This is a genomic window from Coleofasciculus sp. FACHB-1120 (genome assembly GCF_014698845.1).
Classification (GTDB): Bacteria; Cyanobacteriota; Cyanobacteriia; order Cyanobacteriales; family FACHB-T130; genus FACHB-T130.
In genome coordinates this window covers 1-57,671 of record NZ_JACJTV010000011.1, presented here as the reverse complement: position 1 = coordinate 57,671, position 57,671 = coordinate 1, and the positions used below count along the sequence as shown (strand labels likewise).

Genomic DNA, 57,671 nt, shown 5'->3' with positions numbered 1-57,671 from the left:
TTGGAGAGCATACGCGCGAAGCGTGGCGAACGAATTATAGAGGTAAGTTCGGATGTCCAAATGGTATCTGGTGAAAAAATCGGCACGTTGCGGATTGGGATGTCGCTACGACAAATTAACCGCGCTGTTGTCTATGCGGTAAATCAGGCGTTGCTGGTGGGGACGGTGGGACTTTTCGTTGGTTTAGTGTATGCATATATTTTGGCAAAGCGGTTGAGCGATCCAGTGCAGCGTTTGCAGGTGAGTGCTGCCAGAATTGCCGCTGGAGATTTGCATCATCGTGCGGAAATTAACTTGTCAGATGAAATTGGTGCTTTAGCAAAGTCTTTTAACGAGATGTCAGTCGCATTGCAGACATCGTTTAGTAAGTTACAGAAAACTTTGAAATCGTTTGAACATTTCGTACCGGACAAATTTCTTGCAGTTATTGCACCAGAGGGAATTGAAAACATTCAGGTGGGTGTATCAGCGACGCGAACAATGACGATTTTGTTTTGCGATATCCGAGGTTACAGCTCAATGGCAGAACAAATGACGCCACAGCAAACATTTTCATTTTTGAATGATTTTTTGGAATGTATGGGGTTGCCGATTGAAGAAAGTGGTGGATTTATTGACAAGTATATTGGCGATGCAATCATGGCATTGTTCGATGATGAAGGAACTGATTCCGCTGTGCGCGGGGCAATTCTGATGCAGCAGACGCTTTCCCGGTTCAATGAAGCGCGGATGCAAAAAGGTTTACCAGCGATCGCTGTCGGTATTGGTATCCATCGCGGTGAGGTGGTGATGGGTACCGTAGGATTTACTTCCCGTATTGACTCTACAGTAGTTGGCGATGCAGTGAATTTAGCTTCTCGCCTTGAGGGTTTAACGAAGCAATATAACTGTAATATTTTGGTGACAGAGTCAGTGGTAAATAGTTTGTACCATCCAGAATCGTTCTATTTGGGATTGGTAGATAAGTCGGTCAAGGTGAAGGGGAAAGACGAAGCGATCGCTATTTACGAAGTCAAGCTATAAATCCTTAAAAATCAATCTTTTTATCACTAAATTAACCACAAAGTTTTAACTCTAAACTAAAGTTTGGGCTAAAAGTTAAAACCCGTTTAAACCCTTTACGAATCATTTAGGAATGCTATATTTCTGGGCAAAATGCTCTAACAACAGTCGGTGAACAAAGATATAACCGCCCCCAACTTTTTGTAGCAAAATTCGCTCAGTCGCCCAGTCTAGAAAACGCGCATAGTTCCAAGGTGTGTAACCATTGCAGTAAAGAATGACCCGTAAAGCGAAGTGTTTTACGCAAGCTTCACCCGCTGCAAACATTCCAAAAAATAACCCGATAATTAGTCCCCAAAATAGGGGAATACCCATCACTCCAGCAATGATTTCTAAACCCAGGATTCCTAAAATTGCAAAGAACATTGCATTTCTTGCTGACTGCCAAATCCCTTGATTCGGAACTGTACTGGTTTCAATTCCTGGCCCCATCAACCCACGCATCAATATAAAAATTAGCCACGCACCCAGACCGCCTCGTAGCCCAGAAATCAAACTATCAGTCAACCCTGACTGGAGATTAACCACTAATCCAGAAACTAGCCCACTACTTAGCCCCAAAATTAGCCCAGCAATCAGCCCAACAACTATTCCGGATTTCAGGTTATCTTTTGCTTTCGCGCTAGACCACTTCAGCGTTTCAACTGGGTTAATTTGATTACTAATCACTCCAAAAATTAACCCTGCGCCTAAAAAACCACATAGCCCACTAATGAGTCCAACAATTAGTCCAATTTGCAGTCCCGCAGCGTGCCCAGAAATTATTCCAGCACCCAATGCCGCACTCAGCCCAATCAGCAAACCAATCATAATTGCATACATTCTTCTTTGCCCGTTTGTTAGCAACCAACTAGGTTGAATTCGTTCAATTAAGAATACTGTTTGTGACTTCTCAACTAGCCTTTGTGCCAGCCAACTGAGCCAGTGCATTGCTTGTTCTTTTGAATACTGACTATTTGCACTTTTGCGCTCAAACATTCTTTGAATATATTTATCAAATAAATGTTGGCGGCGTTCTTCTAAATTTAGACCTGGTAAGTCAGTAATTGACATTCCTTGGTAAGCGAGGGTCATAATACTGAGGATTAGCGGAGATTTGGCTAAGTCTTGCAGTGTCGTATCTGCTTGTAATGCAGTGTTGAGCGCTGCTAGTTCTGTTCCTGTACTTTTTAGATATTGATAAATTTGTTCTAAAGTAAGCGGTTGAATGAAGACGGCACCTTGAAATCGGAGGCGGTTTGATAATAATTCATAATCTTTGATGCGGCTACAAACAATAATTTCAGTTTCCCCGTACTCCTGACTAAATTGATTAATTGCTTCAACACAATTCTCCCGCCGTTCTGCACTGACTTCATCTAAGCCATCTAGTAACAGCAGTAGTTGTTGCTCCTTAATCCAATTCTTGCCAATTTCTTTAGAAACTTGATATTTAGTATTGAGTTCCCGAATCAGCCAGTCAACAATTTTTTCTTTAGCATTTGTCCAGGCAGAAAGATTAAATACTACTGAAATTGGCTGATTGACATCTTTTTCGGCAAGATTAATCAGATCCCGTGCGAGTTCTAGAAGGGTTGTTGTTTTCCCTGCACCCGGTTCGCCTAAAATTAGTAAAGTCCGTCCTTCTCCCATCTGATTAAAAAGGTCGATGACTCTAGTATTTTTAGATAAAGTTTGTCTAGGCTGGTCAGCAGTTTCCCAGACAATCCCCCAAGGTCGATCGATGGCATCCAAGCGTTGTTCTAAGCCGAGTTCTATCAGCGCTTTGCCATGTAAGGAAGTTTCAAGGACGCCTTTTATCCAGTAATTTTTGACTTTATTGATCAATATCTGGCGATGGCGATACTCCTGACGATTGTGGGGAATTCTAGGTTCTGATTTCTCTTGGCTAACAGATGGAAGGGGTAAGCTTGGTATCTCTGCGAAGGTAATCGTATCTACATCAGATATTGGAAGCTTTTTGGCGTATGGCAAGGATTGGTCGTGAGGTTGCAAAGCTGATAGCATGGTTTTGGCATCTGGATAGCGATCACTCGAATGACATCGCACTGCTTTATCTAAAACTTCTACTAAATTGGGGCTGAATCCTAAGGCGTCTGCATCCCACATCATCTCGCCCGTCTGAGGGTTAATTTGGAAGTCTTGGGGACGTTTGCCCGTCAGCAGATAAATTGCTGTCAATCCTAGACTATAAATATCGCTTGCGTAGACAGGTTTACCCGCCGCCTGTTCTGGGGGCATATAACCCAGCGTCCCGACAGCAATTGATTGACTGATGTCGCCTTGGGCATCCACCACCCTATCGATGATTTCCTTGGCGATGCCAAAATCGATTAAAACAGGTTTGTCATCCTGTTGTCGCAGAATAATATTGCTCGGTTTAATATCTCGGTGGATAATTCCTTTGACGTGGATATAATCCAAAACTGGCAAGAGACTTGCTAGCATTTCCTTGACTAAATCTTCGCCCAGAAGTCCCTGCTGTTGCAATTTTTGACTCAGGGTGAATCCTTCAATCCATTCCTGAACTAAGTAAAACTGACCTTTTTCTTCAAAATAAGCGTACAACCGAGGAATTTGTTCGTTCCCTTCACCCAGTTGCTCTAAAATGGCTGCTTCCCGCTGAAATCGCTCTTGAACGAGTTGATAAACTTGGGGGTTATTGGCTACAGGTTTCAGTTGCTTGATGACACAAATACGACGGGAGGGCATATAGGTGTCTTCCGCCAAAAAGGTTTCGCCAAACCCACCCGTCCCCAACGCCCGAATGATGCGATAGCGGTTATTTAAGAGCGTCGGTGTCATCTCAGTTCACGCTGTTACTGGTTGCTGGTGATTCTATACAAGCATCATAGCTGGGAGCGATCGCGTTGAATTGTTGAGGTGCAAAGATGCGATCGCATCCACCATCGTTCAAGATACTGCTGGAACGGGGGAAGCAATGTTTTGTAACTTGCAGATTGCTTTCAGAACTTGCAGCAACTTGATTGAAGGTTCAGAGTCGATTAAGTTCAGCGCTGGCAATAGTTGATAAGTTGGGGGAGTCCCTTGCTGGAGATAGACAAACCGATAATCCATTCCATTTGTTGTCAATCCCCAAACTGATTGTTGATGTTCTAGACTTTTATAGGCATAAGCGAGCAATTGAGGTAAACCTTCCAATGCGTTAACACTACTGTTTTTAGCTTCAATCACCAAAATCCAGAAAAGTGTATCTGTTGTTCTTGCTTGAGTTTTATTGACTGCCAAGATATCCATCCGTCCTTTGATGATGGTTTCTTCATCTTCGATGGAAATATCAGCAATTCCCTCTTCTAACGTTATCTTAATGCTTGGCTGATAAAATCCAGCCAACCACATCAACTGGGCAACGAATAAAAATTTAACTTGCCCCTCGGAAATTTTACCCTCTGCGTAGTAATCGCGAAATAAATTGCGGATTCCCAGAAGCTCCTGCTGTTCAAATTCTGTTAAAGGTTCCAGCATTAGTAATGATGGAATTGAAGCATTGAAATGCTCTTCAATTTTTAAAAGACGATGAACATCTCTCAAGGTTAGGCTTTTTGCGTCTAGATTAACAGTCATCGATTTATTGCTATTTTCTAATACAACTTATAACTCTTATTTTATAGCAATCCGAAATAACTGGTGAAGGCGAGATACTCGACTTCTTTAAGAAGTTGGGGAGCTAAACTGCTGGCATCTTTCTACTCAAATAAAATTGCTATATGGAGTTACATTTTTGCAAAGTGTTCTCTTAGCAAGTCGTGAATGAAGCGATAGCGTCCACCGACTTGTTTAATCAACCTACGCTCATTAGCGTAGCTGAGAAAACGCGCATAGTTCCAGGGAATCACCCCACTCTTCCACAAGATTAAGCGTAATGCAAAGTGTTGAATCACAGGTAAACCAGCAGAGAGGATGCCAAACATTAGTGCTAGACCCAACCCAGGAATTACCGTACTGATAGGCTCAACAGACTGCCCTCTACCTACAAACGGGGCTGCGTAAAGTAGCATCCCCGCAGGCAAGATAATCCAAGTAAAAATTACAGTATTTTTGGCTGAATTTTTAATTCCTTGATTGGGTTTATTTCGATTTTTAATGTCTTCACCAATCAGCCCAAAAATCAGCCCAAAAATTAGCCCACCAATCAGCCCATAAATTAGCCCACCAATCAGGCCAAAAATCAGCCCACCAATCAGCCCATAAATTAGTCCACCAATCAGCCAAACAATCAGCCCTTTTCGAGCTTTTTTCCAAGTAATGCTTAATTCGTCACTAAGCTTGATCTCAATATCAAACAGCCCAATAATTAGCCCACCAATCAGCCCAAAAATTAGCCCGAAAATTAGCCCAAAAATCAGCCCAATAATTAGTCCACCAATCAGCCCAATAATTAGCCCACCAATCAGCCCAAAAATTAGCCCGAAAATTAGCCCGAAAGTTAGCTTATAAAGTAATTTTTCTTGAGTGGTGTCTAAAAAACTTGGCTGCATTTTTTCAATAATAAACTCAGTGTGCTTCTGCTTTCTCAGAGTTTTCGCTAGCCAAATCAACCAACGTTTACTATCCTTCGATTCATATTTTTGACAGTCATGAGGCAGTTTCAAGCAGCGTTTGATATAAGCATCAAACAAGTCTTTCCGGCATTTCTCCTGGTATGCTTCGAGTTCAGTCGAAGAATCGAAGTGTTTGGCTTTGCTTTCCAAACCACTTGGATAAGCTACCGGAATGAGATGTAAAAACAGCGGCATCTTTGCCAACTTCAGCAAACCATCTGGATCGTTCTGGATACCTTGCCAGAGATGTCCGCAGTTCAACCGTTGCAGATAGCCTTGAATCTGCTTTTCTTCCAATGGCTTCAGACAAACTGCTCCCCGTAGCGTTAAGATTTCCTCCCCTGCTTTGTACTCTTCCTCACGACAGCAGACGACAATTTGAGATAGGCCACAGGTGGTTTGCAGAAATTTATTAATTCTGTCAATACACTTTCCCTGACGAGTTTTCAATTCATCCAAACCATCCAACAGCGGCAATAATTTACCTGTTTCCAACCACTCACGAGAAATTGCCTCTGGGATATTATTGCGAAACTTCAAGTCAGCTACCAGCCAGTCAGCGATCGCTTGCTTATCATCTTTCCAGCTAGAAAGTTCAAAGATTACCGGGATTGGCTTTTCTGGCTGTTGTTGGGCAGCTAAAATTAAGTCTTGCGCTAGTTCCAGCAGCATCGTAGTTTTGCCAGATCCGGGCGCACCTAAAATCAGCAATCTGCCAGCAATATCTTTTCGCTCAAAGACATCTATAATTTTTTTGCCCGGTTCAGACTCAGCGGTTACTCGTATAAATTTCGGTAGCTTCTCCCACCAACTAGGAGACGGTTTAGCATTTACTGTTACTTCTGGAGGTCGTCCCACCTCTTCCCGTTGGTCTTCCATCAGCAGCGGAATCAACTCATCATCATGCAGGGAGTCTTCCATCCGTACTGTTACATCAGTTAGCATAATTGCCAACAATTCCTGCCGCCATCGCTGTGAATTTACGTCTGGCGTGTCGCTGGATGTCTTGTCGTTTTTACTTTGCCTGTTGGCAAGCAAATAGACCATTGTTGGCAGCGCAACGGCGTACCCAATCCCCAAAGTCCAGCGAAGCTTCTGAATCCAGTCGGCGTTTTGCTTTGCCTGTTCTGTAGTGATTAGCCCTGTGCCGCTGAAAGCTAGGAATCCACAGACTGCCAATAGCCCAAAAATAAAGCACCTTCCAGGTAATGATTTTTGTTTGTCAAATGCACTTGGTAGAAGCGCCACAATCGTACTAAGCAATACACAAATTAACAAAAGCAGCAGATGAAGCAGGTTAAGTGTTGGCATATTTGCAGATACAGATACAGATATAGTGCGATCGCAACCTCAATCTGGGCATAATCGCACTATACTCACACAAATAAATTCGTCGCTATTCTATCCCTCTCCTCCTCTGTACCCTGGAGCGGTTCGATCATCTTTCATCGACCTGATTCCCCGTGCTAACCTGTTGAGAATCATGACGCTGATACACTTGTACCTACCCGAACAGCCTAATTGACCAGCACCTATGGTCTATGTCAAGCGAGTGGAACTCAGTAACTTCAAATCCTTCGGTGGCACCACCTCAATTCCGTTGCTGCCGGGGTTTACCGTGGTTTCTGGCCCTAATGGTTCGGGGAAGTCGAATATCCTGGATGCACTGCTGTTTTGCCTCGGACTTGCCAGTTCCAAGGGAATGCGGGCGGAACGCTTGCCGGATTTGGTGAATCACAACCAAACCCATCGCGGCACGGTAGAAACCAGCGTGACAGTGACGTTTGATTTGTCTGATGTACCGGATGCTTTCGCAGATGAGGAGGAGGAAACGCACAATGGGCAAGGAGAAAATCCTGACGATCCCACCCTGGAAAAAGTGGGTGACGATCCCCCCCTACCCCCCCTTAAAAAGAGGGAGAGAATTGATAACTCAGAATGGAGTGTGACGCGGAAACTGCGAGTCACTCAGCAAGGCACGTACACGTCGAATTACTACATCAACGGTGCATCCTGCAACCTCACCGAACTCCACGAACAAATGAACCGCCTGCGGATTTATCCAGAAGGCTACAATGTCGTGCTGCAAGGGGATGTCACCGGGATTATTTCGATGAACCCGCGAGAACGGCGGGAAATTATTGATGAATTGGCTGGAGTGGCGACCTTTGACCGAAAAATCGTGCAGGCGAAGAACACGCTAGATTCTGTTAAAGAGCGGGAAGATAGCTGTCGCATCGTCGAGGCGGAACTAGTTGCCCAACGCGATCGCTTATCTCAAGATCGCATCAAAGCTGAAAAATACCAAAAGCTTCGCGCCGAACTTCAGCAGAAAGAACAGTGGGAAGTCGTTCTAAAATGGCGCAGTCTTCAACAACAAGAGCAACGCCTCAAAGAGCAAATCGCGGCAGGCGATCGCACTTCCGTTGAGTTAACCACCCAACTAACTGCCCTCTACGCTCAAATCCAGCAAGCAACGGCAGAACTCGACCAACTGAATACCCAAGTGAAAGCGCTGGGGGAAGAAGAACTCCTGGCTTTGCAATCGGTTCTCGCCACTCAGGAAGCGGAACGGCGTGCGGCTCAACGCCAGCAGCGCGAGTTAGAAACAGCACTTGGGACGACGACAGCGAATATAGAACACGAAGAGCGAAGTCTTCAACAACACCAGCAAACGCTGCAACAGCTGACTGAGGAGAAACACGATGTAGAGACGCGATCGCTCTTTTCTCTACGTGCCGCACGGGATGAAGCGCAGCAAATTTTAGAGCAAAGACGGGAAGCCGCCAGTGCGATCGCTGCCGCCTCGGAAGCTTGGGTGCAGCAACAAACCGCCCTGAATCGCCAAATTGAAACTTTACTGCAAACGGTCGAACCGCAACGCACAGAGAAAGCGCAACTGGGAGAGCGTTATGCCAACTTGGAGCGGCAAATCGAGGAGCAAAGCCAGCTTTTACAAACAATTGAGCCAGAAATTACGACAAAACAGTCCCGTTTGGCTGATTTTGAAATCCAAATCAATGATTATGCCCAAGAAATCCAATCTTTAGCCCAATCTCTCGCAGCCGCCGAACACGAACTGCAAATCCAGCAAGAGACTCAGAAGCGACTGCTACAAGAGCAACGGGACAAACAGCGCCAACTCGATAAACTCGAAGCGCAAGCCCAAGCGGAGCAAGAAGCCCAAGGAACTTTCGCCACCAAAGTGATTTTGCAATCTGGATTACCCGGTGTTTGTGGCTTAGTCGCCCAGCTAGGGCGCGTGGAACCCCGCTATCAGCTGGCACTGGAAACCGCAGCCGGTGGGCGTCTGGGAAATCTGGTGGTAGAAGATGACGGCGTGGCAGCGGCGGGGATCGAACTGCTGAAACAAAAACGGGCAGGGCGGATCACGTTCTTACCCCTGAATAAGATTCAACCGCCGCGATTTTCCCAAACGGCGGCGCTGAGTTATGCCAATGGATTTATTGACTATGCGGTGAATTTGATTGACTGTGAGGCGCGGTATCGGGATATCTTCGCCTACGTCTTCGGCAGCACGGTTGTCTTTGAAAACCTCAATGATGCGCGTCGTTACTTGGGGCAGCACCGGATTGTTACCGTCGATGGGGAACTGTTGGAAAGCAGCGGGGCGATGACAGGTGGCAGTAGCAATCAACGTGCTGGGCTGCATTTTGGGACGGCTGACGCGACAGAATCAGCAGAAGCAGCGGCGTTGAGAAATCGCTTGCAAGAGATTGAGCGAATTTTAGATCGCTGTGGTGAGGTTATCAATTCTCTAACTGCAAAAACAAAGCATCTAAGTCAAGAATTGACAGAGGCGAAGGCGAAGCGGCGGGAACAGGAACTGCAATGCGAACAGTTGCAAAAAGAAATTAAGAATTTAATTGTCCAAGCGGAACAAGCGCGATCGCTTCTTTCTAAAAATACCCAAGAATTCCACACCGCTGAGTCTCGCTTAGCCTCTCTGGATGCGGAATTACCCGCGCAGGAAGCGCAACTGCAACAATTGCGGCAAGCTTTAGCAGAATTAGAACAATCTCAAACTTCTAGCGAATGGCAACAAATTCAGGCGACGATTAAAACCGGCGAACAACATCTGCAAGAACGGGAAAAAGCGCTTCGGGCTGCCGAGCAAAGATTAAAAGATTTGGAAAATCAGCAACAGCGATCGCAAGAAAAAATCCAAGAATGTCACCAGCGCTTGCAAGAATATCGTACACAACAGATAGAGCAACAAAATCAGTTAACCGCACTCAGCACTCAGCACTCAGCACTCAGCACTCAAATTTCCCAAACCCAAGCTGGATTGAAACAGCAAGAGGAGAAATTAGGGGAAATTAAACAACAACGCGATCGCGCCGAACAAGAATTGCGATCGCGTCATCTTTCCCAACAGCAGCTGGAATGGCAACTGCAAAAACTCCAAGAAACTCAACAACAGCATCGGGAAGCCTTAGCCACCGTGCAACCGCAACTAGAAGCACAACAGGCAGAATTACCCGATCCGCTGCCAGAAGTGCCCATGCTCGTCAATCCGGGTTCTACCGAGACAGAAGCGATCGCCTTTGACTCCTTAACCGCTCAACTCGAACAATTGCAAAAAGAAATGCGCGCGATCGCCAAACGCCTGCAAGCAATGGAACCCGTCAATATGCTGGCGTTAGAAGAATACGAACGTACCACCACCCGATTAGAGGAACTCACTCAGAAATTAGCAACATTAGAAGCAGAACGCACCGAATTGTTATTGCGAATTGAAAATTTCACCACCCTCCGACGCCGCGCCTTCCAAGAAGCCTTCGACGCAGTCAATCAAAACTTTCAGTCAATCTTTGCCGAACTTTCCGATGGCGATGGCTACTTACAACTCGACGATTCTGAAGATCCTTTCGTCGGAGGTTTAAACCTCGTTGCACACCCCAAAGGCAAACCAGTACAGCGGCTTGCTTCCATGTCCGGTGGCGAAAAATCCCTCACCGCTCTGAGTTTCATCTTTGCCCTGCAACGCTACCGTCCCTCGCCATTCTATGCTTTTGATGAAGTCGATATGTTTTTGGATGGGGCAAACGTAGAGCGATTAGCTAGAATGATTAAACAACAAGCGATGCAGGCGCAGTTTATTGTTGTGAGTCTCCGACGCCCTATGATTGAGTCATCTGAACGCACGATCGGCGTCACTCAGGCGCGAGGAGCTTACACCCAAGTTTTGGGACTAAAATTGCAGTCTCAAAAAGAGTCTGTATGATTTGAATTAGTATTAGTAACTAATAGGATTCGAGATCGGGATTCGGCCTCCAATGACATCTGAACAAATCCGTCAACGCTCCGACATTTTAAATACCCAAGTCATCACCCGCGACACTGGTAAGCGCGTGGGTGTTGTCAAGGAGCTATTGGTAGACATCGATCAGCGCAAAGTTGTAGCGCTCGGTTTGCGAGACAACCTGCTCTCGATTGCGGGAATGCCCCGGTATATGCTCCTCGATAGCATCCGTCAGATGGGCGATGTGATCTTGGTTGAAGATGACAACGTTATTGAAGATATCGACGTTGATGCCTACAGCACCCTGATCAACAGCGAAGTGATTACGGAAACGGGCGAACTTCTGGGGAGAGTCCGGAGTTTCAAATTCGATCCTGACAGTGGCAAAGTTTACTCATTGATCGTTGCATCTTTGGGGCTGCCGCAAATTCCCGACCAGATGATCAGCACCTATGAGCTGCCGATTGAGGAAATTGTCAGCAGTGGCCCGAATCGATTAATTGTATTTGAAGGCTCCGAAGAGCGTCTCGTTCAGCTAACGGTGGGCGTTTTAGAGCGTCTGGGCATTGGCAGAGCGCCTTGGGAACGGGAAGACGAGGAAGCGTACTTCCAACCGACGGTTGCATCGGACAAGCAACTGGGAACGGGCATCCCCATTCGCACTCCGACCGTCACGCCACTTCGCACGTCTACCCCAGTCGTTGACAACCGCTGGGATGAGGACGAGTGGGACGAACCCGAACCAGAACCAATTCGGAAGCGCCAAGCCGAATCCATTTATTACGAAGAAGACGAGGAAGAGGATAACTGGAGCGAGGCAACTACCGAAACACGGGGCGTTCGCTATGAAGATCGACCCTATGCGGACTCTGAGCCATACGATGACGAAGAGGACTACGAAGAAGACGCATACGAAGAGAAAGATGTTTGGGAAGATGCTGAGGAGCCAGAGCCTTACAAAGCGCCCCGCCTAAACATTCCTGAAAAAACCAAAGCGCCAGAGTACGAAGACGGCACCTATTAAGGCGAACCCCACCCCTGCCCCTTCCGGTGAACGTTGAACCCCACCCCTGCCCCTCCCCGTTCACGAGGAGGGGTTTAATATTTGCCCCTCTCCGTGAACGGAGAGGGGTTGGGGGTGAGGTTCCGATGCACATCTTATCGCCATGTCTCCCAGCATCTTTATTTTCTTCGCCGCCAGACAAGCCAAGCGATTCCCAGTCCGAAAATAACGAATAAAGCGATCGCGCTAGGGAATGCCAAGCGATTGGCGCTAGCCGAAGCCGAGCGATTGGCGGGAACTGGCTCCTGACTAGATGGCTGGCTAGATTGACTGGCTTTTGGCACCGCCGTCCCGGCTGCTACGGTGACGGGAAATTTTAGCTCAAACGGCTGGAAATCCGCTCCCGATGCGGGTGTGCCACTGAGTTGCACCTGATAAGCCCCCGGCTTGGGGAAAACAATCTCGGCACCTGGAATGCCTTGATATCCCTCCGCTGAAATGGCTTTCAGTGGGGGTGACAAGATGGGCGAGGCATTTGGCGTGCGGGGTTCAGAGTAGACGGTTAACTGGCAATTACACTGCTGTAAGGGGATGACTTGCCCCCCTTTGCGAGTGAGTGCAAACCAGGTAAGAGAAGATTCTCCAGCTTTGGGGTTGTCATTGGGTTCGATGTGCAGGGTGCCGCCGACATCTTCTGCAATCTGCACCTTATGGGCAGCAGCGGGTGTAACTATTAGTGTCAGAAATAACACCGTTTCACCCATTGTCTGCAACAAATACTTGCGATTATTCCAACCCCTCTGATTAGGATACGGTTGGTCAATTCGACATAAAAACTCCAGATTGCCGTCAGACAGATAACGAACTAAATCTCCAGTTTTGTAGAGGCGGAACCTCTCCCCCAACCCCTCCCCTGGTAGGGGAGGGGAGCAATTCTCTCCCTTCCCTTGCAGGGAAGGGGGTTGGGGGGTTAGGTTTTTAAAATCCGCCAAGTGTATCCGATCCACGGGGGATCTTCTGATACTTTTACCGAGACTGGGGAGGGGCATATAATTTTTCAATTGAGAAAAGTGACCAAATCCAGCGAACTCTCACCAGCAATACACCCAACGCCACCATTCCCAGTAGGACTACCCGCAGCTGATTCACCCAAGTTCCCCCTAAAGTACCAAGGTAATGGGAACCGATTAGCACCGCATGAATTACACATAGGAGAAACGCGGGAATGCCCAGCAGATGAATCTGTCGCCAGCGTTTGCCTAAGGATTTCTGTATCCGGTCAAAACTGGTCAGTGCAGCTGGAGTCATCAACACCAAAGCGATCGCTCCCGCGCCCATCCCCCATTGATGCACTGGCAGCATAAAGAACACCGCGTTGAAATTCCAGTTTAGTGTATGCTCTACCATGTGAAAAATGTGGGCTAGGGACAGCACATAAGCTCCCACTCCCAAGGCGCGGCGGTAATGTAACAATTGTGCCCAGAAGCGGCTAACCGGACGGGCAATCAGCGCCAGCATTAAACAAAGTAACGCTGCGTGTCCCGTGTAATCGACCATTGTGTCGCCGGTTCGCATCAGGGTGAGGATACCAATGGTCAGCGTCACCCAACCGCCCAATTGAAACAACTGGCTGCGTTTGTCAGCACTTAATTTAGATGCCGACACTCCGACGCCCAGCATCATCGGGAGCGTTCCTAGCCCAAAAGCCAGCATGGTTGCAGCTCCCTTCCAGAGACTGCCCGTTTCCGCTGCCTTGAGTTGAGCCGCATACAAGAATCCGCAGGGAATTAACCCCCAAACCAGTCCCAATAAAGCCGGTGTTAAGTCGGGGCGATTTTGGCGATCGCTTGCAGATACCTCTCTGGGCGGCTGGCTCGATTTCAGCGACAGATTGACCATTGCCGCATTCAGACGATTGTGCCAAATGCCTTCCTTGAGGGGATGAAAAATCGGCAGCCGAGGCAGGAAATCTGGTTTAATCTGCGCCAAGCCAAACCAGATCAGCATCAGTCCCGTGAAAATGGCGATCGCGCGACGCAAGTCACTGCCGATCCCAGCCAGTTGCCCTCCGGCAATTAATAGAGAACCCAGCGCCCCAAGGCCAATCCCCGTGAGGGTATAACTGACAATCCGCCCCAAATTTAATAGACCGTGAAAATACAGTTGCTGCTGCCAGCGGGAAGCAGTATTTTGCTGATGGGAAAGGGAAAACGCTACGGTGAGAGGGCCACACATTCCCACACAGTGACCAAAACTCCCCAAAAATCCCAAAGCCATGACTAGCAACAAATCCAACATTATGTTTGTTTCTTAGGAACCTCTCCAGGGGCTTGTTCGGTCGAAAGCTGGATATAGACCCAACTCCCTCAGTCGTTATTCTAGGTCTGGAAGGGGGCGGCGATAAACAAACGGTAATTTTAGGTAGAAACATGAGGAAATGGATAGTCTCGGTGTTAGCACTGGTCGCGATCGCAGTCGTCGTCAGCAGCCATGAATTCTTTCAGCAGCGATCGCAGCCAGTCATCGAAAGCCGGGTCGAAAGCACTCCAGCACCTCCAGTACAGCATTTTGACGTAGCAGCGGCGTCTGAAAAACCTCTCAACGCACCGAATGTAGACCCAAAGCGGCTGATGGGGCACGTCAACGCCTTAAACTTTCAGCGCTACACCCAGATAGAACGCGATCGCACTCGCAAATATCTCACCCAATCCCTCAAAAAATCAGGCTGGTCGCCCAAACTACAACCTTTCGAGGGCGGCGTCAACGTCGTTGCGACTCGCAAAGGCACAGACAAGAACGCCGGAACCGTTCTCATCGCCGCCCATTACGACACCGTTCCGGGTTCTCCTGGTGCTGATGACAATGCCAGTGGCGTTGCCGTAATTCTGGAAATGGCCCGTCTTTTCGGTTCCCGCCCCACTCCCCGGACGTTACAATTGGCATTCTTTGACCAAGAGGAATTGGGACTGCGGGGCAGTCTTGCCTTTGCCGCAAAGCAGACGAATTTAAGTAACCTGCGCGGCGTCATCGTCATGGATATGGTGGGCTATGCTTGCTACACCCCAGGTTGCCAGAAAGTTCCCCCTGGTTTGCCCATCACTCCACCCAGCGATAAAGGCGACTTTCTGGCGGTCGTCGGGGACACCGAACACTTGCCGCTGCTAGACGCTTTTAAAAAGTCCACTCAACCCGGCTTACCCCTGGTTCTTACCCTACCCGTCCCTTTAAAAGGTCTCATGACCCCCGATGTGTTGCGTAGCGATCATGCGCCGTTCTGGTATCGGGGAGTAGGTGCAGTGCTGTTGACCGATACAGCGAATCTGCGGACTCCCCACTATCATCAGCCCAGCGATACACCGACGAATCTGGATCGACCGTTCTTCCAAGGAGCCGCCCGGATCGTTGCGATCGCGACAACTCGACTGTTAGAGGGACGCGATCGCCTGGAATCTGAACCATCCACCTCTTCTCCATCGTCTGGCAGCAATTTCGGGCAATAACGGCTGATATTGCCTGATATTGACATTTCTTGGATTTTATGCAAGAAGCAATATTTTAATGACTTGCAAGTGGTACTCTAGGGGAATACCCAACTTTTTCCCTAGTTTTTCACTTTTCAAGTCAAGCTCCTGGTGAGAATTCGGCGAGTGCAAGAAGAGCAATGTCTTGCGAAAACCCTTACCCAATCGATCATAAATCTTCTAAATCTAATCCAGCTCTACCCTCAGCTAGTCAAAGTTTGATTTGTATCTAAAACAAATGAACGCTAAGAAATTGAGCAAGAAAAAGCCTTTTCCGCCGGAATTATATTACAGCGAAATACAGCAACAAGCTCTGGAAATGAGACAAAAAGCCGTAGCTATGCGCCAAGAATCTCTGAGAATGCGGTTAAGAACCGCATCAATGCGAGAAGATTTAAGAAAAATCCAACAAAATTACCGAATAGCACGACAACAAGAGCTACAAAAACGGCAAAACCCAGCACCTCACCTAGCACCTCGTACCCAGCCGTTAATGTATCAAACAACTTCAACCTGGCTATCGGTATTAGAGTGGGGTTCCTTGTGCTTTAATCCGGCTACCTTTGAAGCCACCTATGCCTCTCAACCTCTGGATTTAACCGCCAAAGAGTGTCGCTTATTAGAACTGTTCCTGCAAAAGGGTCGCTGCATATTGACGCGAGATGAAATTCTCGAACGCCTTTGGCAGCCTGAAGAGACGCCTCAAGAAGAGACAGTCAAGGCTCACATCAAGCATTTACGCTGGAAACTGCAAGCATCAGGCGCTCCCGTTGATTTGATTGAAACCGTTTATGGCGTAGGTTATCGCCTCAAAAATAATCCATCCTGAGATTAAGAGTTATTGCGCTAATTAAATTTAACTTTAATTCTTCCCGACTTTTTCACTTTTGGGCGTTAAGTTGCAGCTCAAGACTTAGAAGAGGAAATAAAGATGCCTTTTTCTCCTTGCTGTTCCCGCTCCTTAGTCCGCCATGCCGGGTTAGGTAAAATTTACTGGTTTTGTAGTTATTGCTACCAGGAAATGTCAAATTTAATAACCCTAGTCAAAGCTAAGCCTGGGTTACAACTAGACCGTCAGAGGCGAAGAAGTTTAAGCAACCCACGTTGAGAGAACAATTAGAAGCAAGAAATTATCTGCGGTGGTACTTCTTCATTTATCTATTTGGTTAATCTTCAAAGGTTTGACAAAGCAGTTTATTCAGGTCAACAAATTATGTTGGAAAATAAAATATGAGTCGAAGAGAAGAAGTTTTTTTGCTTGACGAAGCTACTTTAAATGCTCTTACAAGCTATTGGAAGAGAAAATGTATAAAAGAAGAAAACATGGATAAATATGGGTTCCTTGTATCCATGAGAGATGCCTACAAACTGAGTTCAAAATGTACTGAAGGAACGCCATATCGGGATAGATGGTTTTGGATGCTGCATGAATTTATGCAAGATGAGTACAACAAAATGATTGTTGAGCAGTTTAATCTTGATGGGATAAGCACCCAGTTAAGGAAGGATTACAGCCGACAGCCTTTTCGCATTACCCCTATCCTGTAAAGAAAAAAACATTACCGATTACCGATTACCTGCTTTATAAATTAGCAACTTAATTGGTATGAGTTTTCGGCAAAACCAGATTTATGAATCATCAGCTTAAAAAAGTAGGATAGTTATGACTCAGATACTTGATTCTCTTCCTTCAAATTCTTCTGATAGAATTCTCTGTTGTTATATCAATTCCACCAGCCAAATTCAGATTGCTCGGATTGCGAATATCCCAAATTGGTACTTTGAACGGATTGTTTTTCCAAAAGAACGTTTTTTCTTTGAAGCGTTACCGAATGCTCAGCTAGAAATTCATACGGGCATGATATTTGATGCAAGTCTATCGGATACAATCCCTTGCAATCAGCTATCTATTAAAGAATTGGCGGCTGAGCTTGTCTAATTGCTACAGTTCTAATTGCTAAAGTAACTCAAGGCAAAGTTGGCGGAAATGGTGGGCTATGGTTGCTACACTTCAGGCTGCCAGAAACTTCCCCCTAGTTTGCCCATCACTCCACCCACCGATAAAGGCGACTTTCTAGCGGTCGTTGGGGACACCGAACACTTGCCACTGCTAGACGCTTTTAAAAAATCCGCTCAACCCGGCTTACCCCTGCTTTTCACCGTACCCGTCCCTTTAAAAGGTCTCATGACCCCCGATGTGTTGCGTAGCAACCATGCGCTTGCGAACGCGACAACTCGACTATTGGAGAGCGATCGCCTAGAATCTGAGCCATCCACCTCCTCACAATCTGCTGGCAGCAATTTCGGGCAATAACGGCTGGCATTGCCCCAAAATAGTTGACGTTTTCTGTATCCTATGCTAAAGGGCAATGCTTTATTAAGCTTCTTGGTGGTACTCTAGGAAAACACCCAACTTTTCCCTAGTTTTTCACTTTTTCAGTGAAGCTCCTATGAGAATTCTGCTAGTGGAAGATGAGCAATACCTTGCTACAACCCTATACCAAGCGCTTGTTGACCAAAATTATGTCGTTGATTTTTATCCTGAGGGTCAAGTCGGATGGGAGCAATCGCAAACCTTTCCCTACGACTTGATTATCTTGAATTTGTGCTTGCCGAAGTTGAACGGTATCGACTTTTGCCGACAATTGCGGTGCATGGGCGATCGCACCCCTGTCCTCATCGTGGCGACTCAGGATAGCGCTGCTCAGAAGGTAATGGTATTAGATGCAGGCGCAGATGATTATGTTGTTTACCCCTATGATCAGCAAGAGTTACTCGCTCGCATCCGTGCTTTACTGCGCCGGGGTAGTTTGACGGTACCGCCCATCCTTAACTGGGAAGGCTTGTGCTGTAACACGATTACCTGTGAAGTCACCTATGGCGGTCATGTTCTGGAGTTGACGGCAAAAGAGTATCGCTTAATCGAGCTATTCGTGCGAAATGGTCGCCGGGTGTGGAGTCGGAGTGCGATTCTCGACCGCCTTTGGCCGGCTGAAGAAATCCCACAAGAAGAGACAATCAAAACCCACATCAAGCGTCTACGGCAGAAACTGCAAGCGATTGGTGCCCCGACTGATTTGATTGAAACTGTTTATGGTTTGGGCTATCGCTTGAAACAAGAGTCTTCGGTTTAAGTAGCGTTCAGTGAAACGAGGGCGATCGCTTCATCGGATAGGCAAGTCCTCCAGACCATCCATTGAGTCTCACCCCAACCCCAGATGTTCACTTTTTGGCTCTAACGTCAAAGATAGGTTTAAAAATCGAAGCTCGTTACAGCTATAAATCTTCTACCTGTAACGCAATTTTTACTCTGCTCGTGTAGCTTTTGTTTACACCTAAAACAAATGAATTTCACACATACTAGCGATACAGATAACTCTCTTAATCAATCAAAAAACAGTGAAAGACAACAAAAAGCCAGGATAAGGAGCCAAAAAAACCGGCTTTCATCTCAACAGAAGTATGAAAAACAACAAAAAGCGCTAACTGAGCAAACCAAGCTCCTGAAAACTCAACAAAATAGCCTAAGCAAACTAAGGCAAGAGCGAGAAAAACTGACAAGGCTATTGGCTTCTGCCAAGACATTAATGTGCTCAGAGGGTTCGGCTTTGCAGCCGGTGTTGAGCTGGGGAGACTTACACTTCAATCCAGCTACCTTTGAAGCTACCTATGCCGCTCAACCTCTAAATTTAACTGCGAAAGAGTATTGCTTACTAGAACTATTCCTGAAACAGGGTCGCTGCATATTGAGGCGAGATGAGATTCTTCAACGCCTTTGGCAGCCTGAAGAAATGCCTCATGAAGAGACCATCAAGGCTCACATTAAGCATTTACGGCGGAAACTACAAGCAGTAGGCGCACCCGCTGATTTGATTGAAACCGTTTATGGCGTGGGTTATCGCCTCCAAGAAAACCTCCCCTGAAATGAAGAATTATGACGCTGATTAAATCTAACTTAGCTTCTTCCCGACTTCTTCACTATTAGACGTTAAGTTGCAGATCAAGCGTTTGAATAAAAAAGAAATATGCCTTCGTGTCCTTGCTGTTCCCAGCCCTTAGTTCGCCATGCCGGTTTGGGAAAAATTTACTGGTTTTGTAGCTATTGCTACCAAGAAATGCCAAATCTAAACATCCTTGTCAAAGTTAAGCGAAAGTTACAACTATGACAGAGCGAAAGTAGGTCAGGCAACTAAGGTTGAACGAACAAGCTACAACTCAAAAATTACCTGCGTTGCTGCTTCTTCAGGTTATTTTCATCGGTTAATATTCGGAGATTCTTCAAAGAGGTTTATTTATGATAAAAGATACTGTCGAGAAATATAATGTAAGTCAAAAACAAGACATTTATCTGCTTGATGAAGCCACTTTAAATGCTCTTACGGGCTATTGGCGAGAAAATTGTCTAAAAGAAGGAAACATCGACTACTATGGGTTTCTGGTATCAATGAGAGATGCATTTAAACTTGTTTCAGAATGTTGTGGAGGAAGGTCATCTCAGGATAAATGGTTTTGGATACTGCATGAATTCATGCAAGATGAATACAACAAAATGACTATTTATCAGTTTAATCTTGATAAAAAATAAGGGTTCACCTAAGCCAAGATTTTACTCTATGAACTCCTTTTTTAACCCGTTTCCTGTAAATAAATTGCTAGAGCAGTAAATCATAACTGCCTACTGAAAGTTGGAAAAATCAGAGCTGGTTTTGCTGCGATTTTAAACGACAAACTGAGTAGTGTTGTGTTTTCCAAGTATCTTTGTTGGCGCAATTTATAAGTGGGTTAAGTATTATGTATGTTGATGAGCTTCTCAGGCAATATTCAGCCGGAAAAAGGAATTTTTACCGAGCTAAGTTGATCGGGGTAAACCTGAAAGGAGTTAACCTGCGTGCGGCAGATTTGAGTGAAGCTATCCTGATTGGAGCTAACTTAATGGGGGCGAACTTAAGTGAGGCAAACCTAAGTGGGGCTGACTTAACTTTCTCAGATTTGAGTCGGGCACATTTGAATCAAGCTAATCTCTGTAATGCCAATTTAAGGGGGGCGAAACTAAATCGAGCTAACTTGACTGGAGCTAATTTGCAGGGAGCCATTTTAAATAGTGTAGACCTGAACGGCGCAAATTTAGCTGGGGTAAAAATGCCTGATGAGAGTTTTTACCTAATTAACTCAAAACTTGATTTCTTAAGTTTTACCTAGACAAATCCGAATTGATTCTTCTAAGATTGGAAGCAGTACAGTTATGACTCAGATACTTGATTCTCTCCCTCCTAATTGTTCCGATAGAATTCTCTGCTGTTATATTAATTCCACTAACCAAATTCAGATTGCAAGGATTATAAATATCTCAGATTGGTACTTTGAGCGCGTTGTTTTTCCAAAAGAACGTCTTTTGTTTGAAGCCTTGCCCTATGCTCAGTTAGAAATTCATACAGGCATGATGAGCGCAACAATTCTATTGGATAAAATCCCCTGCGATCATCTGCGCGTTAAAGAATTGGCACCTCAACTGATCTAAGCAGTACAGGAATTTATCAAAGCGTGACCCAAAAACACTTTGTTTTGTAAATTTAATTGTAGTGGCGAAGCATTCGGGCGTGAAATTATTCCTCACAAAAGATAATTTATTTATGCCAATGCTTCGGCTCTACAGAAGTAGGATGTTTCCGGATCATTGCCGCAACGCTAGGCAAAGTTGTCGGAAATCATCGCCCCGTTGCTCAAAGTTTTGGTATTGATCAAAACTGGCACAGGCAGGGGAAAGTAAGACAACTTTAGCGCCATGAGCTTGAGCTAATTCAGCCGCTCTGGGAACAGCTTTCTCCATTGTTTCCACAATTTCGTAACTGGAATAGCCAACGTGTTCGAGTCGCTGGGCAAAAGCAGATGCGGAGTCACCGATGAGTAATACAGCGGCGGCTTTGGCTTGAATCGTCTCTAACCAACTGGTGTCATCCCCCGCTTTGGCTTCACCACCGGCAATTAAAATTGCCGGACTTGTGACGGAAGCTAAACCAACTTGGGCGGCGTCGTAGTTGGTGGCTTTGCTGTCGTTGATGAAGTCAATTCCCACCAGCGTGCGGATGTGTTCCAATCGATGGGGAACGCCGGGGAAGTTCGCGATCGCTTCTTGGATCGCCTCTTTCTCAATTCCCGCCAGTCTCGCCGCTGCTACCGCCATCAGCAGATTTTGCAGATTGTGTTCTCCTACCATCCGCAACACCGATGCTTGGACAATCTTTTCACCTTGTAGAGATGCCGAATTTTGCGTCTCGACAACCCAACCATCTTCGATGTAAAAACCCTTCTCGCCAATCAGATTGGCTTTCCTCACACTTGTCCAGTAAGCATTGGGAAAGCGATCGCGTGCAGTCTTTCGCAGTTCGGGATCGTCTCCATTCAACACTTGCTGCTGAGACTGACTCAGTAGCTGTGCCTTAATGTTGTAGTAATTTTCTAGGGTTTTATGACGGCTGAGGTGATCCGGAGTGAAGGTTGTCCAAACCCCGATTTTCGGAGCAACTGTAGCAGAGGACTCGATTTGATAGCTGCTAAGTTCTGCAATTACCCAATCTGGGGGCTTTTCCGCCAACGCCAGTTCCCCAGCAGCATAGCCGATATTGCCGCAGGCGGGAGCATGGAAACCAGCCGCTTGAAAAATCGCAGCAACTAAAGCTGTCGTGGTAGTTTTGCCGTTAGTGCCAGTAATGCCTAGCCAAGGACAAGATTGGAGATGTCGCCACGCGAGTTCTATTTCTCCAATTGTCTCGATACCCAGCTTCCTCGCTTCTATTAATATCGGTGCATCCCAAGGAACGCCGGGACTGACGACAATCATCTGGGGTAAATCGGAACCGTTGAGTTCCAAGGAATAGCCCAACTTCACGTCAATGCCTTCAGTGGCAAGCTGTTGTTGTTCTTGGCGGAGATTTTCCGACGAGTTGCGATCGCTAATCGTCACCGCCCAACCGTCCCGTTTTAACAACCGTGCAGCGGCAATTCCCGATTTTCCTAAACCGATAATATGAGCGATGGGCATAAACTCAATGGCAGTGCAAAGTCCCTAGTTTAGCAATCCTGTATCATATCGCGATAACGGTATTTAAAAACTCATTTCCCACCAATAGCCTCCTTCCTGATTCTTCCTTCGCGCCCTATAGCGCTAACGCGCATGGCTCCGCTAGTGCGCCTTCGCGGTTTTTTTCTTCCTAATTTCTACTTACTCCCCCGAATTAAACCCCTTAACTTCCGACTAACTCTTCACAATCGCGCCAAAATCAGCCAACACACGGGCATGATTCCGGAGCAAACCCAGGATATTCAACCGATTGCGCTTGATATTGGGATCGGCATCCATTACCAAAACACTTTCAGCACCATCAAAGAAAGTGCTAACAGTCGGAGCAATCTGCGCCAAACCATCCACTAATAGTTGATAATTTCTCTGTTCTTGAGATGCTTGAGTTTGCGGAACTATTTGCACTAAAGCATCATAAAAAGCTTGCTCTGATGCTTTCTGAAATAGTTCTGGACTCACCACCGTCTCTGGTTCCAACTGAGCTTTATCTAAATCGCCTTGGGCAGCTAAACGAGTCGAACGGTTGACCGTTTCGTAGATTTCATTCAGCTTGCCATTATTGCGAATTGTCTGGAGGAATAAAGCGCGATCGCGTACATCCAATAAATCTTTTAACGCTCGTTCTGTATACTCCGGATCGTTTTCTCCTAGAACTGCATTCACCAAGTCATAATCAGTATTTCGCTCATCTTGGAGTAGATTGCGGATGCGTTGCAAGAAGAATTCCTGCAATTGCCGCACTAATTCCTCCGATTTTGTCTTAGGATACTTAGCAACAAAATCAGCAACAATTTTTTGCAGCAATTGATGCAAATTAATCGGTAAATCTGCTGCCCAAGTGATATTAATCACTGCATTTGCCGCGCGTCGTAACGCAAAGGGATCGGAAGAACCTGTAGGCAGCATTCCCAACCCAAAGATACTGACCAAAGTATCCAACCTATCTGCTAAAGCGACAACTTGCCCCGTTATCGTTTGGGGTAAAGAATCTCCTGCACCTCGCGGCAAATAATGCTCAATAATTGCGGTTGCCACAGCCTCCGGTTCGCCACTTGCCAAGGCATATTTCTGTCCCATGATGCCTTGCAATTCCGGGAATTCTCCCACCATTTGAGTCACGAGATCCGCTTTACATAACAAGGTAGCTCGTTCGATATTGTCCCTTTCATCTCCGCCTAATTGCAGTTGCTCGTTAATGTGACCAGCAATTTTAACCAACCGCTCAACTTTTTCACGAACTGACCCTAAAGATTCTTGAAAGGTTACTTTTTCCAGTTGGGGTAAATAGTTCTCTAAAGATTGAGACAAGTCAGCTTTATAAAAATACTGACCATCCGCTAATCGTGCCCGAATCACTCGTGCATTCCCTTCGGCAATGATATCTGACTTCGCCGGATCGCCATTAGATATTGTGATGAAATAGGGAAGTAACTCTTTATATTGTTCAGCTTTAAAAACCGGAAAATAACGCTGGTGAGTTACCATGACCGTGGTAATCACTTCAGTCGGGAGGCTCAAGAACTCAGAATCAAATTTTCCGACAACTGCTGTGGGAAACTCCACTAAATGAGTGACTTCTTGCAGCAAATCTGGATAGATTTCGGTGTAACCATCCATCTTTTGAGCCGCAGCCTGGACTTGCTCTTGAATTTTGGTTTGACGCGATTCTGGATTCACTTCCACCGAAGCAGAACGCAGAGAATCGACATAATCATCTGCCTGAGAAATCGTCACAGATTCGGGATGCAAAACCCGATGAGCGCGTGTAATGCGATCGCTCTTAATCGTCTCGGAACCATTGACTAACTCTATCGGCAGTACGGCATCATTTAATAAAGCCACCAACCACTCAATCGGTCGCGGAAACTTGATGTCCCCATCCCCCCAGCGCATCAACCGCTTGCCTTCTAATCCAAAAATCCACTGGGAAACCAACTGAGTGAGAATTTCAGCCGTTGGGCGTCCGGGGATAGTTTGGCGGACAAAGACAAAATCACCTTTATCGGTGGGGCGAATTTCTAAAGCTTTGAGTTCTACACCGAGCTTCCGCGCAAACCCTTCTGCCGCTTTTGTTGGTTGCCCATCTTTAAACGCCGCCTGTGCGGGTGGCCCTTTGACTTCTTCTTCTCGATCCGGTTGCTGAGTGGGCAACCCTTTTATCAGCACTGCGAGGCGTCTGGGTGTGGCATAAACTTCAATCGCCTCATGAGCCAAGCTATTTTCGGCGAGACTGGCAGGAATGCGCGATCGCCATTGCGCGATCGCATCATTCACAAAGCTTGCAGGTAATTCTTCTGTACCGACTTCTAATAAAAATGTACTCATAGCGCACTGTCTTTAATTATTCAGGGGCTGGACGGACTGTTACCAGTTAGTTTAAACAGTTTACCGCGCTGCGAATCCAGACAGGCTCCATGTCAAACCTCCATGTCAAACGATGCCGAGTAGGGGCACGGCAATCGAAAAGCCCCTACTGGAAATCAAGGATCGGAAGCGATCGCCTCCTCCATACCCAGATTAAGTCGATCTCTCCGATAAGGAACGTGGATTAAATCAACTTACACTCATTCACTCATTCACATTCTGTAGGGGCATGGCATTGCGATGCCCCTGCCATGCTCCTACGCAAAACAATCGGAGCGCGATCCTGACCAAATCCAAGATGCATCACGCTTCTAAGGGGTGAAGAGCCACTAAAGACTTGAATTTTGGCGTCTCCATCAAAGCCGGATTCAGCCCAAACCAGCGCCCATTCTCATCCCGATATTCAAAGACAAACATACTTCTGAGCAGCGTCTGATATTCTTTATCGCCCTTCACATTTTGCTGCTGCACCACCCGAAACAACAAATCCCACTCCTCTTCGTCAATCGCCAGCGCCAAATCATCGCGGTATTCTTTGATCACATTCTCCAAACAAGCACGGGAGAACGGTGGATCTTCTTGCTGAAGACAGCTGTAAAGCAATCCCAGTAAGTTCCGCACATGACCACCACTGACCCGGCACAACCGATCCAGCGTTTCAGACGCATCAAAAACCTTGGTCATTAGCTCCAGGTGCTGCTGTTCGTTCGCTTCTGGGAAGGCTCGTACCATCACCATCTTTCGCAGCAACGTCATTCCTGCCTCGCAATCCCGACCATCTCGGTTTCGCACCGGCACCATTGGCAACACTTTGGGAGCAACCCCACCCCCCAAACGATTCTTCAAAGCTTCGTAATCGTTGGAGAAAATTAAGGATAAGGGGATCGTGTAAACGACATGGCAACTCAAGCGACGTAACTGTGCGCCCCGGTCGATAAACAGGTATTCTGGCAGAGTGCCTCCCGAAGGCATGGTTCGAGGATCGACCCGATCCAGGTTATCGATAATCACCACCAAGCCTTTTTGACCGCGTCGCTTGAGTTCTTCGTTCGCCCGTTTCAGGATTTCTTCATTGATCGCTTTTAAAAAGCCTTCGGTGCGGGGTTCTAGGTACTGCCGCAACTGATCCCGAAGCTTAGGACTATCTTTGGTTTTGGCAGTAATTTTGCCAATCCCGACCGACAATTGGGCTTCAGCGGAGACATCAATCGGAGTCTGCAAGATGTCTTTGATCTCGTTGAAAAGATTAGAAAAGTAACTCGGTTTGAGTCGAATCTGAATTTCTTCCAGGCTTTCACTGACTTGACGCGCGATCGCAAGCAAAATATCGCTGATATCGATATTCGCCATGTCTAATTCTTGACTGGACTCGAAATAAACCACATGAAATTGCTGCCGTTCTAACTCAGCTTTCAAGCGAAATAGCTCTGTAGATTTCCCACAGCCGATGTGTCCGGTAAATAGCTGGCTGGTGGGATCGTCGGGTGAAATCCGGGCAATGGTTCGCCCTACTGCCTCAATGATTTTGCCACCTCGCACCGATGAGAAATCGATATAGTAGGGACGATCTTCCGCCCTAGAGAAGATTAGGGTCTTCGCAGGGTTACAAGCCTTATAGAATCTCTCCAAATCCAATTTCATGCCGACCTCTTGAGTATGCAGATCAATCCCTGTACTGATTTTTGTACTGCTAGACAGCTTCCGCTATAGCGACCCTGGTCGGGCTGGAGGGGCGCACCCCTCTTGCACTCAGATAGATCCATCCTGGTAGAGTTGAGGGAACTTGAGAGGAATGCTTCGCCCTGAGTCGTCTAACCACCGGCTACTTGGTTTGCAGCTAAAACGCGATCGCCCTCAGCTTGAGTCTTAGATGCTCTTCGATTTAGGTCGTATCGTGGTGACTTTCAAGCCGCAAAGCGATGGAAAAAGCCAAGATTTTGGCGGCGAAGAGCGATCCCCGATTTTAATTTCTTTTTCTGTAGTCTAAACAGAGTTCATCATGGTCTGGTCACGTTAATATTTAGACGTTAGAATTTCCCGCTACAGTTCCTGATGAGCCGTACTCAAAAGCGAAAAAAATTCTGTCAACGCCTTGTTAGATGAAATTGCCGAGCGAACCAGCCGAGCGAACCAATGATGACTTTCCCCCCGGTCAGCGGATTGGTAAGCGTGGTGTGATATCCCCGTCAGGCAAGGATAGTAGGAACTCCCAAGCACTCCCTTTAAGTGACGTTTAAGTGAAAGAGGGACGCGCCTAAACTTACGGCGAACCAACATCAAGTTGTGTTGAGTGCAGCCTATCTCAAGCACCAAAAACTCCCGATTGAGAAGTTAGGATGACAAGCATCGCATCAGTATCACAAACCGAATTGAGCCAACGGCGTCAAAAATTACGTCGCCAGCGACGGGTAAAATCTTTTCAAGCAATGTGGCGAGTGGTGTTCGCCACTGGTTTAGCAGGTGGGTTAGTTTGGGTAACGACTTTACCCGCCTGGGTGATCCGCAAGCCCGAGCAAATTGCCATTGAAGGTAATAAAACGCTATCAATCACAGCGATTCGGTCACTGCTGCCCCTCTCTTACCCTCAGTATTTGCTGCGGCTCCAGCCGCAACTCATCGCCGAAGAGTTGGAATTACAACCTGCGATCAAGGAAGCCATCGTTACCCGGCAAATGTTGCCCCCAGGACTAACCGTACAAGTCAAGGAACGACAGCCAGTTGCGATCGCCCTCCGCACGCAGACGCGCCAGACTGCTACTTCCCGCCAAAAACCCTCAAATAGTAAAACGCGATCGCAGCCTATCTTGATGGGGTTGTTAGACGAACAAGGCGTCTGGATGCCTTTAGACAGCTACACCGATCTGGAGCGCACCAGCCCCTTGCCGACCTTAAAAATCATTGGCTACCGGGATGAATATCGCCCCTACTGGTCGGCACTTTACCAAGCCGTCAGCCGTAGTCCAGTCAAAGTGTTTGAGATTGATTGGCAAAATCCAGCCAATTTAATTCTAAAAACCGAGCAAGGATGGGTACATTTTGGGGCTTACACTTCTCGGTTTACCTATCAGCTCACCGTCCTCGATCGAATGAGAGATTTGCCAGCCCATTTTTCCAGCAGCGAGATTGCCTATATTGATCTCAAAAACCCCGATGCCCCAGCAATTCAAATGAAAAAAGGCAACCCTCCCCAAAAAACCAAACCTTTATAAGCTTAGAAAGAATGCTAGCTCTGGCTTCAGGCAGAAAGCGTCTTCTCGACTCAATTCATCCTCACATCCTGCAAACAGAGCTTCACTTGGCTAACATCTTTTATCTTTTAGCAGGATCAGTCTTCAGACAGTTGACTCCAGACCGCTTCAAGAACGTCAATGCACTATGACTCTCATTGGTTTTAAGGGTCAACTTACCCTATAGTTGACTCATATCGCTACCTAAACTAAAAAGTTGTTTATTGACCCTTTCTATTGCAATGACGCTCAATAGTAAACCAGGGCTTGCCCACCAAAACTCAAATACCTCAGGGAACGCAGGTCGTTCACCCGCAGTGGACGGTGCGAATCCTTTTAATAACACCGTGTTACATTTAGGCCATAATCACGATGCTAACGGAACACCCAGGGAAGAATCTAGGAGTGACAACATCGTGCTAGGTAGCGTCGCCAAAATTAAAGTGATTGGTGTTGGTGGGGGCGGGGGCAATGCGGTGAACCGCATGATTGCCAGTGATGTCAGTGGCGTAGAGTTTTGGTCAATCAATACCGATGCCCAGTCTTTGTCTCACTCCTCGGCTGCTAAACGCTTGCAAATGGGACAGAAGTTAACGCGAGGGTTAGGTGCTGGGGGCAATCCTGCCATTGGTCAAAAGGCAGCGGAAGAATCGCGTGACGAGATCGCTCATGCCTTAGAAAACACTGACCTCGTATTCATTACCGCTGGGATGGGAGGCGGGACGGGTACGGGTGCAGCACCGATTGTGGCAGAAGTTGCCAAAGAAATGGGAGCTTTAACAGTAGGCGTTGTCACCCGTCCGTTTACCTTTGAGGGACGCCGTCGCACTTCTCAAGCAGATGAAGGCATTGCCGCTTTGCAGGGTCGGGTAGATACGCTGATCGTCATCCCCAACGATAAGCTACTGGCAGTGATTCCAGAAACCATGCCAGTTCAAGATGCCTTTCGTGTCGCCGATGATATCCTGCGTCAAGGTGTTCAAGGGATATCGGATATTATTACGATTCCCGGACTGGTCAATGTGGACTTTGCCGATGTCCGAGCCGTGATGGCAGATGCGGGATCGGCAATGATGGGGATTGGCGTGGGTTCTGGGAAATCGAGAGCTAGAGAAGCCGCCGTCGCCGCAATTTCCTCACCTTTGCTAGAGTCTTCGATTGAAGGAGCCAGAGGTGTCGTCTTTAACATTACCGGCGGTAGCGACCTGACGCTGCACGAGGTGAATGCCGCAGCCGAAACAATCTATGAAGTGGTTGATCCGAATGCGAACATCATTTTCGGGGCAGTGATTGACGATCGGATGCAAGGTGAGGTAAGAATTACCGTCATTGCGACTGGATTTAGCGGAGAAACTCAGTCCACACCGGCGGCGAGAGAAACGCGCACCACCAAACAGCCACCGCGACCCGCACCGTCACCCGTTCCGCCTTCTACCCCCACGTTTGAGCCTAGACCGCAACAAGGTGGAGGATTGGATATTCCGGAATTTCTCCAAAGACGGCGTCCGCAACGCTAGAAGAATTAAAAATTAAAAATGGAATGCCTCCTTTTTAATTTTTAATGGATACCTGGGCAACTTCGCATTGGTTCGCAGGGTGCAAAATTCTTCTAAACTTCCAGAAAGCGGATCGGCTTCGGTAGAAGTCCCGAAGCCAATGATTACCTGTCCCAGCAGTGGGAAGACTTGACTGATTACGGGAGCGATCGCTACATCTACGCTCTCATGCCGCACTAATTTCCCCTCCTAAACTGGAAATCAGTGCGGCTCATCGCGGCTCATCGTATATTGTCCCCTGATTGATTGATCATCTATTGTCTTTGGGTACATCACCCGGTTCTACCCGCTCCTGAAGGGCAGCACCGCCATCATTTGCCACTGAATCGGCTCATGGGAAATCGATCGGCACCCAAAGTGCAATGATTTGTAAAATCTAATTATTTAAGTCAATTCAGCTTAGTTTTATCGAAAATTTAGAGTAATCATAATTGTTAGTCGTCCTTAGCTTGCTGGTATAAACTAATTCCCAATTAACCTTATCTTATGACCGTTGTAAACCCATCAAGCGTACCTGTTGCTCTAACGATTGCCGGTTCTGATAGCGGCGGCGGTGCTGGCATTCAAGCTGATTTAAGGACATTCTCCTTTCACTGCGTTCATGGCACCAGTGCCATTACCTGCGTGACAGCGCAAAATACGCTGGGAGTCACACGGGTGGATGCTTTACCGACAGCAGCAATTGTCGCCCAGATTGAGGCTGTGGTGACAGATATTGGTGTCCAAGCAGCTAAAACGGGGATGTTGCTGAATCGGGAGATTATTACGGCTGTCGCGCAAGCTGTGGAAGCTTTCAAACTGGAGAACTTAGTCGTCGATCCGGTCATGGTATCGCGCACGGGTGCCCAACTGATTGACAATGACGCCGTGGCAACATTGCGGGATGTCTTAATCCCCAAAGCAGCAATTGTGACCCCCAACCGCTACGAAGCTCAATTATTGAGCGGGTTAGCAATTCATACATTGGATGATATGCGGGCTGCTGCCCAACGGATTTATCGTTTGGGAGGTGGTGCAGCGGTATTAGTGAAAGGAGGCGGGATGGAGGGAAATCTACGCGGCATCGATATCTGGTTTGATGGGCAGCATCTGGAAACCTTAAAAACCGCTACCGTAGAGACGACAAACACTCACGGTACAGGGTGTACGCTCAGTAGCGCGATCGCTGCTAATCTAGCCTTGGGCAAAGATCGGTGGTCTGCGGTTCAAAAAGCAAAAGATTATGTCACCACTGCTCTAAAATACGCTTTAGCCATTGGTCAGGGTCAGGGACCCGTGGGACACTTTTTTCCTCTCCTACAATCGGAGAATTAAAACAATCGGAGAATTAAAAGGTTGTAGCATTGACATCATAAAGATCGATTGGGGCACATTGCTAGTTGATTAAATAGTAAATTTGTTAAAAAATGGCTGTCAAAGCCGCCTCACTTTCCATTATTGTTGCCGTACAGAACTTAAACTAAATCCATGATGTCTAATCCTTCGACCCGCTCCCCGATGCAAAATGCTTATATTTCCGAGCAGACTCCCCAAAGCCCGATGAATACCTACCGTCCTTCGGTACCAATTTCGGTTTACAAAGAACTCTCGGCAGAGCTACAAGCAGCACAAGCGATGCTGGACTCTTTGAATTCCCAAAATCAGCAGTTAGCCAAAGAAAATCAACAGCTGCGACAGGAAATTGAAAAAGTTGTTCAGTCAGCTTTGCACGCCCAACAGCTGGTTACTTCATTTTCCTCTGGGGGTCGAGTTGAAGCTCCCCCTCCCGCCATTGAACCGGAAATACGGACTGCACCAAGCGCCTCAACACCCAAGCGGCGTCCTCCGCAGCCTCCTCCTCTCAAAGGTGAACCAGCACTCCTAACCGAATTTTCAGAAAGCTTAGTAATCGAACAGGAAGAGGGTCGGTATCGTCGCCCAACTCAGCCAGAGCGTTCCCCAGATGTGAGTGGCTGGTGGTTAATCGTTGTCATCTCTTTAATTGTGGCGACAGCGTTTGGCACTGGCTTTTTGATTGTGCGTCCGCTGTTGAATAATAGTCGTTGAGTAGTCGTTAAGCCAGTTGTCTTGTCAGTTAACGGCTGAAGGATTAGACTCTGCTAGGAATCGGAGCGGGAAATCGTAAGAACCGGGTGCATTCGCCTGGAACGACTGCCTTGATACAGATGGGGGAGATTATTTCCAAACCCCTACATCTTCAACTGGCTAGTCACGTCTGTCAGGTTGACGAGTCAGCGATATCCACGATAAACCCCTTCGTTAGGGTTGGCTAGGGTTGGTACAATTCATGCCTGTGGTGGGAGTGAAGAAGTATGTATCATATAATACAAAAATCTTTGTTTAAGCAGTGATAAAACATAGCCGCCGCTTTACGAGTACCTTTGGTTGTACAAATTGATTGTACAGATCAAATCCAGAACGAACTGAGGAGTTAGAAGCTTGAAAAAAGTTGAAGCGATTATCCGGCCTTTTAAACTCGACGAAGTGAAAATTGCGCTAGTCAATGCGGGAATTGTGGGAATGACCGTTTCTGAAGTCCGAGGATTTGGACGGCAGAAAGGTCAAACCGAACGTTATCGCGGTTCCGAGTACACGGTTGAGTTTCTGCAAAAACTTAAAGTAGAGATCGTTGTTGAAGATAGCCAGGTTGACATGGTGATTGAGAAAATCATTGCCGCTGCCCGAACGGGTGAAATCGGGGATGGTAAGATTTTTGTCAGCCCGGTAGAGCAGGTCATCCGAATTCGGACGGGGGAAAAGAATCTGGAAGCCGTCTAAGTCAGGACTGAGAACTGAGGTCTGAGGACTGGGTTAGAAGTTACGAGTAATTAGAAATTCAGAAATCAGAATTTTTGGCGATCGCAAAATTCTGATTTCTGGTCACTGGATTTCTAACTTCTGCACTCAATCCTCAGTCTTTAATGTCTGTAGCTGGGGTAAAAGAATTTTGAAGGCTTGACCTCGATGGCTCCACTGGCGCTTCAACTCAGGAGTCATTTCCGCAAAGGTCATTTGCTCTTTAGGAACGTAAAAAATCGGATCGTAGCCGAATCCACCTGTACCGCGAGGGGAGTGGAGAATTTCGCCGCGACAAACTCCTTCGGCTTGCAGGGCGATCGCACCATCGGGACGTGCGATCGCGATCGCGCACACAAATTGGGCTTCCCGATTCAGTTCGTTGCCAAGTTCATTCAACAGGCGTTCAATTCGATCGGGGTCGGTTTTGCCGTAACGCGCGGAATAAATACCGGGTGCCCCCTCTAAGGCGTCTACTTCCAATCCAGAATCATCTGCGATCGCCCACTCTCCAGTCGCCTGTGCCACCTGGGATGCCTTCAGACAAGCGTTAGCCATGAAGGTGTCACCTGACTCCTCAATTTCCAGTTCCGCTGGCTTCAGGGTCAATTCCCAGCCAAATCCACTTAAATAGGTCTGCATCTCTCGCAGCTTGCCTGGATTTCCTGTAGCTACTACCAACACAGTCATGGCGATCGCTCCTTGCTGAAATAAATACACGTATACACGATCATAGAAACCTGTTTTTGCACAAGTGAAGAGGTTAGTTTGCGATCGCCTTCTGAAACTTGTAAAAAATCACCCATTCAGGTGAGCTAAACAGCGGAACCAACTCGCCCGATAGCAGCGTCAAGCTTCTTATGTGCGATTCGCATTGGACGAGCATTGGAGTGCCGCTCGTCTGAACAAACACGCTCTCCACTTACAAAAACAAATCTATTGAGGTTTCTATGAGACGGATTTTCAAAAATCACTCCAAACCCGTAAATCCCAGTGAAACAGTTCACCAATCTGAGCGGATTTTTGCCGCTCTAGTTCTAACTGGTATCTTGTCTTTGGGCGCAGGTCTGACACTATTACAAACCGCATTTGCTGCCCCAGCTACACTTTCTGAGTCTATCACCAGACTGGTTAGACTTAAAGACCAGAAAGTTGGGCAAAATCTTGACCGTAAACAAGCTAATCGCTTACCGCCTCGGATTGCTAACACTGTTCGTCAAGATTTGTCGCGTCAAACTGGCATCGCTCCGGGAAAGCTCAAAATTACTGAATTTAGTCAGGAAACTTGGAAAGATGGCTGTTTGGGACTTCCGAAATCGGGTGAATTTTGTACCCAAGCATTAGTTCCCGGTTGGCGCGTTGTTGTGTCTAACGGTCGCAAAACTTGGGTTTATCGTACCAATTCTACAGGGCAAGTTGTACGCTTACAAAATTCGGATACTCCTGTCAGTAGCATCCCAAAAGACCTTCCCAAAGCCGTTACCAGTGCCATTTTACCGATTGCCGCAGAGCAGTTAGAGGTGACACCTGACAAGATTCGCCTCGTGCAGGCGGAAAAGAAAACTTGGCCTGATGCTTGTTTAGGTATTTACGCACCTGATATTTTGTGTGCGCCAGCGACTGTAGACGGCTGGCAGGTGACGGTAGAAGGAAGTGGAAAACGCTTGGTCTATCGCACGAATGCAACTGGTTCTGTAGTGAAGGTGGATCAACTAGCGAGTTTGCCGAACTCCGTTAGGGATGCAGTCTTAAGGGAAGCTTCCGGGCAGTTCAAACTGCCCACTACCGAACTCAGCATCATTCAGGCTCAACAGTACAATTGGGATAGCTGTCTCGGTTTGGGCGGTATTAACGAGAGTTGTCTTACTAATGCAATACCTGGTTGGCAGGTGACTGTACAAAACAAGCTACAACTGTTGGTTTATCACACTAACAGCGATGGTTCCATTGTTAAGTTCAATCAAGCAGCAAGTAAACTAAGCGATGCTGGCATCCTCAAGCCGACGCCAATCCCGACTAGCGAACTACCGCCATCCTTAGATAAAAATGTCGTGTTTCGAGCGATCGAAAGTGGTGGTTTTACTGGCAGAACCTACGAAACTGTTTTACTGAATGATGGAAGCTTGATGCGGGTTCGCATCGGTGATGCCAATGACTCCGAGCGTAGCGTTCTCCGCATTCCTGTGCAACAGGTCCGACAGTTTCAGCAAATGCTAGAACGGCAGCAATTTGCCCAATTTAAGAACCTAAGCTACCCAGCGCCTAGCGGTGCTGCCGATCACATCACCTACACCCTTAGCAGCCGCAAAGGTACAGTTCGCTACACCGATATTAATCAAGAGAGTTTGCCTGCACCTTTAGAGAAGGTGATCCAAGACTGGAATCGGCTTGCCAGCAGCGCCCAAAGATAAAATCGGGCAGAATCTGGATACTCTCATTCTTAGCAAATAGGGAAAGCAGCCCCAGATTGGAGCTGCTTTCCTATTTGCTGATACTTTGCAAGTGAAACAACTGAATAATACAGGGATTGCTTTTTAGCGATCGCTAAAAATCTCCAGCGACTAATTCTTCCGGAAGTTTCCGAAGGAAGAAACCAAATTCTAATCTACGGTTTACCTATCGGGATATGTAGGTATATAATAAAAACATTCCGCTAAAATCATGTCCATAGTAAAAATATTCCTATAGATAGATGAGCGATCGCATTGGACACTTGAAACACACCTGGGTACAATCTCATCATCCTTCACATCTAGGTTTGAGATTGCCACAACAGCAACAAAAAGAGCCGATGTTTTACTATTTTGCTTACGGTTCTTGTATGTGCCCGGTTGATTTAAAGCGTACATTCGGCGAGAACACCCATTCTTACGTGATTGGTGCTGCCACACTGAAAGGATATCGACTAGGATTTTATCGTCGCTCAGCGCTTCGCAACTGTGGTGTTTTAGATATGGTGAAAGATCCATCATCCTCAGTCGAAGGAGTTCTGTATCGATTACCGTGGAGATTGAGCGATCGCTTGGATGAACGCGAAGAAGTTCCTCAAGGCGGTTATCGCCAGGAAATGGTCAACGTTTCCTGCCAAGAGCAGACATATACCAGCGTTCGTACCTACGTTGTCGTTAACAAATTAGCAGAAGAACTTGCCCCCAACGACTGGTACTTCAACGTTGTCCTGCGCGGTGCCTTAACCTGCGGGCTTCCAGAACAGTATTGTTGGCAACTGTTTAACCATATGTATCAGTTACAACAGCGCCACTGGGTTTCCTCAGTCACTACAGTTCGCTTAGTTAGCGGTAATTGATCGTTCGTCATTGGTGATTGGTTTTTGCTAAGAATCTCTGACCAAAAAACCAAAAACTCATGACAACTGGCAATTCTTCAATACTTATTATTTATTAAAATACCTATAGGATGGTTAATCTTCACCCTCATCCTAGGGATTGTTAGGCTTAAAATGTAAACATACATTTTTTGTCAATTCCTTAGTGTATGTTTACCAAAACAAAATTTTTAAGCATATTATTAGTAACATTTATAGCTGTATTTAGCATTCATATTTATTTGAAAAATAATTTAACGATTCCTCAAGTTCAAGTAAAAAAAATAGTAAACATAGAAAATACCGTTAAGAGTTTATGCGATTGCCAAAGCCAAGAATGTCAGTTCAGCATAGAATTTATCAGAACAGATCATCAAGGGAATGCTAAGGTTAAAGGAGCAAATTATGTTCTTATTTTTGACCCCAAATCTCCAAAACTAGATTTTAAAGTCAGTTTGGCTTTAGCCCATGAAATTTATGCTAAAGATGCTAAAGGGAGATTTCGTAAAGAATATATTCCAAAACAGTTTCATGAAATCATAGCGGACGAGAATGCAAAACTAAATGGCAAAAGACCAATTGCAGCCATTAATGCGGATTATATAGATCCTGAGAATAAACCCCAAGGCTTGAACATTTCACGGGGTATAGAATATTCGGGTTTATTTAAAGATAAGCGGTCTTCCTTTGGAATTTCAGGAGGTACAGAAGAGCGAAAGGCGACCATTCAGATTGGTAAAAGAAACGAGAAAATTTTAAATTATAACTTAGTAGGCGGGAATGGGAGATTTTATAAAGATGGAATATTTAAGGATATTTGTAATGACCTGGGAGAATATGCCTGCAAACACGAAACCAGTCGCTCAATGGCAGCAATTACTTCCAAAGGCTATGTAATTTTTCTAGTGAATAACGTCGAAACGGATGGGCCATTGTATCCAGACAAGTTTGATGATGTCCTGGAAGGAATTTCTAAAAACAACTGTTTAGGAGGTATTCAAGAAGCGATGTTATTTGATGGTGGTTTTTCGACAGCTTTTTACTATAACAACAAAATCTATGTAGAAAATTTCAATCCAATTGGATCGGTATTTTTGATTTACAAAACAGAATGACAATTTAGAGAGAAATGCTATTTTAGTTGTAAGATGCCAACGCTTCAGATCCCCGACTTCTCTAAGAAGTCGGGGATCTCGCCTTCAGAAGTGGTTGGTCGAAGTAGCTGAGAATCGATCCGTCTCAGATGCGGTGAAACCTGCATTACCTGATTGCTCGTCGGACTGAGACACTAATCAGGTCTACGATAAAAGTGAGGGCGAGAAAGGCTATCAACGTTGTAAGGAGAGCTTTGTAGTCAAAGCTACTCAGTTGTTCCGTGAGCAAGCGACCTAATCCACCCGCACCCACCAACCCAACAATCACGGTGGCGCGGATGCAAACTTCCCAACGGTAGAGGATATAAGCGATAAAGCGGGGCAAAGTGCGGGGTAAGACGCCGTAGAGGAAGACTTGAGAACTACTCGCGCCCAAAGCTTTGAGCGATCGCAAAGGACGTTCATCTAGATTTTCCGTCACTTCCGCCATCAGACGCCCTAGGATACCTAAGTTGTGTAAACCGAGGGCGATCGCTCCCGGTAAGATCCCTGGAAACAATACAAATAGAAAGATTAATGCCCAAATGGGTTCGGGAACGGCACGAGCAAATAGCAGTAGGAAGCGGCTAAAAATTAGTACAGCAGTTGCTCGTAGATCCCCCCTAGCCCCCCTTAAAAAGGGGGGTATTAGATTTTCTCTCACCCTCCTTAAAAAGGGGAACGTTAGATTTTCTCCCGCACCCATTTTTAAGGAAGATGTTAGATTTTCTCCTGCCCCCCTTTTTAAGGGGGGTTGGGGGGATCGGCTTTCCCCAATCCCTCCTGGCAACAGGAAATTATTTGCGGCTGGGAAAGATAATAAAATGCCTCCTAATCCAGCCCCAGCCATTGCCAGGATAGACATAGCAAGGGTTTGAGCCGAAAGGGTAAAAAGTTGACTCAGCTGACTTCCATCCGGTGGGAAGACATCCTGAAACACTCCTGCCAATAGCTGTGCGGTTCGCGGTGCCCAAAGTTTTGAGAAATCAGCTTGGACGTACCAAAAGGAGAAAATGACTAAAACAATGCCGCCCAGAAATGACACCTGCACGACTGGAGCTTTTTGATAAAACCGCTGTTTGCGCCCTTGGAGATTTAGGACATTCAAATCCAGGCGACTCGGCGCACCTAAACGGTTGCGTAACAAAGCACTCCAAAAATCCGTAGCACCATTTAATCCAATTAGGGCAATCAAAAACGTCCACATCTGCTCATAGCGCAGAGATTGGAGGCTGAGGAGAATTTGATACCCCAGTCCACCTGCACCGATAATTCCCAGTACGGCGGCGGAACGAATCGAACACTCAAACCGATAGAAAGCGTAAGACAGCAGATTTAGAAAGGCTTGGGGAATCAAGCTATAGGCAAAAGCATTCAGAGGGAGAACGCCGCTATTGAGGAGTGCCATAAGTGGCTGGCGGGGGGTTTCGTCTAGAATCTCGGAGAAGACTTTGGCAGTAATCGCACCAAAAGGAATTGCGATCGCTAACACGGCTACTAGCGGATCGAGTCCAAAAATATTGAGGAAAAATAACCCCCAAATTAACTCGTGAATTGCTCTGGGGATTGCTAAAACTCCTCGTACCACCACCCAAGGCGGCTGAATTTTGAGTTTTAGAAACGCCAGCGATCGCGTCTGAGTTTTGAGTTTTGAATTTGAAACAGATTGCCACCATATCTCAGAAGAAAAAACACCCCCCACCAACCCAATCAGCACGCTGAAGAAAGTGCCACACACGGCATAAGCGAGGGTTTTCAGGGTGGAATCTAGAGTGAGTTGGAGAAATTCCAGGCTGAGATCGGGTGAAAATGCAGCTATGATAAAGCGCCAAACGAGGTTCCAGCCGCCTTCGTTGATTAAATTCCCTTGGAATACGCCTGCTACGTGCAACGACCAAATGAGGGACGCGACAAACAGCAATCCCCATGCAGTACGCCAGTTAAGCGGGGAGGGGCGCTGAGGAAGGTTTGTTAGTTTGAGATCGCTTGTTTGGGGCACGCTTTAGATATCAAACCGTTACAGATGCAAAAAACGCAGAGGAATTTGAATAGAAATATTTAGGATTACTCTTTGGTTTTATAGAGAGCTTCAATCATTGCATCAGAGAGGTCTTGAGCGGGGGTATCAAACAAAATACGCCCATGTTGCAGACCAATAATTCGCTGATAATGACTGCGAGCAAATTCTATCGCGTGGACACTGGTGACTAAAGTTTTGCCCGTTTCTTGACTGAGCTGGCGCAATAAGTCCATAATCTCGCGACTGCGTTCGGGATCGAGGCTGGAAATCGGTTCATCGGCAAGGATAGCGGTGGGATTTTGCACGAGGACGCGAGCGATCGCTACCCGTTGCTGTTGACCGCCAGAAAGACTATCAGTGCGTTCGTAAAGTTTTTCCGGAATCCCCACCTCTGCCAAAGCTTTATGAGCCGTTTCAACTTCCAAAGGATAAATTAGTGAAACTGCTGCTTTAAAAAACGACCACCGCCCCAAATGTCCAGCATTGACATTGTGAATCACCTGCAAATTATCAACTAAGTGAAATTGTTGGTAAATCGTACCAATCTGGCGCTGAACTTGGCGCAGCAACTTGGGACGAAGATGGGCAAGGTTGCGACCCAGTACCCAGACTTCTCCTTGACTGGGTAGCAGCGTACCGTTGAGTAAATTAATCAGCGTACTTTTCCCCGCACCACTGGAACCAACCAGCGCCACGCGATCGCCTGCCCAAATCTGCAAGTTAATATCAGCGAGAGATTCAAAACGTCCAAATTGCTTAGAAACGTTTTTCAGTTCAAATACTGGCGCAGATGAGGTTATGTCTCTGCTTAGTTTGCTATCCATTTAGTCATGAGATAGCGGTCGTGATCTTTAAAACCAACCTTCCGATATAAGTTTTGTGCTGGTGTATTTTTCTGCTCGACTTCTAAATGAAGCGCTTGAATTCCTAGAGAAGGGCAAACACTTTCTATAAACTGAATTACGCTCATGCCTACCCCTTGCCCCCGATAACTCTCTCGGATGTAGAGTTCATCAATAAATGCATCACGTCCTCGAAATTCCAAACTGTAGCCAAAGGTAAGGACGACGTAGCCAATCGCTTTATCGTCATGCTGGATCAGCCACACTCGTCCTAGAGAATCATCATGCAAAATTTTTGCTAACGTCGTGCGAACAAGGGATTCATCAAAATTTAGGTGTTCAAACTCGTAGAACTCCCGGATAAACTCCACCAGGGTTTCAGTATCGGATGTTTCTGCAATTTTAAAGTTAGCTTCTGTCATTTACATCACTTTATTTTGCCAATTTTCCGACCAATCTCCTCAATTTGAGCATAGTTGGAATTTTGGGTAGGAATAAATTTAGTTGCTTGTAAAAGGTCGAGAATTTCTTTTTGCTCTGGTACCTTGGGATCTAGTTTCAAAAAGGCATTTTGTACTTTTTTAACAAAATCTTCACCGTAGCGCTGTTTGACATCGGGGTGCATTACCCAGTGATAGTCGTAGTAGGCGGGTGTCTCCCAAAGGACTTCTACTTTGTTCAAGTCTACTTCTTTGGCTTCGACTCGCTTTTTCCAGACGCTTTCGTTGACAGCACCGACATCGTAGGTGCCTGCTTCCACCAATTTAATCGTCTTATCGTGATCGCCAGAAAAACCGGCTTGACCTTTCAAATCTTCAAGCTTCAGTCCAGCTTGTTGCAAGAAGTATTGCGGCATTAAACGCCCGGAGGTAGAGGATTCGCTGCCAAAAGTGAAGGAATGTGCTTTCAGTTGTTGTAAACCAGAAATATCTTTAAATGGCTTCAGTCCAGCCTTTTTGTTGGCGATGAAGAGACTGTGAAATTGGGCGTCTATGTCGCGTTGAGCGATCGCTTCTGCACCGGGCACCTGCAACCGTGCCTGCACCCCCGTCAATCCCCCAAACCAAACCAAATCCAAATCCCCTACTTTGAACACAGTAACGGCCGCCGTATAGTCAGTAACCGGCTTATACTCCACCGGCACACCCAGTTCCTTTTCCAGATAGGCAGCTAGCTTGTCATACTGACGCTGTAACTTTTGCGGATCTTGATCGGGAATGGCACCGATTGTCAGAGGCTTTGCCTCAGTTCCACCGTTCGTCGCTGAAGTCCCGGAGGGGTTGGGCGAACACGCTGCTAGCGGTAGCAACAACAACAAACCGGACAACAATATTTTTTTCATCCCTGACTTGGCTCTCCTCATTTTGACTGGCATACAAACCTACGCTAGAAGCGACCCATGCTGGAAATGGGGTGTAGCGAGGGTGCCAGAAGTCAGTGTAAGCGAACGGCTACCCTTATGCCAAAATTAACCCTAGTGTCGAGGCGGCTTTAGCAATGGTTTGGCATCCTGGGCAAAAGTTGCAGGGCGGACGATACATTATTGAAAAGCAGTTGGGTAAAGGTGGCTTTGGGATCGCCTATCTTGCTTGGAATAAAAAGGGTCGCAGCGTTGTCATCAAGACGCTGAAAGAAGAGGTACTCAGCGATCCAGAGCGGGGTGCGTTCCTAACCAAGTATCGGCAAGACTTTCGAGATGAAGCGCTAAGGCTTTCTCTCTGCCGACACCCTCATATCGTGCAGATGGAAAACTCTTTCCATGAGGGGCGGCTGCCTTGCATTGTCATGGAGTACATTCAGGGGGAAGACCTCTGGCAGTGCGTGAAACGGCAAGGTGTTCTGTCAGAAGCCGAAGCGCTGCACTATATCCGGCAAATTGGCTCGGCGCTGAGTGTCATTCACGATAAAGGCTTGCTGCATCGGGATGTGAAGCCGAAAAATATTATGGTGCGTTCCGATCGGGCGGAAGCGGTGCTAATAGATTTTGGCATTGCACGGGAGTTTATCCCCGATGTCACGCTGACTCATACTCAGGCGATGTCAAATGGTTTTGCGCCAATTGAGCAGTACGCTGAACGAACCAGGCGGGGAGAGTATAGCGATGTCTACGCCCTAGCCGCGACACTTTACTATCTGCTGACCGCAACTGTACCCACTGCTGCCTTTTTGAGAGCGGCTGGAATTGCGCTCGATCCACCCCAGCAGCTCAATCCCAATATTAGCGATCGCGTTAATCAAGCGATTCTGGGCGGGATGGCATTTACTCCAGAGGATCGCCCGAAGTCAGTACCAGACTGGTTGGCATTATTTGAATCGGACAGCTTTGACAATCTTGTACAGACACAAAATCTTGCGTCTGCACATCTTCAAGAACAACCAGAGGCGACAACACTGCCGATAGATCCTCCGGTGGAAATGCTGACAACATCTCTCCCTGCTCTACCTCCCCCAAATGATTTGAGTTCAGAGGTCGGAATCGATTACAGTAAACTGCGGGATTTACTTGCAGCCGGAAAATGGCAACAGGCAGATCGAGAAACTGCGGCGCTCATGCTGAAAGTAGCCGATCGACAACAAGAAGGTAAGCTCAGGGTAGAAGATATCGAAAACTTTCCCTGTAATGACCTTGGCACTATCGACCAACTCTGGATAAAGTACAGCAACGGACGCTTCGGCTTTAGCGTACAGAAGCGTATCTGGCAAAGTATTGGGGGAAACGCTAAGGCAAATTATCAAAACTTTTGCCTGTTTGGTGATTGCGTCGGCTGGCGCGTGCGAGGAAACTTACGAGGCGACTGGCTTTTTTGGGCTGATCTCCAGTTCACCTTAAATGCTCCGGTTGGGCACCTTCCGGCTCTTTATTCGGGTTGGGTGGCGGGTTGGGTGTTTGCGGGTGTAGGTGATGGATGGTATCAGGTCATTTCTTCTATCGCCTGGAGACTCGAAACCTGTACTCCCCAATTTCTCCCGCTTGACGATCTAACTTCAGCGGTGGGGATAGATTACAGCAAGCTGCGGGATTTACTTGCAAATGGGAAGTGGCAAGAGGCAGATCGGGAAACTGGAGCTATCATTCTTAAGGTATGCGGTCGGGAAAAAGAAGGTTGGCTGCGAGTCGAAGATATTGACAACTTTGTTTGTGAAGACTTTCGCACAATTGACCAACTTTGGGTAAAGTACAGCAACGGATGCTTTGGCTTTAGCGTGCAAAAACGCATCTATGAAAGTCTGGGAGGAACCCGCAATTACGATGAGAATATTTGGATAAACTTTGGCGATCGCGTCGGATGGTGCGTGCAGAACCAGTGGCTTTACTACCATGACCTTTCTTTCTCTATCAATGCTCCCCAAGGACATTTACCTGTACTGATTGGAGAGGGGTTTCAGGTGGTGTGGAGACTAGGAGTTTCGTTACTCGCGTCGAGACTGGCGGAGTGTAATATCCAGTAGCGAAGGGATCGTGTTTCGTGCGATCGCATTCTCTATTCGCGCCTGTCTTCAAACTAATCTTGCCCGCCCGGTAACTGAGTTAAATACTCATCAATCATGTCAGGTAAAATACTTGCTGAATGAGCATACGTCAAAGCAAGTAATTGTTGAGCTGCTAGGATTTTCTAATTTTTATCCACCATTTTTTCATCCAATCCAGCCACCCTAAAATCGTCAAAGTTTCTTTGAGCCTCTCTCAATGATGCTATTTCGTAAATCCATGAGTTCCTGAGTCATAACAATTGCCTTCATCTAGGCGGTTCCACGCTGAATACATCACTCAAAAATAAGAGTGAGCGCTCTGGTTCATGTCACCTTTGTTCCCTTCCCTTATGGAGCCTTCTAGAATAGGTCAAATACTTAACAAATCTGATACCAAGGGTATGGCAAAATTAGCCTAAGTCTCAGGGGAAAGTGTGAGGAATGGTTTGGGCCGCTGGGCAGATGTTGCATGGTGGAAGATACATCATTGAAAGGGTGCTGGGAGAAGGTGGCTATGGCATCACTTATCTAGCTAGGGACAAAAAAGGAAATTTTGTTGTCATCAAAACGCTGAACGAACGGGTATTAACTAAACGCGAATTTACAGCGTACCGAGACAAATTTAATCGAGATTTCCAGAAAGAAGCGCTGCGACTCGCTGTGTGCCGACACCCTCATATTGTGCAGATTGACAATGCCTTCTCTGAAGGACAGTTACCTTGCATGGCGATGGAGTATGTTGAAGGAGAAAACCTGGAACAGCGCGTACTTCATCTGGGTATTTTGTCAGAAACAGAAGCATTACACTATATCCGCCAGATTGGTAATGCACTGACTTTCATCCACGATAGGGGATTTTTGCATCGGGATGTGAAGCCGTCAAATATCATGGTGCGTGCCGAAAAATTTGAGGCGGTACTGATTGATTTTGGCATTGCTAGGGAATTTATCCCCGATTTGACGCAGACTCACACGCAAACCTTTACTCCAGGCTTTGCTCCGATTGAACAGTATGCTCAGCAAGCGAGACGGGGCGAGTATACGGATGTTTATGCACTTGCGGCGACACTCTACTATTTGCTGACTGGAGAAGTTCCGCTACCTGCACCTGCGAGAGCGGCGGGGATTCGGTTAAACTCACCGCAACGCCTCAATTCCAGTATTAGTAATTTAGCCAATCAGGCAATTCTTAAAGGGATGGAATTTCAAGCAGAGGCACGCCCTCAATCGGTGCAAGAGTGGCTAGAATTGCTTAATCTCAATAAGTCTAATTACACTTTTAAGCAGCCAGCATCCAGCAATATCCTGGTTTCAAAAACTTATAATGCCAGTTCAATCACTACAAGTCAGAATTTTTTAACAAATCGGCAAAGTTCAGCGTCAAAAATAGATTACCGGCAACTACAGACTTTCTTAGCGTTAGGAAAGTGGCAAGAGGCGGATGAAGAAACTACGACGGTTATGCTGAGAATTTCCGGTCGAGAAAACGAAGGCTGGCTGAGAGTAGAAGATATCAAAAATTTCCCAATTTCAGACCTTCGGATTATTAACCAACTTTGGATCAAACACAGTAAAGGACGCTTTGGTTTTAGCGTCCAAAAATATATTTGGGAAAGGATTGGAGGAACGAGAAGCGCAAATTATGAAATTTTGTGTATCTTAGGCGATCGCGTAGGATGGCGGATTGATGGTGCTTGGGTTCCTTATGAAGAATTTATCTTTGATTGCGATCGCGCTCCCGCCGGTCATTTGCCCAGTGGATATGTTTTTTGTGAAGTTGGTTGGTGGGTAGGGTTATTGAACCTCTTCTATCGTCTTGAGTAGCGAGTTATAAAAAAATCATATTTTTATGAAGTATTATTGATTATTTTATTGGTTAAGTGGGGTTGTGAATATAATAAATGCTGCCTACCATAACTCACTGTATTTTTTAGCAAAAATACATTCAATTCTTCTAGAAGAGTTAAATGTATTCTATTTTTTCCTGTCTGCTAAAAAATTTAGCCACTCTCTGCAAACTTTTATGTATCCTGTCGTTACGAGAACTCAACTTGAGCAGTTACGTCCAAACGATCGCGTAAAGTATCATGGCGTTCAGTGGCATATTAAAGAATACAGCACTTATGACGATTCTTATGGATATGAAACAACAGAGTGGTTGCTAAAATCTCAAACCGGAAAAGAATATTACTTGCTACGAGAAATCGATCCGCAAAATCCTGAATCATTGGTAAATTGGTATCTTGCCGAAGAAATTCCCGATCCTAAGATATTTGAGCCAGAATCACTTAATAATTTGGCTGTTCGTCTTTGGCACGATATGCAAGAGCAAAAAATGCCTTATCCAGAATTGCAAGCCTTGGGTAGACGCTATTACTTTGAGTCATCAACTCAGGGAAACTATGAAGGAGACGAAGAGGAGACATGCCGAATTACCTGGGATTATTGGGACAAGGATCATCAATGGAACTTAGCCATTGAAGCTTGGCCTAATGGGAAACGACATATTTACTCTACCAAAGTAGTGAAGCCAGAAGATTTTTCTAATATTGAACGAGGGGGAAAAGCTAGCTACTTTGTCAGCTTTATTGCTCAAGTATTATTAGCCAGTTTTATAATGATTTGCGGAATATTTTTAATGATTTTTGGGTAGAAAAAATGCCTACGTCTTTATTTATTGAAGAACATAATAACGGGTTAGCTTTTTATATCAATGGTGATTTACAGTTCGATACCGCTGATGAAGCCATTTATCACGAGCATTTGGTGATTCCATCGGTAGCACTGGCAGTCAAACGATTTCCTCAGACAGCGTTGCAAGTATTGATTTGTGGCGGTGGAGATGGATTAGCTGCACGGGATGTGTTGCGGTTTCCTGAAGTAAGTCACGTTGATTTAGTGGATTACAGCCCAGAAGTTTTAGAACTAGGGAAAAGGGTATTTAAGGATTTTAATAAGGGGAGCTTAGAAAGCAATCGCTTGACGATTTACACACAAGAAGCTTTTGGATTCTTATCTGCAATTAAAGAAAAATCTTATCACGTCATTATTTGCGATTTCACTTATCCTGGTTGTACAGAAGATACTGCGATATACACTCAAGAATGGTTTAAAACGATTAGCCGGGTACTTTATACAGGTGGGATTATTAGCACGAATGGCGTCTCTCCAGAAAGCCGTACAACAGGTTTTTGGTGTTTATATCAAACCTTGTTAGCTACTGGATTGATGGCAAAGCCTTTACAACTAACAATCCCATCCTTTGAGAGCCATGATTATGGCAATTGGGGGTTCTTTTTAGCATCACCAGTTGCAATTCAGCGTGCTGAACTAGAAGCCATTACCCTACCGGAAAATTTACAGGCGATCGCGCTTGAAAATTGGCTAAAAGTGTTTGAGTTTGAGAACGCGATCGCGCATATTCGCCACAGCGTCAATATTCACACTCTGGATTGCCCACAGCTATTTTACTATTTACTGAATCCTCATATTCAACCAACTCAAATTCCCGAAGCAACAGAAGAAAAAAACATTAATTTTTTAGATATTGAAGAAGCCGGGACTGGGCTGAGAGGTTTGCGGGATTTCCTTCAGCTAGAATCAACTGCCCAAATGTGGTTAGAAGAAGTCGAGAGAAATGACGTAGATACTAGCAAGTTATTGCCGGTACAACATCCTTACCACAGCCCAAAAATGACGGTAGAATGGTTGACCCACCTTCAACTATTACTATCAGAAATTGACTTATCACGCTTATTAAATAGTATCTTAGACCGCGCTCAGGAACTGCCGCCTCAGATTGCGGCTGAGCTAAAACAATTGTCTGATAAAGTCCGCTCTGGACAGCAACTTTCAACCCTATCACCACGAGCAACAGAATTTATTATGATGCTCTCAGTGACGTTATTAATGGCAAATTTAGCTTCTCCAGATGCTGTATTTGCGAAAGGATACTACTCAGGAAGTAGCCATTCCTCTGGCTCTAGCGGATATTCAACAGGAACGACTTATTATAGCGAGGGAGACTGGAACTGGTTTAATAAAACCTTAGGATTTATTTTGACAGCGGCTGGTGGTATTTGGTTGATAAATCTATTGACAAATCGCTCTAATAATGACTGAAATCTTAAATATAAATAATCGGCAAAAAGTTCAAGCAGAAGAATTATCTTTAACCCTCAGACTGCTAAATATAGAAGAACGCCTTCTTTGGGACTCGCTTGTACAAATGCCCGCAGGATGCTTCATGCAGTCTTGGGCTTGGGCAGATTTCAAGGAATTGGAAGGATATAAAACCTTCCGTTATGGTTTATTTTACAAGCAAAAATTAGTGGGAGGATGCATTTTTTATTTCTATCCTCATCCTAATAAAGCAAATTTATTAGTGGCTCCAGGTGCCCCTTTGCTCCCTGCACAGTTTGAAAAAGAAGGAATGCAGATGTTGCTGGAACAAGCAGCATCTTTAGCTAAAAAAATAGCAGCAGTTGCCCTCCGAATTGAACCCTTATGGAATCAAAAACCAGATTGTATTGCCGGATTTAGGCGTGCCCCCGCTGATTTATTGCCCTCAGAAACTCTGTTAATTGATTTAGAAGTAACCGAAACTGAAATGTTAGCAATGATGAAGCCAAAAGGACGATATAATTTGCGTTTGAGTTGGCGTCATGGTGTAGAAACTGAATTTAGAACAGACTCACAGGCAATTCCTGCATTTTACGATATCTTTTGGGAAACAGTAAAACGTCAGCAGTTTTTTGGCGAACCCTACAAATTTTTCATTAATCTTTGCCAAACCTTATTTAAGGCAAATATGGCAGAAGTTGGTTTCGCAATTTGGCAGGAAAAAATATTAGCAGCTATCTTGGTGGTTTATTGGGGCGATCGCGCCACCTATCTCTACGGCGGACGTAGTTTTGAACACCCGGAAGTCATGGCAACTTACAGTTTACACTGGGCAGCAATGCAACGGGCAAAATCACGCGGTTGCAGTTTGTATGATTTCTACGGTTTTACTCGCGATTCCAATCATAGTTATGCCAAGTTTTCCCGGTTTAAAAGTCAGTTTGGTGGTATACCAGTGACAACTATCGGCGCTCACGATTACTTTTTTTATGACCAATTGGCGGATACAATGATTGGCTTATTACAACGATTAAATTAATCAACTTAATGGAATATTCAAAAAAAGATTGGTAAGGAGTTAAAGAGTGGAACAAGTCAATCAATTAGGAGTGATTCTTCTAGAGTTATTGTTAGGGTTTGGGTTGTTCTGGCTGGGACAACTCGCTTATCAAAAACTATTTCGTCGCTTGGAATTGAATCTGGAACTCTTTGTTAAAGATAATTCAGCCGTAGCGATCGCTCTCGTCGGATACTACCTCGGCATCGTCATTGCACTGGGTGGTGTTTTAGGACAACCTTCAGACAATTGGCAGGACAAGTTAGTCAATTTGATAAGCTATGGCGCAACAGTAATTATATTCATGTTGGCTGGCGCTTGGGTGGGCGATCGCTTAATTCTGCGTTGCTTTGATTGTAAACGCGAAATTCTCGAAGAACGCAACACCGGCGCTGCTGCTGTAGAATTTGGCAATCACATCGCCAATGGACTTATTCTAAGCGCCGCACTTGGAGGAGAAAGCGGTACTTGGCTGGTAGGGTTCGTCTGCTGGATCGTTGGCTTAGGGGTACTCGTTTTGGTGAGTCTTCTTTATCCCCGTGTCACTAAATATGATGTATTTGGAGAAATTGAAAGGCGCAATAATCCTGCGGCTGGCGTGGCGTTAGCAGGCTTACTCATTGCGACAGGTAATATCGTGCGCGTGGCATTTGCCGCCGAGTTTCAAAATTGGGTAATTAGTTTTACTCAATATGGTTTAACACTGCTATTGTGCTTAGCCTCACTGATTGTAATTCGCTGGGTGGCGGATTTAATTTTGGTGCCAGGAGTAAAGTTATCCGATGAAATCGCCCGTCAACAAGTCCCGAATTTGGGTGCTGGATTAATTGAAGCGTTTGCTTATATTGCGGCTTCTTTTTTAATCGCTTGGGCTGTCTAAATTAACCCGTAATGCAGAGATAGTTCCACGCTTGATGATTAAAATTTCCGCTGATTTGAATCGTCAGTAATTCAGCAAGAGTTTTTGCTTTTTGATAATTATCTTGCTGATAATCGCACACATGAATATCAACGGTGACTTTTCCTTCTTCAGGCCAAAAATGCAAGGCTACGTGAGATTCTTCCAATAAGAGAACAGCGGATATTCCCTGGGGTTGAAAGGTCAAAGAAAGCTGACCCACGGGAGTTAAATGGGCATCTTGAGCTGCACTTTTTAAGGAATGTAAGAAATCGGCTTCTGTCCAATCAAAAATAGGCTGAGAAGCTGTCAGAATCGCTGAAAAATGATGGGATCTAAGCACGGCTTGTCCTTTTAGCCAGCACCTTGAACAAAGTCAAATAAAGCGTGAGCCATCTGTAATTTACTACAGGGTTCAATCGCTACTTTGCGACCCTGATTGTCCAGAAACACGGCTCGGTTATTGTCGGTGCCAAAACCAGCATCGGGTTGATCGATGGGATTGGCAACAATGGCATCCAAATTTTTCTTCTGCAACTTCTCCAGCGCTGGGGTAACAATATCCCCAGTCTGCGCGGCAAACCCAATTAATGTTTGATGCGGCTGTTTGAGACTCGCCAATTCTGCCACAATATCCGGTACAGATTCTAGAGGTAAGGAAGCGGGAAGCGATCGCTTCGGTAATTTCTGGGAACTATACTCGGCTGGTTTCACATCTGCTACCGCTGCCGACATCACAATTAAATCGGCATCTGGAAAATACTCTAACATCGCCTGCTGCATCTGCTGGGCGCTCATCACACCAATCGATTGCACCTTTTGTAGAGAGGAGATTAATTGCGTCTCTATTGGCCCATGCACCAGCGTCACAGATGCGCCGCGATGCAGTGCAGCTTGTGCCAATGCAAATCCCATTTTGCCAGTAGAAGGATTGCCGATGAAGCGCACCGGATCGAGATACTCTCGCGTTCCTCCAGCACTGATTAAAACTCGTTTCCCGGCTAAATCTCGCTTGCCGCTAGTGTGCAATAGAGATGTAATTTGCGGCAAAATTTCAGCAGGTTCTGCCATACGTCCAGCACCGACGCGATCGCAAGCTAACAGTCCAGCACCAGGTCCAACACTGTGATAGCGTTTATCTGCAAATACCTGTTGCCAATTGCGTTGCACTGCCACCTGTTCCCACATATCCGTATTCATTGCTGGTGCTAACAACACCGGACAAGTGGAAGCGAGGACGGTATTCGTGAGCAGATTGTCAGCGAAACCATAAGCTAACTTGCCTAAGGTATTCGCAGTGAGAGGAGCAATAACAAAAACCTCTGCCCATTCTCCCAACTCAATATGCAAAGGGCGTCCGCGTGTCGGCTGCCAGAAATTTTCGTCTGTATAAGCAGGATGACGGGACAGCGTTGCTACGGTTAGCGGAGTGATAAATGCTTGAGCCGAATCCGTGAGAATCGCCCGAACTTCCACCCCAGTCTTTGCAAGCGCCGAAATTACCTCACAAACTTTATAGGCGGCGATACCGCCGCCTATCCCTATGAGAACTCGTCTGCCACTTTGCATTTAAGCTTCATCGAAGGGTTGAAAATCCAGTAGGTAGAGGTAGGGTTCAACTAAATCTGGACGTTGAAAAGCGATCGCTCTGAGCAAATGCCAATCATCCAATCCTTCAAAAGGATTGGTGTAATTATCTTGCTCTAGCCGTACAGCCAGCTGTTCCACTTCAGTTGCCGTCACAGCAGAAATATCCCGGTTGGAAATGCTAACAGTTGTCATTGACCGCGCCTCCCTCAATCTGCATCTGTGCCATGTATTATACAGATGCAACAAACCATTTTATCTTAACGCCATTACTGGCGATCGCTTAATATAAAAAACGTCAAGTTAGTGGGTCTACTAAATTTTAACGGGAGAATTGACCGAAATAGGGCTGAGAACTGAGGACTGAGGGCTGAATAAATAAGGGTTTCAAGCACCATTATTTAATTATGGATAAGAAGCAAGAATTGTTTCTCTGCTGGCGCAGCCTGAAGAAACTCTCGCGTCATTATTTCCATATTTCCAGCCCTGATGGCGTTAAGGGCTATATTCAATTCGTGCTTCGCACCGCAACGCTGAACAGGACTTTTACCTTAGACAGTCAAGCGTTGCGCTAACGAGAGCAATCATTAGCGGCTAGCGCCGATTAAATATTTGCCTTGACAAACTTCCGCACCACTTCTAAGGCTGCCGGTTGAACCTCATGCTCCATATCGAATTCCTGGTATTGTACCGATACTCCCAGTGCTGTTAAAGCATCTCGCGCTTTCTGGGCAGCACTCAGGGGCACCACAGAATCTTGTCTCCCATGCACAATTAATACAGGTGGATAAGTAGCATCAGGTTTTGGAGAGAGGGGATGCAAATAGCCACTCAACACCACTAAACCCGCTAAAGGCAAATTCAATCCTACATCCAGCGTCATTGCCCCGCCTTGAGAAAAGCCACACAAAATTGTGCGTGAAAGGGGGACGCCGGTAGAACCTTCGAGGGATTTGAGCCACTCAGTTAGCATTTGCTGACTTTTGACTAAATCCGGAGATTCCAAACCTCCTGGTTTCCCAAACTCGTACCACATTCGCCCGCCGGCTACATAGGGATTTGTAAAAGGGGCATCGGGCACCAAAAACTGATACTCCGGTAAATTCAAAAATGGGGCTAAGGATGCCAATTGTTGGGCATTCCCTCCAAAGCCATGCAACACGATAATCAACCCAGAGGGCTGTTGATTCGTTGCCGATGGAACCGTAATAACTGAGAGAGACAGAAGCTTACTCCTAACAAATGCGACTCACCAATCAGAGATGCTGGCAAAGCTCTCATCTTTTAGGATAATGTGGCGATCGCAATCCAGGCTAATCGATCCCTGCTGCTGTAGCTTGCTGAGCAATCGCGTGATAGTCACGCGGGTGGTACCGATGGCACTGGCAATATGTTGATGGGTGAGGCGTGCCCCCAGACGAGTTCCACCCGCCACAGGTTGACCAATTTCTTTTTTTAACAGCAAAAGCAGTCGCTGCAAGCGATCTTCGACCCGTCGCTGTCCGACGATGGCTAAAAGTGCCTCTGCTTGCCGCATCCGTCGCCCCATTTGCGGCAAAATCATCTGAGCTAGACGTGGCGAAGCTTCAATTTCGGCGACGGAAAACCATCTTAAGTAGACATCACAGAGCGCCGTTGCCTGATAGGCTTGCAGCAAGGTCATCCAAAGACCAAAGAATGTCGAAGTTCCTGCCCAACCCAGCAACACTTCTTCACCATTCGGGCAAAGCGTACTCAGCTGCACCAAACCCCGATCGATCTGCCAAATGCCCTGTGGCACGAGGGGAATTAAGTCTCCCTTGGCATAAAAATGCAAACGACGTCCTTCATTGGGATCGTATTGGTCTATTGCTAGAACTGCTTTGGAAGTTGGGGACATGGCTGTAATTATTTCCAGCTATGAGAAATTTGGGATGGAGAGGCAATGCCACTGTAACCCCCAAAGGTAAAGGATAAGTAATCAAAAGATTACTAAAGGCTTAAAAAGGTGATTTGCGAATTCTTTTAGGTTGCGCGATCGCTTCTTTGAAGGGTAAAGGCGATACGCATCCAAATTTTTCCATCAGCCTGAAAATAAAGAGACTGGCGATTGATAGCCAGTCTCAGTTTAATATTCCAAAGTCAAGGATAAGTAATCCAAACGCTAAGAATCCATCAGCAATCGGTCAAAAACTGATCACCAATTACTGATTCCCCTTAGATTTTGGTGCCGCAATCCGGACAGAAGTTATTGCTAGCGATGTTTTTCGCACCGCAACCGCTGCAATAGACTAGCTCTGTGGCTTTTTCCAACTTGCGACGTTCTGGTAAACCAATCATTTGAGCGTTGCTTTTACCAGGAGCCACCATTGGGTAACAGTTTTCGTCCCTTTTTACTTGGGCCTCTAGTAAAACAGGGCCATTGTGAGCCAACATTTCCGCGATCGCACCTTTCAGTTCCGAGCGATCGCGGATCGACATTCCCTTAATCCCGAATGCTTTGGCGAGCATCACAAAATCCGGCATCCCCACTTCCATATTTGAGGACGAGTAACGCTCTCCGTAGAACGCCTCCTGCCACTGACGCACCATTCCCTGCCAGCCATTATTGATGATAACGGTCTTGACATTTATGCCATATTGTGCAAGCGTGCCCAGTTCCTGTAAATTCATCTGGAAACTAGCATCACCGCTAATACAAATCACCTGTTCGTTCGGCAGTGCTACTTTAGCACCCATTGCCGCTGGCATCCCGTACCCCATCGTGCCCAAACCAGCACTGGAGATCCACCGACGCGGCCCGTTCTTGAGAAATTGCGCCGCCCACATTTGGTGCTGACCCACATCTGTCGTGTAGTAGGCTTTGGGAGCTTGATTCCCTAGTTCTGAAATCACCTCTTGCGGTGCCAGACTATCGGGATATTGGGGCACTACGAGGGGATAATCTTCCCGCCAGCGATTAATGCGTTCCAGCCATGCTTTCGTTTGATTTGGCTCAAAAGCCGCGTTGGTTTCCTGGCATCGGCGCAGCAAGTCAATCAACACATTCCGCACATCGCCGACAATCGGCACTTCCGGAGCGCGATTTTTTCCGACTTCTGCGGGGTCGATGTCGATATGAATGACCTTGGCGTGAGAAGCAAATTCATCCAACTTACCCGCCACGCGGTCATCAAATCTGGCTCCCACCGCAATCAGCAAATCGCACTCGCTGACTGAAAAGTTAGCGTAGGCGGTGCCGTGCATCCCCAACATTCCCAGTGCGAGGGGATGGTTCTCGTCAAAGGCACCAATGCCCATCAACGTCGTTGTTACGGGGATTTGGAAGAGTTCTGCCAGTTCTTGAATTTCTGCATGGGCACCGGATGTAATCGCGCCTCCACCCACATAGAGCAACGGCTGCCGTGCTTGCCGAAGTAAAGTACACGCGGCATTGATCTGACGAGGATTGCCCTTCACCGTAGGACGGTATCCCGGCAATCTCACCGTATCCGGCTCCATCGGCACATAGTCAAATTCTGCTAATGCCACATCTTTGGGCACATCAATCAACACGGGTCCCGGACGCCCGGTACTGGCGATGTGGAACGCTTCTGCCACAATCCGCGCCATATCTTTGGGATCGCGCACGACATAGGAGTGTTTCACAATCGGCAGCGTAATTCCGAAAATATCGGTTTCCTGAAACGCATCGCTGCCAATCGCGTTAAGAGCCACCTGCCCTGTGACCACGACCATTGGAATCGAGTCCATGTGGGCTGTAGCAATGCCCGTCACTAGGTTCGTTGCCCCAGGGCCGGACGTGGCAAAACAGACCCCCACCTTGCCGGTGGCACGAGCATAACCATCTGCCGCGTGAGCCGCGCCTTGCTCGTGTCTTGCCAAAATGTGAGAAATTCCGCCATCCTTTTGTGCCCGATACAGTTCATCGTATATCGGCAGAATTGCACCACCTGGATAGCCAAAAATATGCTCAACACCGTGACGCTTCAGACTGTCAATCAGGGCAAAGGCACCTGATCTGCGGCTGCTCATTTGACGTATTGATTCTTTTTCCGAGACGCTTTGCGATCGCACCATGAAACCTCTCACTATAGCTACGTTCTTTTTTAAGATTTCTATCTAATTCAGCATTAGAAATAGGGGTTTAATTCTTAAGTCTAATCCTGATATCAATTCCTGTCGAGGGATTAACCCCCCAAAAACTCGCGAGTGTTTATTTTCTGTGACTTTAAGGTTTATTGTTTCGGTTCACGCCACCAAGAAGGAGGTGCGCCAAGGATACTGGCTAAGGGCGGCTGACTTAATGAACGCGCCTTCAATCGGGTTGTAACGCTGAGCGCGTCCCCTTACCCAGCAAAAGGCAAAGGCGTTTCTAGGAAGGACTGGCTACAAGATGTTACTCCTCAGTCCTCCTTTCAAGCTAGATGACATCTTCCAAAACATTACGGGTACTGAGCCACGCCCAGACACCAACGATATTCACGATAATGCTCATGCTTAAAAGAACGCCTCGCAAGCCAAATTGATCCGTAAGCGGGCCAGCGATCGCCAGTGGCGCACTCAGTGCAATATTGACAACATTATTCTGAAACCCAAAAACTTTGCCGCGCATATTTTCTGGGGTTGAGGCTTGAATCAGAGTTTGCATAGGTACGCCGATAAATGAGGCACCCAGTCCCAACAGGGCACTTAATCCTAAACCCATCCAAAGATTTGTCGTCAACGTAAACACACCCAACACAAAGCCCATACTCAAAAAACCCAATAGAGGCAAAGGCTTGTGGTGGAAGCGATCGCCCCAATGCCCCAACACCCCCGCACCAAAAACCATACCCACTCCAGCAGCGGATAATAAAAAGCTAAATTGACCCGGCTCATTGAGACCTATATCCTTCGCCAGCTCAATTGCTAGTACGGTTAAAGCCGCAAATACCGAATATAAAATCGTCAGCTGCACCATCGCAGTACGAACCAGGCGTTTTTTCCATAAATAACGGAAGCCTTCTTTAAGGTCATGCCAAGGATGAACTGCCACCGACTCAATCGGAATCGGAGCTTCTACGACTTTCACTAACTGACTGAGACCAGAAGCCAACAGGTACAAAAACGCCACCAAAAGTTCTTGACCATACGTTCCCCCCCAAGTTCTGGCTACACTCAACAGCGGCTCGCCCACAGAGAAACCGACAATCATAGAACCCATCATGGTGGTTGTAAATAGCGCATTTGCCGTCATTAAATTCTCGCGCTTTACCAACAGGGGCATAGCCGCCTGCTCTGCCGGTGCAAAAAATTGCGTGACCGTCGAGAGCAAAAACGTAATTACTAACAAAATTAAAAACTGCTTTGGCAATATCGGCAGCAATAGTATCAATAAAGCGCGAATCCAATCAGAAGCCACCATAATTTGCTTCTTCGGAAAGCGATCTACAAAAATACCCGCAGCTGAGCCAAAGAAGATTGCAGGTAGTGTGAAAGCTACCATGATGGCGGAACGCATAGAATTTGCCCCCATCAGCGACGTCTGATAGTTTTCCAGCAACGCAATCAACAAAATGAAGAAGACCTTGTCTGCTACCTGAGACACGATCTGCCCTACCCACAGGATAAGAAAGGGCCGATTCTTCATCAGAGCGCGAAAGCCGCTACCAGAAGCCGGAGGTTCAGCTGGAAACATAAGAAGTGTTCAGGAGCCTCTTGAGTACATCTTTTAGTGTGCGCTGGCGAGAGTCAATTGTGCCAGTCGAGTAGCCACTTTTTGTCAAAGTTCTTAAAAGCCACATCTGCCATGATAGTTATCCCACTCTATATGCTAAGCAATGCTAAGCAGCATCTAGCCTTATAAAAATTGCAAAACCCATGATTTTATTCCGCCTCCGTAGCGATTGGAACCCCTGTATCACTGTTGTTTTTACCTTGTGTATAAACCGCAATACTTCGCAGAAAATTGTAACTTTTTAAATTGCGAAATCATTCTCTTGACAAATTTCATGGCGTTTTCTCGGATGAGGAATGCCTGAAGACCGATCCTGTGCTAAGTTAATCACTGAGAATTTAATTCGGCTGAGTAAGTTGGTTGTCTACGTTGACAGGCATCTCTCCGAATCGAAGGCTCTACACCATCTGCATATAGATAGCGAGATACTTCCATGTCAATCTATGTAGGCAACCTATCCTACGACGTAACCCAAGAGGACCTGAGCCAGGTTTTTGCAGAATACGGAACTGTTAAGCGGGTTCAGCTACCCACTGACCGCGAGACAGGTCGCCCGCGTGGCTTTGGTTTTGTGGAAATGGAAACTGAAGCTGAAGAAACGGCTGCCATTGAAGCTCTAGATGGAGCAGAGTGGATGGGTCGGGATTTGAAAGTTAACAAAGCCAAACCTCGCGAAGATAGAGGACCCTCTGGCGGTGGCGGTGGTAATCGCAGACCCAGTAGCGGTGGATTCTCTCGACGCTACTAAGTTTTAAGACAAAAACATTAACAATCCTAGTCTCCAGCAGATTGACACTTCCACTGCTCCACGCTGTTTTTCTTTTCTGTATATAGAATGAGCGTTGTAGCAGTGGATTTTTATTGAAAAGTGCCAACGTGTCTAAAATACTGAATTGTTAACCTGCCCTTGTATTTTTGTTGGTAAGTAGCTGGGACTAATTAAATATAAGATGGGATAGGTTCTCTAAACGGAGTTTTCCATTATTTATGCCAGCTCCGATTCGGATTATCTTAAGCGAAGCAGAGGACTCGATGTTGAGCGAGTTGCGAGTTGCCCAAACAGTGCCGCAACGCACTCGTGAC

At 46.4% G+C, this 57,671-nt stretch carries 48 protein-coding genes and 3 pseudogenes (1 of these 51 running past the window's edge); 29 read left to right on the top strand and 22 right to left on the bottom strand.

All coding sequences use genetic code 11. The annotated features are described in order from the left end of the window. Window positions 1-1,023, top strand: the 3' portion of a protein-coding gene (locus H6H02_RS12755; protein WP_190818142.1) for an adenylate/guanylate cyclase domain-containing protein. It extends 432 nt beyond the left edge of the window; the window shows 1,023 of its 1,455 coding nt (coding positions 433-1,455); its start codon lies beyond the left edge, outside the window; it ends in the stop codon at window positions 1,021-1,023. 102 nt (window positions 1,024-1,125) lie between these two features. On the opposite strand, the gene H6H02_RS12750 is transcribed toward H6H02_RS12755, so the two are convergent. The 3 genes from H6H02_RS12750 to H6H02_RS12740 all read right to left on the bottom strand — a co-directional run bounded on the left by H6H02_RS12750 (window position 1,126) and on the right by H6H02_RS12740 (window position 6,935). Beyond that, complete coding sequence (locus H6H02_RS12750; protein ID WP_190818141.1) at window positions 1,126-3,867, bottom strand: protein kinase; 2,742 nt, start codon at window positions 3,865-3,867, stop codon at window positions 1,126-1,128. Window positions 3,868-3,975: 108 nt separating this feature from the next. After that, window positions 3,976-4,647, bottom strand: a complete 672-nt coding sequence (locus tag H6H02_RS12745) for a restriction endonuclease subunit R (protein WP_190818140.1) — start codon at window positions 4,645-4,647, stop codon at window positions 3,976-3,978. Window positions 4,648-4,796: 149 nt separating this feature from the next. Further along, window positions 4,797-6,935, bottom strand: a complete 2,139-nt coding sequence (locus H6H02_RS12740) for an NACHT domain-containing protein (protein WP_190818138.1) — start codon at window positions 6,933-6,935, stop codon at window positions 4,797-4,799. Window positions 6,936-7,158: 223 nt separating this feature from the next. On the opposite strand from H6H02_RS12740, the gene smc reads away from it, so the two are divergent. Then, complete coding sequence (gene smc / locus H6H02_RS12735; RefSeq protein ID WP_190818137.1) at window positions 7,159-10,872, top strand: chromosome segregation protein SMC; 3,714 nt, start codon at window positions 7,159-7,161, stop codon at window positions 10,870-10,872. Window positions 10,873-10,924: 52 nt separating this feature from the next. Next, window positions 10,925-11,914, top strand: coding sequence for a PRC-barrel domain-containing protein (locus tag H6H02_RS12730; RefSeq protein WP_190818134.1), 990 nt, complete (start codon window positions 10,925-10,927; stop codon window positions 11,912-11,914). Between the two features lie 158 nt (window positions 11,915-12,072). On the opposite strand, the gene H6H02_RS12725 is transcribed toward H6H02_RS12730, so the two are convergent. Beyond that, a complete protein-coding gene (locus H6H02_RS12725) occupies window positions 12,073-12,900 on the bottom strand; it encodes a hypothetical protein (protein WP_199329144.1) in 828 nt (275 codons plus the stop codon). A gap of 19 nt (window positions 12,901-12,919) precedes the next feature. Further along, a complete protein-coding gene (locus tag H6H02_RS12720; RefSeq protein WP_190818132.1) occupies window positions 12,920-14,191 on the bottom strand; it encodes a sulfite exporter TauE/SafE family protein in 1,272 nt (423 codons plus the stop codon). Between the two features lie 131 nt (window positions 14,192-14,322). On the opposite strand from H6H02_RS12720, the gene H6H02_RS12715 reads away from it, so the two are divergent. From H6H02_RS12715 to H6H02_RS12690, 6 genes and pseudogenes are all read left to right on the top strand, one after another. Further along, the gene (locus H6H02_RS12715) at window positions 14,323-15,393 is read left to right on the top strand and encodes a M20/M25/M40 family metallo-hydrolase (protein ID WP_190818130.1); all 1,071 of its coding nucleotides are present in this window, start codon (window positions 14,323-14,325) and stop codon (window positions 15,391-15,393) included. 259 nt (window positions 15,394-15,652) lie between these two features. Beyond that, entirely contained in the window at window positions 15,653-16,243 is a 591-nt protein-coding gene (locus H6H02_RS12710) for a response regulator transcription factor (RefSeq protein ID WP_190818128.1), read from the top strand. A 401-nt stretch (window positions 16,244-16,644) separates the two neighbouring features. Further along, a complete protein-coding gene (locus tag H6H02_RS12705; protein ID WP_190818126.1) occupies window positions 16,645-16,962 on the top strand; it encodes a hypothetical protein in 318 nt (105 codons plus the stop codon). A gap of 115 nt (window positions 16,963-17,077) precedes the next feature. Continuing rightward, a pseudogene (locus tag H6H02_RS12700) lies at window positions 17,078-17,332 on the top strand (DUF1830 domain-containing protein); the annotation flags it as partial. 66 nt (window positions 17,333-17,398) lie between these two features. Then, window positions 17,399-17,728: pseudogene (locus tag H6H02_RS12695) on the top strand (hypothetical protein); the annotation flags it as partial. A 136-nt stretch (window positions 17,729-17,864) separates the two neighbouring features. Beyond that, window positions 17,865-18,548, top strand: coding sequence for a response regulator transcription factor (locus H6H02_RS12690; protein WP_190818120.1), 684 nt, complete (start codon window positions 17,865-17,867; stop codon window positions 18,546-18,548). Window positions 18,549-18,795: 247 nt separating this feature from the next. Here H6H02_RS12690 and H6H02_RS26660 read toward each other — a convergent pair whose 3' ends face one another. Continuing rightward, entirely contained in the window at window positions 18,796-18,999 is a 204-nt protein-coding gene (locus tag H6H02_RS26660) for a hypothetical protein (protein WP_199329143.1), read from the bottom strand. 2 nt (window positions 19,000-19,001) lie between these two features. On the opposite strand from H6H02_RS26660, the gene H6H02_RS26655 reads away from it, so the two are divergent. The 4 genes and pseudogenes from H6H02_RS26655 to H6H02_RS12670 all read left to right on the top strand — a co-directional run. Beyond that, the gene (locus tag H6H02_RS26655; RefSeq protein ID WP_199329142.1) at window positions 19,002-19,337 is read left to right on the top strand and encodes a response regulator transcription factor; all 336 of its coding nucleotides are present in this window, start codon (window positions 19,002-19,004) and stop codon (window positions 19,335-19,337) included. 371 nt (window positions 19,338-19,708) lie between these two features. After that, complete coding sequence (locus H6H02_RS12680) at window positions 19,709-19,999, top strand: hypothetical protein (protein ID WP_190818116.1); 291 nt, start codon at window positions 19,709-19,711, stop codon at window positions 19,997-19,999. A gap of 206 nt (window positions 20,000-20,205) precedes the next feature. Continuing rightward, window positions 20,206-20,613, top strand: coding sequence for a pentapeptide repeat-containing protein (locus H6H02_RS12675; protein ID WP_190818114.1), 408 nt, complete (start codon window positions 20,206-20,208; stop codon window positions 20,611-20,613). A 43-nt stretch (window positions 20,614-20,656) separates the two neighbouring features. Next, window positions 20,657-20,911, top strand: a pseudogene (locus tag H6H02_RS12670) (DUF1830 domain-containing protein); the annotation flags it as partial. A 174-nt stretch (window positions 20,912-21,085) separates the two neighbouring features. On the opposite strand, the gene murD reads toward H6H02_RS12670, so the two are convergent. The 3 genes from murD to H6H02_RS12655 all read right to left on the bottom strand — a co-directional run bounded on the left by murD (window position 21,086) and on the right by H6H02_RS12655 (window position 26,497). After that, on the bottom strand, window positions 21,086-22,453 hold the full coding sequence (gene murD / locus H6H02_RS12665) for a UDP-N-acetylmuramoyl-L-alanine--D-glutamate ligase (RefSeq protein WP_190818110.1): 1,368 nt from the start codon (window positions 22,451-22,453) through the stop codon (window positions 21,086-21,088). A 213-nt stretch (window positions 22,454-22,666) separates the two neighbouring features. Then, window positions 22,667-24,817 (bottom strand): glycine--tRNA ligase subunit beta, encoded by a 2,151-nt coding sequence (gene glyS / locus H6H02_RS12660; protein ID WP_190818108.1) that lies wholly within the window; start codon window positions 24,815-24,817, stop codon window positions 22,667-22,669. A gap of 342 nt (window positions 24,818-25,159) precedes the next feature. Continuing rightward, window positions 25,160-26,497 carry a P-loop NTPase fold protein gene (locus tag H6H02_RS12655; RefSeq protein ID WP_190818106.1) on the bottom strand — a complete coding sequence of 446 codons (1,338 nt, stop codon included), beginning with the start codon at window positions 26,495-26,497 and terminating at the stop codon, window positions 25,160-25,162. Between the two features lie 695 nt (window positions 26,498-27,192). Between H6H02_RS12655 and H6H02_RS12650 the strand changes: the two genes are divergently transcribed. Both H6H02_RS12650 and ftsZ read left to right on the top strand, forming a co-directional pair. Further along, a complete protein-coding gene (locus H6H02_RS12650) occupies window positions 27,193-28,065 on the top strand; it encodes an FtsQ-type POTRA domain-containing protein (RefSeq protein ID WP_190818104.1) in 873 nt (290 codons plus the stop codon). Between the two features lie 260 nt (window positions 28,066-28,325). After that, entirely contained in the window at window positions 28,326-29,600 is a 1,275-nt protein-coding gene (ftsZ, locus tag H6H02_RS12645) for a cell division protein FtsZ (RefSeq protein ID WP_190818329.1), read from the top strand. Between the two features lie 12 nt (window positions 29,601-29,612). On the opposite strand, the gene H6H02_RS12640 is transcribed toward ftsZ, so the two are convergent. Further along, window positions 29,613-29,816, bottom strand: coding sequence for a hypothetical protein (locus H6H02_RS12640; protein WP_190818102.1), 204 nt, complete (start codon window positions 29,814-29,816; stop codon window positions 29,613-29,615). A gap of 309 nt (window positions 29,817-30,125) precedes the next feature. Here H6H02_RS12640 and thiD point away from each other — a divergent pair, with 309 nt between their 5' ends. The 3 genes from thiD (at window position 30,126) to H6H02_RS12625 (ending at window position 32,417) form a co-directional block, all read left to right on the top strand. Continuing rightward, window positions 30,126-30,953: a bifunctional hydroxymethylpyrimidine kinase/phosphomethylpyrimidine kinase gene (gene thiD, locus H6H02_RS12635; protein WP_190818100.1), complete on the top strand. Its 828-nt coding sequence runs from the start codon at window positions 30,126-30,128 to the stop codon at window positions 30,951-30,953. A gap of 153 nt (window positions 30,954-31,106) precedes the next feature. After that, the gene (locus tag H6H02_RS12630) at window positions 31,107-31,685 is read left to right on the top strand and encodes a DUF3450 domain-containing protein (protein WP_242040687.1); all 579 of its coding nucleotides are present in this window, start codon (window positions 31,107-31,109) and stop codon (window positions 31,683-31,685) included. 393 nt (window positions 31,686-32,078) lie between these two features. Continuing rightward, window positions 32,079-32,417 (top strand): P-II family nitrogen regulator, encoded by a 339-nt coding sequence (locus tag H6H02_RS12625; protein WP_190412314.1) that lies wholly within the window; start codon window positions 32,079-32,081, stop codon window positions 32,415-32,417. A 126-nt stretch (window positions 32,418-32,543) separates the two neighbouring features. On the opposite strand, the gene rdgB is transcribed toward H6H02_RS12625, so the two are convergent. Further along, window positions 32,544-33,125, bottom strand: coding sequence for an RdgB/HAM1 family non-canonical purine NTP pyrophosphatase (gene rdgB, locus H6H02_RS12620; RefSeq protein ID WP_190818326.1), 582 nt, complete (start codon window positions 33,123-33,125; stop codon window positions 32,544-32,546). Between the two features lie 260 nt (window positions 33,126-33,385). Here rdgB and H6H02_RS12615 point away from each other — a divergent pair, with 260 nt between their 5' ends. The 3 genes from H6H02_RS12615 to H6H02_RS12605 all read left to right on the top strand — a co-directional run bounded on the left by H6H02_RS12615 (window position 33,386) and on the right by H6H02_RS12605 (window position 36,875). Beyond that, a complete protein-coding gene (locus tag H6H02_RS12615; RefSeq protein ID WP_199329141.1) occupies window positions 33,386-34,846 on the top strand; it encodes a hypothetical protein in 1,461 nt (486 codons plus the stop codon). A gap of 281 nt (window positions 34,847-35,127) precedes the next feature. Next, complete coding sequence (locus H6H02_RS12610; protein ID WP_190818097.1) at window positions 35,128-35,742, top strand: gamma-glutamylcyclotransferase; 615 nt, start codon at window positions 35,128-35,130, stop codon at window positions 35,740-35,742. A 188-nt stretch (window positions 35,743-35,930) separates the two neighbouring features. Next, on the top strand, window positions 35,931-36,875 hold the full coding sequence (locus H6H02_RS12605) for a phosphodiester glycosidase family protein (protein WP_190818095.1): 945 nt from the start codon (window positions 35,931-35,933) through the stop codon (window positions 36,873-36,875). Window positions 36,876-37,020: 145 nt separating this feature from the next. Here H6H02_RS12605 and H6H02_RS27140 read toward each other — a convergent pair whose 3' ends face one another. From H6H02_RS27140 to H6H02_RS12585, 4 genes are all read right to left on the bottom strand, one after another. Next, window positions 37,021-38,814: an ABC transporter permease subunit gene (locus H6H02_RS27140; protein ID WP_190818322.1), complete on the bottom strand. Its 1,794-nt coding sequence runs from the start codon at window positions 38,812-38,814 to the stop codon at window positions 37,021-37,023. A 143-nt stretch (window positions 38,815-38,957) separates the two neighbouring features. Further along, window positions 38,958-39,737, bottom strand: a complete 780-nt coding sequence (locus H6H02_RS12595; protein ID WP_199329140.1) for a phosphonate ABC transporter ATP-binding protein — start codon at window positions 39,735-39,737, stop codon at window positions 38,958-38,960. Then, the gene (locus tag H6H02_RS12590) at window positions 39,722-40,177 is read right to left on the bottom strand and encodes a GNAT family N-acetyltransferase (RefSeq protein WP_190818093.1); all 456 of its coding nucleotides are present in this window, start codon (window positions 40,175-40,177) and stop codon (window positions 39,722-39,724) included. The genes H6H02_RS12595 and H6H02_RS12590 overlap by 16 nt, the downstream gene beginning before the upstream one ends. A gap of 5 nt (window positions 40,178-40,182) precedes the next feature. After that, the gene (locus tag H6H02_RS12585) at window positions 40,183-41,097 is read right to left on the bottom strand and encodes a putative selenate ABC transporter substrate-binding protein (protein ID WP_190818091.1); all 915 of its coding nucleotides are present in this window, start codon (window positions 41,095-41,097) and stop codon (window positions 40,183-40,185) included. 155 nt (window positions 41,098-41,252) lie between these two features. On the opposite strand from H6H02_RS12585, the gene H6H02_RS12580 reads away from it, so the two are divergent. The 6 genes from H6H02_RS12580 to H6H02_RS12555 all read left to right on the top strand — a co-directional run bounded on the left by H6H02_RS12580 (window position 41,253) and on the right by H6H02_RS12555 (window position 49,285). Next, entirely contained in the window at window positions 41,253-43,205 is a 1,953-nt protein-coding gene (locus H6H02_RS12580; RefSeq protein ID WP_242040686.1) for a serine/threonine-protein kinase, read from the top strand. Window positions 43,206-43,667: 462 nt separating this feature from the next. Beyond that, complete coding sequence (locus H6H02_RS12575) at window positions 43,668-45,050, top strand: serine/threonine-protein kinase (protein WP_190818089.1); 1,383 nt, start codon at window positions 43,668-43,670, stop codon at window positions 45,048-45,050. Window positions 45,051-45,114: 64 nt separating this feature from the next. Next, the gene (locus H6H02_RS12570) at window positions 45,115-45,879 is read left to right on the top strand and encodes a DUF4178 domain-containing protein (RefSeq protein ID WP_190818087.1); all 765 of its coding nucleotides are present in this window, start codon (window positions 45,115-45,117) and stop codon (window positions 45,877-45,879) included. Between the two features lie 5 nt (window positions 45,880-45,884). Continuing rightward, complete coding sequence (locus H6H02_RS12565) at window positions 45,885-47,348, top strand: spermine synthase (protein ID WP_190818085.1); 1,464 nt, start codon at window positions 45,885-45,887, stop codon at window positions 47,346-47,348. Further along, a complete protein-coding gene (locus H6H02_RS12560; RefSeq protein ID WP_190818083.1) occupies window positions 47,341-48,387 on the top strand; it encodes a peptidoglycan bridge formation glycyltransferase FemA/FemB family protein in 1,047 nt (348 codons plus the stop codon). The genes H6H02_RS12565 and H6H02_RS12560 overlap by 8 nt, the downstream gene beginning before the upstream one ends. 46 nt (window positions 48,388-48,433) lie before the next feature. Further along, window positions 48,434-49,285: a DUF350 domain-containing protein gene (locus tag H6H02_RS12555; RefSeq protein WP_190818078.1), complete on the top strand. Its 852-nt coding sequence runs from the start codon at window positions 48,434-48,436 to the stop codon at window positions 49,283-49,285. A 1-nt stretch (window position 49,286) separates the two neighbouring features. Here the strand turns inward: H6H02_RS12555 and H6H02_RS12550 are convergent, their stop codons facing one another. The 3 genes from H6H02_RS12550 to H6H02_RS12540 are packed head-to-tail and all read right to left on the bottom strand — an operon-like array spanning window position 49,287 to window position 51,085. Further along, window positions 49,287-49,646, bottom strand: a complete 360-nt coding sequence (locus H6H02_RS12550; protein ID WP_190818076.1) for an S-adenosylmethionine decarboxylase — start codon at window positions 49,644-49,646, stop codon at window positions 49,287-49,289. 11 nt (window positions 49,647-49,657) lie between these two features. Next, complete coding sequence (coaBC, locus tag H6H02_RS12545; protein WP_190818074.1) at window positions 49,658-50,872, bottom strand: bifunctional phosphopantothenoylcysteine decarboxylase/phosphopantothenate--cysteine ligase CoaBC; 1,215 nt, start codon at window positions 50,870-50,872, stop codon at window positions 49,658-49,660. After that, window positions 50,873-51,085: a DUF2555 domain-containing protein gene (locus H6H02_RS12540; RefSeq protein WP_190818072.1), complete on the bottom strand. Its 213-nt coding sequence runs from the start codon at window positions 51,083-51,085 to the stop codon at window positions 50,873-50,875. It abuts the gene before it with no gap. A gap of 212 nt (window positions 51,086-51,297) precedes the next feature. Here H6H02_RS12540 and H6H02_RS12535 point away from each other — a divergent pair, with 212 nt between their 5' ends. Next, window positions 51,298-51,465: a hypothetical protein gene (locus tag H6H02_RS12535; RefSeq protein WP_190818070.1), complete on the top strand. Its 168-nt coding sequence runs from the start codon at window positions 51,298-51,300 to the stop codon at window positions 51,463-51,465. Window positions 51,466-51,494: 29 nt separating this feature from the next. Here H6H02_RS12535 and H6H02_RS12530 read toward each other — a convergent pair whose 3' ends face one another. From H6H02_RS12530 to H6H02_RS12515, 4 genes are all read right to left on the bottom strand, one after another. Then, a complete protein-coding gene (locus H6H02_RS12530) occupies window positions 51,495-52,115 on the bottom strand; it encodes a dienelactone hydrolase family protein (protein WP_190818318.1) in 621 nt (206 codons plus the stop codon). A 24-nt stretch (window positions 52,116-52,139) separates the two neighbouring features. Next, a complete protein-coding gene (locus H6H02_RS12525; protein ID WP_190818068.1) occupies window positions 52,140-52,769 on the bottom strand; it encodes a Crp/Fnr family transcriptional regulator in 630 nt (209 codons plus the stop codon). Window positions 52,770-53,086: 317 nt separating this feature from the next. Continuing rightward, complete coding sequence (gene ilvB, locus H6H02_RS12520; RefSeq protein WP_190818066.1) at window positions 53,087-54,949, bottom strand: biosynthetic-type acetolactate synthase large subunit; 1,863 nt, start codon at window positions 54,947-54,949, stop codon at window positions 53,087-53,089. A gap of 343 nt (window positions 54,950-55,292) precedes the next feature. Then, window positions 55,293-56,549, bottom strand: coding sequence for an MFS transporter (locus tag H6H02_RS12515; RefSeq protein ID WP_190818064.1), 1,257 nt, complete (start codon window positions 56,547-56,549; stop codon window positions 55,293-55,295). A gap of 472 nt (window positions 56,550-57,021) precedes the next feature. Between H6H02_RS12515 and H6H02_RS12510 the strand changes: the two genes are divergently transcribed. Next, window positions 57,022-57,336, top strand: a complete 315-nt coding sequence (locus H6H02_RS12510; RefSeq protein ID WP_190412631.1) for an RNA-binding protein — start codon at window positions 57,022-57,024, stop codon at window positions 57,334-57,336. Window positions 57,337-57,671: the final 335 nt, after the last annotated feature.

What these genes read in the sequence shown, in the direction of transcription:
- H6H02_RS12655 (WP_190818106.1), bottom strand. Translation starts at nt 26,497, where the DNA reads ATGAAATTGGATTTGGAGAGATTCTATAAGGCTTGTAACCCTGCGAAG.
- H6H02_RS12610 (WP_190818097.1), top strand. Translation starts at nt 35,128, where the DNA reads ATGAGCGATCGCATTGGACACTTGAAACACACCTGGGTACAATCTCAT.
- H6H02_RS12690 (WP_190818120.1), top strand. Translation starts at nt 17,865, where the DNA reads ATGAGAATTCTGCTAGTGGAAGATGAGCAATACCTTGCTACAACCCTA.
- H6H02_RS12560 (WP_190818083.1), top strand. Translation starts at nt 47,341, where the DNA reads ATGACTGAAATCTTAAATATAAATAATCGGCAAAAAGTTCAAGCAGAA.
- coaBC (WP_190818074.1), bottom strand. Translation starts at nt 50,872, where the DNA reads ATGCAAAGTGGCAGACGAGTTCTCATAGGGATAGGCGGCGGTATCGCC.
- H6H02_RS12540 (WP_190818072.1), bottom strand. Translation starts at nt 51,085, where the DNA reads ATGACAACTGTTAGCATTTCCAACCGGGATATTTCTGCTGTGACGGCA.
- H6H02_RS12595 (WP_199329140.1), bottom strand. Translation starts at nt 39,737, where the DNA reads ATGGATAGCAAACTAAGCAGAGACATAACCTCATCTGCGCCAGTATTT.
- smc (WP_190818137.1), top strand. Translation starts at nt 7,159, where the DNA reads ATGGTCTATGTCAAGCGAGTGGAACTCAGTAACTTCAAATCCTTCGGT.
- H6H02_RS26655 (WP_199329142.1), top strand. Translation starts at nt 19,002, where the DNA reads ATGTGCTCAGAGGGTTCGGCTTTGCAGCCGGTGTTGAGCTGGGGAGAC.
- glyS (WP_190818108.1), bottom strand. Translation starts at nt 24,817, where the DNA reads ATGAGTACATTTTTATTAGAAGTCGGTACAGAAGAATTACCTGCAAGC.
- H6H02_RS12580 (WP_242040686.1), top strand. Translation starts at nt 41,253, where the DNA reads ATGGTTTGGCATCCTGGGCAAAAGTTGCAGGGCGGACGATACATTATT.
- murD (WP_190818110.1), bottom strand. Translation starts at nt 22,453, where the DNA reads ATGCCCATCGCTCATATTATCGGTTTAGGAAAATCGGGAATTGCCGCT.
- H6H02_RS12515 (WP_190818064.1), bottom strand. Translation starts at nt 56,549, where the DNA reads ATGTTTCCAGCTGAACCTCCGGCTTCTGGTAGCGGCTTTCGCGCTCTG.
- H6H02_RS12590 (WP_190818093.1), bottom strand. Translation starts at nt 40,177, where the DNA reads ATGACAGAAGCTAACTTTAAAATTGCAGAAACATCCGATACTGAAACC.
- H6H02_RS12585 (WP_190818091.1), bottom strand. Translation starts at nt 41,097, where the DNA reads ATGAAAAAAATATTGTTGTCCGGTTTGTTGTTGTTGCTACCGCTAGCA.
- H6H02_RS12535 (WP_190818070.1), top strand. Translation starts at nt 51,298, where the DNA reads ATGGATAAGAAGCAAGAATTGTTTCTCTGCTGGCGCAGCCTGAAGAAA.
- H6H02_RS12745 (WP_190818140.1), bottom strand. Translation starts at nt 4,647, where the DNA reads ATGACTGTTAATCTAGACGCAAAAAGCCTAACCTTGAGAGATGTTCAT.
- ftsZ (WP_190818329.1), top strand. Translation starts at nt 28,326, where the DNA reads ATGACGCTCAATAGTAAACCAGGGCTTGCCCACCAAAACTCAAATACC.
- H6H02_RS12630 (WP_242040687.1), top strand. Translation starts at nt 31,107, where the DNA reads ATGATGTCTAATCCTTCGACCCGCTCCCCGATGCAAAATGCTTATATT.
- rdgB (WP_190818326.1), bottom strand. Translation starts at nt 33,125, where the DNA reads ATGACTGTGTTGGTAGTAGCTACAGGAAATCCAGGCAAGCTGCGAGAG.
- H6H02_RS12680 (WP_190818116.1), top strand. Translation starts at nt 19,709, where the DNA reads ATGATAAAAGATACTGTCGAGAAATATAATGTAAGTCAAAAACAAGAC.
- ilvB (WP_190818066.1), bottom strand. Translation starts at nt 54,949, where the DNA reads ATGGTGCGATCGCAAAGCGTCTCGGAAAAAGAATCAATACGTCAAATG.
- H6H02_RS12615 (WP_199329141.1), top strand. Translation starts at nt 33,386, where the DNA reads ATGAGACGGATTTTCAAAAATCACTCCAAACCCGTAAATCCCAGTGAA.
- H6H02_RS12565 (WP_190818085.1), top strand. Translation starts at nt 45,885, where the DNA reads ATGCCTACGTCTTTATTTATTGAAGAACATAATAACGGGTTAGCTTTT.
- H6H02_RS12525 (WP_190818068.1), bottom strand. Translation starts at nt 52,769, where the DNA reads ATGTCCCCAACTTCCAAAGCAGTTCTAGCAATAGACCAATACGATCCC.
- H6H02_RS12720 (WP_190818132.1), bottom strand. Translation starts at nt 14,191, where the DNA reads ATGTTGGATTTGTTGCTAGTCATGGCTTTGGGATTTTTGGGGAGTTTT.
- H6H02_RS12650 (WP_190818104.1), top strand. Translation starts at nt 27,193, where the DNA reads ATGACAAGCATCGCATCAGTATCACAAACCGAATTGAGCCAACGGCGT.
- H6H02_RS12740 (WP_190818138.1), bottom strand. Translation starts at nt 6,935, where the DNA reads ATGCCAACACTTAACCTGCTTCATCTGCTGCTTTTGTTAATTTGTGTA.
- H6H02_RS12715 (WP_190818130.1), top strand. Translation starts at nt 14,323, where the DNA reads ATGAGGAAATGGATAGTCTCGGTGTTAGCACTGGTCGCGATCGCAGTC.
- H6H02_RS26660 (WP_199329143.1), bottom strand. Translation starts at nt 18,999, where the DNA reads ATGTCTTGGCAGAAGCCAATAGCCTTGTCAGTTTTTCTCGCTCTTGCC.
- H6H02_RS12750 (WP_190818141.1), bottom strand. Translation starts at nt 3,867, where the DNA reads ATGACACCGACGCTCTTAAATAACCGCTATCGCATCATTCGGGCGTTG.
- H6H02_RS12605 (WP_190818095.1), top strand. Translation starts at nt 35,931, where the DNA reads ATGTTTACCAAAACAAAATTTTTAAGCATATTATTAGTAACATTTATA.
- thiD (WP_190818100.1), top strand. Translation starts at nt 30,126, where the DNA reads ATGACCGTTGTAAACCCATCAAGCGTACCTGTTGCTCTAACGATTGCC.
- H6H02_RS12705 (WP_190818126.1), top strand. Translation starts at nt 16,645, where the DNA reads ATGAGTCGAAGAGAAGAAGTTTTTTTGCTTGACGAAGCTACTTTAAAT.
- H6H02_RS12675 (WP_190818114.1), top strand. Translation starts at nt 20,206, where the DNA reads ATGTATGTTGATGAGCTTCTCAGGCAATATTCAGCCGGAAAAAGGAAT.
- H6H02_RS12510 (WP_190412631.1), top strand. Translation starts at nt 57,022, where the DNA reads ATGTCAATCTATGTAGGCAACCTATCCTACGACGTAACCCAAGAGGAC.
- H6H02_RS12730 (WP_190818134.1), top strand. Translation starts at nt 10,925, where the DNA reads ATGACATCTGAACAAATCCGTCAACGCTCCGACATTTTAAATACCCAA.
- H6H02_RS12710 (WP_190818128.1), top strand. Translation starts at nt 15,653, where the DNA reads ATGAACGCTAAGAAATTGAGCAAGAAAAAGCCTTTTCCGCCGGAATTA.
- H6H02_RS12575 (WP_190818089.1), top strand. Translation starts at nt 43,668, where the DNA reads ATGGTTTGGGCCGCTGGGCAGATGTTGCATGGTGGAAGATACATCATT.